Here is a 56,692-nt window from a genome sequence, read left to right as displayed (position 1 = left end):
CGTCGAACACGCCATCAGGCAGGCCGCCGTCACGGCACACCGCCAGGATCAGGTCGGCGCACTGCGGCACGTTGCTGGCGTGCTTGAGCAGGGCGACGTTGCCAGCCATGAACGCCGGGGCGAGGAAACGGAACACCTGCCAGATCGGGAAATTCCACGGCATCACCGCGAACACGCAGCCGATCGGCTCGTAGCGCACGTAGCTGCGCTGGGCTTCGGTATCGATCAGCTGCGGCTTGAGATAGTCGGCCGCGTGATCGGCATAGTACTCGCAGGCGGCAGCGCACTTGTCGACCTCGGCCAGCGCCTCGGCCTTGAGCTTGCCCATCTCGTGGGTCATCGCCTGCTGCAGGTCGTCGCGCCGCGTGCGCAGCTGCGCGGCGATCTGGCGCAGGATGGCGCCGCGGTCCTGCAGCGAGCGATCTGCCCAGCCCGGAAACGCATCGGCAGCGGCCTGCAGGCGCTGCTCGATGTCGGCTGCGCCCATCAGTTCATGGCGGTAGGTCACCTGTCCGGTGGCCGGGTCGACGATCTCGACGGTCATGGGGGATCTCCATCTGGAAGACCCCCATTGTGCGCCGCCGGCTGTGAGCCGGGTGTTGCCGGCGTTGTCGGCAGACCGTGTCCTCAGCCGTTATCCTGCCGCGCCAGCTGCAGGTCGCGCTGGCGCCGCTTCTCGGCGCGGGCGTTGATGTACCAGCCGATCACCGCGGCGATCGACACCGCCGACACCAGCAGCGTGGCCAACGCGTTGATCTTCGGGCTGATGCCCATGCGCACCGAGGCGAACACCTTCATCGGCAGCGTGGTCGAGCCCGGCGTGGCGACAAAGCTGGCCACCACCACGTCATCCAGCGACAGGGTGAACGCCAGCAGCCAGCCCGCCACCAGCGCCGGCGCGATGATCGGCAGGGTGATGCGGCCGAACACGGTCAGCCGGCTCGCACCCAGGTCCATCGCCGCTTCTTCCAGCGACAGATCCATCTCCTGCAGCCGCGAGGACACCACCACGGTGACGAAGCACAGGGTGAAGGTGACGTGGGCGATCCAGATGGTGGCCAGGCCGCGTGCCGGGAAGCCGGGAATCGCGCCCATCGAGGCCAGCAGCGCCATCAGCGAGAAGCCCAGGATCACATCCGGCATCACCAGCGGCGCGGTCACCAGCGCGCCGAACAGCGGCTTGCCGCGGAAGCGCTTGAAGCGGGTCATGACCATCGCTGCCAGCGTGCCCAGCACGGTGGCCGTGCAGGCAGTCCAGAACGCCACCACCAGGCTGGTCCACATCGCATCCATCAGCGCGCGGTCGGCGAACAGGTCGCTGTAGGCACGGGTGGAGAACCCGGCCCAGACCATCGCCAGCCGCGAGCTGTTGAACGAATAGAACATCAACAGCAGGATCGGCAGGTACAGGAAGGCGAAGCCGAGCAGCAGCACGCCCAGCCCCAGGCCCTTTGCGCTACGCGGGCTCATGCCTGCTTCCCTTCCAGCAGGCGCTGCTGGGAACGGTTGAACAGCAGGATCGGCACCAGCAGCAACAGGATCATCGCCACCGCCATGGCCGAGGCGCCCGGCCAGTTTCGGTTGTTGAAGAACTCGTTCCACAGCTGGCGGCCCACCATCAGCGTCTCCGAGCCACCCAACATTTCCGGGATCACGAATTCACCGATGGCCGGAATCATCACCAACATGCAGCCGGCGATGATGCCCGCTTTGGACAACGGCAGGGTGATGCGCAGGAACGCCTGCCACGGCTTGGCACCGAGGTCGTAGGCCGCTTCCAGCAGGCGGTGGTCATGCTTGACCAGATTGGCGTACAGCGGCAGCACCATGAACGGCAGATAGCAGTAGACGATGCCGATGTAGGCGGCGGTCGGGGTGTCGATCAGCTGCAGTTTCGGCAGGCCCATCGACGTCATCAGCGTCTGCAGGCCGGTGAACTGCAGGAACTGGTCGAGCAGGCCGTTGCGGTCCAAGATCGCCTTCCATGCATACACGCGGATCAGGAACGAGGTCCACGACGGCAGCACCACCAGCATCATCGCCACGTTGCGCGCGGCGGGCGACAGGCGCGCGATGGCATAGGCCATCGGATAGCCGATCAGCAGCGTCAGGAAGGTCGAGATCGCCGCGATCCTGATCGAGCTCAGGAACGCCTGGGCATAGATCGAATCGCGGAACAGCGCCAGGTAGTTTTCCAGGTTCAGCTTCAGCGAGAAACCGCCATCGGCGTACTGCAACAGCCAGGTGTACGGCGGCGAGCCGACCCGGCTGAGCGAGAAGCTGATCATCAGCACGATCAGGAACGGCACTGCGAAGAACAGCAGCAGCCACAGGTACGGAATGCCGATCACCGTGGCACGCAGCCCCGGCAGCCAGCGCTTCAGGCCGGCGGTGCTCATGAGGTGAGCACCACGCCGTCGTTGTCGCGCCAGTGCACCCACACCTCGTCGCCCCAGGTGAGGCCATCACTGGCCCAGCGCTGCGAATTGGCGAAGTTGGCCAGTACCTTGGCGCCGCTGGGCAGGCGCACGTGGTAGACCGAATGGCTGCCGAAGTAGGCGATGTCCTCGATCACGCCCTGGGCCTTGTTGGTGTGCCCTTCCGGTTCGTCCTTGCCGATCATCACCTTCTCCGGGCGCAGCGCGAACGCGACGGGCTGCCCTTCATAACCGGTGATGCCATGGGCGATGTAGATCGGCGCCGGGAACAGCGGCGAGCGTACGGTCACGTACTCCGGCAGGTCCTCGTCGATCACCCCGTCGAACAGGTTGACCGAACCGATGAACTCGGCGACGAAGCGGTTGGCCGGCTGCTCGTAGACCTCGTCCGGCTTGCCGACCTGCTGGATCCAGCCGGCATCCATCACCGCGATGCGGGTGGCCATGGTCATCGCTTCTTCCTGGTCGTGGGTGACCATCACGCAGGTCACGCCCGACGATTCGATGATGCTGACCAGTTCCAGCTGCATCTGCGAGCGCAGCTTCTTGTCCAGCGCGCCCATCGGCTCGTCCAGCAGCAGCAGCTTCGGCCCCTTGGCCAGCGACCGCGCCAGCGCCACGCGCTGCTGCTGGCCGCCGGACAGCTGGTGTGGCTTGCGCTTGCCCAGGTGGCCCATCTGCACCAGGTCGAGCATCTCGCCCACGCGCTTGCCGATCGCATCCTTGCCCAGGCCATCCTGCTTCAGGCCGAAGGCAATGTTCTGCTCGACCGTCATGTGCGGGAACAGCGCATAGGACTGGAACATCATGTTGACCGGCCGCTGGTACGGCGGCAGCGCGTCCAGGCGCTGGCCATCGAGGGTGATGCTGCCCTTGGTGGGCGTCTCGAAGCCGCCCAGGCAGCGCAGCAGGGTCGATTTGCCACTGCCGGAGCCACCGAGCAGGGCAAAGATCTCGCCCTTGCGCACGTCCAGGTTGACGTCGTCGACGGCGACGAAACCGTCGAATTCCTTGCGCAGGTCACGAATGGAGAGATAGCCGGGCACACCGGTCGTGTCGACGACGGCGGCTACCGGCTGGGCTTCAACGGGCATGGGGGCTCCGGGAGCGGGCGGTGGACAGCGGCCGCCATTCTAACGGCCGGGGGGCCCAGGGGATATGACGGCGGCAGGCGGAAGCGGCCGCTGGCCGGCTCCGGGGGCCCCAGGAGTGTCGGTTTTCCCCCGCCATGGTGGCCTGCCCGCGCAAAGGCCCGGGCTCCCCGGGACGACCCTGCGGCCGTCCCGGCCAGACACCACAGGCGACGCCTCGATCTGCAACGTTTTTCAGAACCGGATCTGTTGAAGGCCCGGGGCATTCCCCGCGCAATGGCCCTGATCAAGGCCTTGCATGGACCCACACTGGTGATTTCCCCGGACAGCCCCTCCCCTTTCCCGCCCCGCCTGCCCGGCTCCCTGCCTGCAAGGCTGCCGCTGGTCATCATCGGCGCCGGCCAGGCCGGGTTGTCCCTCAGCGCGCTCCTGCAGGAAGCCGGCGTCGAGCATCGCGTGCTGGAGGCCGAAACCGTAGGCGCCAGCTGGCAGCGGCGCTGGGAGTCGTTCCAGACCAACACCGCCAACGCGACGATGGCCCTGCACGGCCATGCCTATGCGGGTGACGACCCGGAAGGCTTCATGGGCGCCCCGGAGGTGATCCGGCACCTCCGCGACTATGCCCACGAGCGTTCCCTGCCGATCAACGAGGGATGCGGGGTGCATCGGGTTGGGCCTGGGCCCGGTGGCTACGCCATCCACAGCAGCCAGGGGCTGATCCATGCCCGCGCAGTGGTGGTCGCCACCGGTGAATACCGCCGCGCACGGATGCCCCGGGTCCCGTTCGCGCCCGCGCCAGGCCTGACCGTGCTGCACTCGGGCGACTACCGCAGTGCCCGCCAGCTGCCCGATGGCGCCGTGCTGGTCATCGGGGGTGGGCAGTCCGGCGCGCAGATCGCCCAGGACCTGCGCGACAGCGGTCGCAGCGTGCACTGGTCACTGGCCCAGCGGCATTCGCATACCCGCCGGCTGCGCGGCAAGGACTCGATGACCTGGTGGGACATGGCCGGGCGCATCCATCAACATGTGAGTGAAGCGGCGGGCGTACTTGCCGGGGAACCGGATGCACTGCGCAAGGCCCGCACCGCAGAGTTCCCGCTTATTTCCGGCAAGGGAAACGGTGGCCTGGGCAGCTCGATCAGCCTGCTGGCGATGCACCGCGCGGGCATCAGGCTGCTGGGCCGGTTGCAGGGCTTCGATGGAAACGTCGCCCGCTTCGCCGATGTGCGCCCGCAGCTGCGTACCGCGATCGAGGCCACGCAGGCCGAGTACGCCTATCTTGATTCGCTGGCCAGCGCGTACTACGCCACGCGTCCCGAGCCACGCACCGACGATGCCCGCTACATTCCGGAGGAGGTCTATCTGCACTGGGAGCCGGACGCCGCCCCGCGTGAACTGGATCTGCAGGCGGAAGGCATCCGCTCGGTGGTGCTGGCCACCGGCTTCGTCGCCGAATGGCCCTGGCTCGACGTACCGGGCGCGCTGGATGCACATGGCTACCCGCTCGGCGACTTCGGTGTTTCACCGCAACCGGGGCTGTTCTTCATCGGCATGCACAACCTGCAGCGGATGAGTTCATCGTTCCTGTGCAACGGCGGTCGCGATGCACGCGACCTGCTGCCTGCCATCCTGCGGCACCTGGGCCGAAGCGGGAGTACCGGCATCGACCCAGGGTAAGGCAGCCGCCGGGCATGACCCGGCGGCACCAGGCCGGCTCAACGGCCGGTCTTCACCTCGGTCCACAGCCGGGTGTAGAGCTTGTCGGTTTCCGGCGTGTTGATCGAGTACGTGAACATCTTCGCGGCCACGTCGGCCGGCGGGTAGATGGTCGGGTCGGTACGGATCGCCTCATCCACCAGTGGGGTCGCGGTCGGCACCGGGTTGGCGTAGTGGATGAAGTTGGTGTTGGCCGCGGCAACCTTCGGCTGCAGCAGGTAATTGATGAAGGCGTAAGCGGCCTCCGGATGCTTGGCGTCCTTCGGGATCGCCAGCATGTCGAACCACTGCGGGGCGCCTTCCTTCGGGATCGAATAGGCCACGTGCACGCCATTGCTGGCTTCCTCGGCGCGGTCGCGGGCCTGGATGATGTCACCCGACCAGCCGACCACCAGGCAGGTGCCGCCATTGGCCAGCGAACCCACGTACTGCGAGGAGTGGAAATTCTGCACGTACGGTCGGATCGACTTCAGCAGGTCGGCCGCCTTCTGCAGCTCGGCCGGGTCACCGCTGTGCGGGTCCAGGCCCAGGTAATGCAGCGCGATCGGGATCATGTCGGCCGGCGTGTCCAGGATGGTCACGCCGCAGTCCTTCATCTTGCTGATGTTCTCCGGCTTGAACACCAGGTCCCAGCTGTTGGCGATGTCGGTGCTGCCACCGAAACGCTGCTTCAGCATCTCCACGTTGTAGCCGATGCCGGTGGTGCCGATCATGTACGGCACGCCGTACTGGTTGCCCGGGTCCTGGGTGGCGATGCGCTTCATCACCGCCGGATCGAGATTGGCCAGGTTCGGGATCTTGCTCTTGTCCAGCGGCAGGAACACACCGGCCTGGATCTGGCGACCGAAGAAGTTCAGGGTCGGCACCACCACGTCGTAGCCGCTGTTGCCGGCCAGCAGCTTGGTCTCGACCATCTCATCGCTGTCGAACACATCGTAGGTCACCTTGATGCCGCTCTCCTTCTCGAAGGTCGGGATGGTGTCCTCGGCGATGTAATCGCTGTAGTTGTAGACGTTCAGGACCTGGCTGTCCTGCGCGCCGCCATTGCCACCGCCACAGGCGGCGAGCATGGCGGAGGCCAGGCCGAGCGTGAGGATACGCAGCTTCATCGGGTGCTCCAGAATGCGGGAAGGGGGGCCGGCGGTGCCGGCGACGGGTGCCAGCCTACCCCCCGGCGGCGGATTTTTCTATTCCGGATGCTCAGACGTTCAGCAGCAGGAACTCGCGCTCCCACGAGCTGATGACACGGAAAAAGGTCTCGTATTCCTTGCGCTTCACCGAGATGTAGGCCCGGCAGAAGCGCTCGCCCAGCAGGGCCTGCAGTTCGCTGCACTGCTCCAGCCCATCCAGCGCTTCGCCCAGCGAGCGCGGCAGGTTGTAGCCCAGTTCCTTGGCGCTGCCGGTCACCGGCGCATCCGGTGCCAACCGCTCGCGGATGCCCAGCAGGCCGCAGGCCAGGGTCGCCGCCATCGCCAGGTAAGGGTTGGCGTCGGAACCGGCGAAGCGGCTCTCCACGCGCATGTTTTCCGGCGTGTCCAGCGGCACGCGCAGGCCACAGGTGCGGTTGTCGAAGCCCCAGTGCACGTTGCTCGGCGAGACTTCGCCGAACACCAGCCGGCGGTAGGAATTCACGTTCGGCGCGAAGAACGCCATCGCCTGCGGCGCGTACTTCTGCAGGCCGCCCAGATAGTGGCCGAACACCGGGCTGAACTCGCCTTCGGCATCGGTATCGCCAGCGAACACATTGCTGCCGTCGCTCACCCGCACCAGGCTCTGGTGGATGTGCATGGCACTGCCCGGCTCGTTCTCCATCGGCTTGGCCAGGAAGGTGGCATACACGCCGTGGCGCATCGCCGCCTCGCGCATGGTGCGCTTGAACAGGAACACCTGGTCGGCCAGGTCCATCGCATCGGCATGGGTGAAGTTGACCTCCAGCTGCGCCGCACCGGATTCGTGGATCAGCGTGTCCACATCCAGCTTCATCGCATCGGCGTAGTCGTACATCAGGTCGAGGATCGGGTCGAATTCGTTGACCGCATCGATCGAGTACGACTGCCGCGCAGTTTCCGGGCGCCCGGAGCGGCCGGCCGGTGGCAGCAGCGGGAAGTCCGGGTCGGTGTTCTTCTGCACCAGGAAGAACTCAAGCTCCGGCGCCACCACCGGGCGCAGGCCCAGCTCGGCGTAGGCCGCCAGCACGCGGCGCAGTACGTTGCGTGGCGCCAGCTCGTGCGGCTCACCGTTCTTGGTGTAACAGTCGTGGATGACCTGCGCGGTGGCGTCGGCCGCCCACGGCACCATGCGCACCGTGTCCGGATCGGGACGCAGCATCATGTCCGAGTCCGACGGCGAGGTCAGCTCGTAGTAGTCATCAGGGAACTCGCCGGTGACGGTGGTGGCGAAAATGCCTTCGGGCAGCCGCGTACCGTAATCATGCGAGAACTTGTCGGCGGGAATGATCTTGCCGCGCGCGTTGCCGGTGATGTCCGGCACCAGGCATTCGACCTCGGTGATGCGCCGCTCCTTCAGCCAGCGCAGCAGGCTGCTTTCCTGCGGTGCGGGGGGCGTAGCCGTCTTGCGCGGGCGCGTTCGGGAACTCATCGGGAATCCAGTCGGTTCTGTTGGTGCTGCCGGCAAGCTTGGCCGAACGCACGGAAAATAGCGTGATAGAACGGCGAGTCCATGACACGCCACTCCGGGTGCCACTGTACGCCGAGCACGAAACGATGGTGTGGGCTGCGCGCTGCCTCGACCAGTCCATCATCGGCCACGGCCTCGACCTGCAGCCCGTGTGCCAGTCGGTCGATGCCCTGCCCGTGAACCGAATTGACCTGTGCGCGGTCACCGCCTTGCCACTGCGCCAGCCAGCCATCCGCCGCCAGGGCGACCGCATGGGCCGGCCCGTACTGCACATCAACCGGCGCCTTCGGGTCTTCACGATGATCCGAAAGACCGGGCGCCGCGTGCACCTGCGGATGCAACGTGCCACCCAGCGCAACGTTCAGCTCCTGCAGGCCGCGGCAGATCGCCAGCACCGGCAGGTCCAGCGCCAGCGCCTCGTGCAGCAGCGCGAACGCGTTGGCGTCACGGGCCGGGTCATGCGGATTGCCCGGCCAGCTGCGACCGCCGTCGTAATGCTGCGGTTCGATGTTGCTGACCGCACCGGTCAACAGCAGGCCATCGAGCCCCTGCAGCCAGTCGCCGGCCGGCAGCGGCGGCTGCACGCTCGGCAACAGTACCGGGGTCACCTCGGCGGCTTCGGCCAGCGCGCGCACGTACTTCTCGCCGGCCACCGCGAAACGGTGATGGCCGAGCACGGTGCTGTCGGTGGGCAGGCCCACCCAGGGCAGGCGGCGCATGGGAAAACTCCTTGGCGTGCCGACACGTTACCCGCCGTCCGGCGAAGGCGGCAAGTCGTCGCCGTCACACCATGGCTGTCACGCATCGGCGAAACTACTCGGGTGAATGCTGATCGTCCTCCCCCGCTCTCCTCCACCGCACTGCGCCCGCGAGGCCTGCGGTGAGTGCCGCGTTCCCGCCCAGCTGGTATGCCGCCAGCCTGCCCGAACCACCCGTGCTGCCCCCGCTGCAGGGCGAGGTTCAGGCCGATGTCGCCGTGCTTGGTGCGGGCTACACCGGCCTGACCGCGGCCCTGGAACTGGCCTCACGTGGCCAGCGCGTGGTGGTGCTGGAGGCGCAGCGGATCGGTTGGGGCGCGTCCGGCCGCAATGGTGGCCAGGCGCTGGTCGGCTACGGCTGCGAGGTGGACGAACTGGAGCGTCAGCTGGGTCGTGATGATGCACGCCACCTGTTCGACTGGTCGCGCGACGCGGTGCAGGCGATGCGCACGCGCATCGATCGCCACCGCATCGACTGCCATTGGGTTGAAGGCCACGCCAGCGTGGCCATCCGTGAACGCCACGAGCGTGACCTGCACGCCAACTGCGAGCACCTGCAACGCCACTACGACTACCCCATGCAGTGGTGGGGCCGTGACGCTCTGCGCGCGCAGCTGGACAGCCCGCGCTACCGCGCCGCGATGTTCGACCCGCTCAGCGCACACCTGCACCCGCTGGCGTATGCACGCGGTCTGGCCGATGCAGCGCGCGCGGCAGGTGTGGTCATCCACGAGGATTCGCCCGTCGTGCGCATCCAGCGCGGGCCACGGCCGAGCCTGCACACTGCCCAGGGCAGCGTACGCGCCATGCATCTGGTGGTGGCCGGCAATGCCTGGCTGCAGGGCCTGCTGCCCGAGCTGGAGCGGCGGATCATGCCGGTCGGTACCTATATCGGTGCCAGTGAGCCACTGGGCGCAGAACGTGCCCGCGCCCTGATCGGCAACAACATGGCCGTGGCCGACACCGCCTGGGCACTGGACTACTTCCGCCTCAGCCACGACCACCGCCTGCTGTTCGGCGGCCGCGCCAGCTACTCGGCACTGCCCCCGCCCGGCCTGCGCGGGGTGATGCAGCGACGCATGCACGACGTCTTCCCGCAGCTGGCCGACGTGGTGCTGGACCAGGTCTGGGGTGGCTACGTGGACATCACACGCAACCGCGCCCCGCACTGGGGCCGGCTGGACGGCAACCTGTACTTCGCGCAGGGATTCTCCGGCCATGGGGTGGCCGCCGCCGGACTGGCCGGCGAGGTGATCGCCGCCGCCATCGCCGGCCAGAGCGAGCGTCTGGACGTGTTCCAGCGCCTGCGGCATGCGCCCTTCCCCGGCGGCCGGCTGCTGCGCACGCCCCTGCTGGTGGCGGCGATGTCGTGGTACAAGCTGCGGGATGCGTTGTGGTAGCGGGGCCCTTCCCAGCCACATAATCGGCGCAGGAGCTGGGGAGCACGTGGATGCAGTGGTGGAAAGACGGCCTGCTGGTGAGGATACGGGTCAGCCCCGAAGGGCTGGCGCTGGCGCTGCTCTATGCCCTCGCCTGCTGGAGTGCGCGCAAGCTGTCACTGGACCAGTTCTTCCTGCCTGCCGGCGTGCGGGTGGCCGCGCTGTTGCTGTGTCCGCCCCGTCTTTGGCCCTACCTGCTGATGGGTGAATACGCCTACTTCGCGCATCTGCGCATCCCCCTGATCAGCAAATACAACCTGACCTGGGTAATCCTGGCCTCGGTGTTCCTGATGCCTGCCGTGATGCTGATCGTGCGCCTGCACCGGAAACTGCTGGCACGCACCACGATCGTCGGCGTGATCTCCATTGCGGTATGCGCCGCGACGGTCATCAGTCTGCTCAACCTGGGAATCTCGTACCTGCTCTGGGAGCCGTTGCAGAACGCGTCATTCATCACCAACGTATTGCGCTATGCGCTGGGAGACTTCACCGGCATCCTGATCCTGGCACCCCTGGCATTGCTGTGGATCCGCCGCGCCGAGGAAAAATGGACAACCGGGTCTGTCGCGGCCACGGTCGCAGCACTCGGCGCCATGCTGGTCATTGGCCTGCAGGCGACGCCGGTACCGGCCTCGATCACGGCCCCCGGCTCGCTGCAGCTGCTGTTGATCCTGCCTATTCCCGCGATCGCCCTGACCTGCCTGCTGGGATGGCGCGGTGCGGCCATCGGTGTCGCCGCCGTCAACATGATTCTTGGCCTCAGCACCCCCGCCGACCATCCGACCGCATTCGACCCGGCTACCTTCGCTACCCAGCAGGCCATGGCCATCGCCAGCATCGCCCTGCTGTTGCTGGGTGCGCGCATCACCCACTTCCAGAACCAGCACCGGCTGCGCGAGGAAGATGGTAGAGCGGCCCTGCAGCTTGCGCGGAATTCACACCTGGCCAGCGAGATGGACCTGCGTGAGCGCGCGGCCCATCTGCGCCAGCTGGGCGATGGCATGGACCTGTCGCTGAACGAAATGGTGAACTGGCTGCATGCGCAGGGTCATCACGCCGTGGCCGACAGCCTGCGGCATACCTCGGAGGTGCATTCGCGCCTGTTCCGGGCCCAGGCCAGCATGATCTATCCCGCCGCCCTGGAACAGCTGGGCCTGTACGTGGCGTTGCAGGCTGGCGGGGTGCGCGAGGCATGGAATGCTACGCATCGCATCGGCCAGCCGAGGTTGAAGGGTGACCCCTGCGCACTCGGGGTCGGCCTGCAGCTTGCTGCCTATCGACTCGTGGTCGATGCGGTCTCGCTTCTATTGAAGTGCGAGTGTGGACAGATCTCGGTCAGTATCCGCTGCGGAAGCTCCATCCGGAAGCGTGGTGCCTTCATCTGCGTGGCTCTTCTGGACCGCCACGCATCACTGGGAAGCCGTGCAAAGGCGCTGGCAAACGAGCAGCTGCTGGGCCGAGTGCTCGCACACGCTGGCCACATGGACCTGAGTGGCAACAGGCTCAGGATGGTGTTGACCGAAGCACGGGACGCTCCCCGCCAGGCAGGCGCTACTGAAGCCTTGAGGGAAAGCACACGCTCCATGGACGCTGGCGCCCCCCGGGCCGCGATCTGACTATCCCGGTGAAAGGAGCTGCAGATCATTGCGCGAAAGTGATCTTTGGTCGGCGCCGAACCCACCCCGTCAGGATCTGGCGCCGGCGTGCAATTGCGCCCCCCTGCTTCCATCGATACTGTCATCCAATGGCGCGTCATGGCGCGTTCAAGCAACCCGCACGGCCGCTGCCATGTCACGAGCAAGGGAGGCTCGGGTTTGGACCGATTCAAGAAGGCAGTTGAACTGAGCTTCCGTATCCGGCCAGCCGGCATCGCACTCGCGGCCGTCTATGCGCTGAGCTGCCTCGGCTCGCGTCAGTTTTCGCTGGATCAGTTCTTCCTGCCGGCGGGCATCCGCGCAGCGGCACTGCTGATCGTCCCGACCCGCCTGTGGCCCTACCTGCTGCTGGGCGAGTACGCGTACTTTGCAACGCTGCGCATCCCCATGATCGACACCTACGGCCTGGATTGGGTCATCCTGGCTTCGACGCTGCTGATGCCGATGGCGATGCTGGTGGTCTACCTGCATCGGATGAGAATGCCGTCCGAAGCAGCCACCGGTCTGTGGCTGCTGTCGCTGTCGTTCTGCACAGCGTTGTTCGTGCCGGGTCTCAACCTGGGCATTTCATATGTCCTATGGTCGAACCCACCACCCAGCAACCTGCTGGACGCGGTCGACCGGACCATCTTTGGCCACTTCGCCGCCATCATCACCCTGGTGCCGTTGGCATTCCTCTGGTCGCGGCGGCAGGCCGACCCCGGTTGGACAGACCGTTTCGTCGCCCCTACCGCCTCGGCGATCCTGGTGATGCTGGTGCTGGGCCTGTGCATGCAATTGACACGCGCCGACGCCCACACGACGCGGACACACATGGTGCTGCTGGCCGCCCTGCCCGCCATCGCCCTGACCTTCATGCACTGGTGGCGCGGCGCAGCCATCGCGATTCCGTTGTTGAACCTCCCCCTGCACGGCGCAACGCCCAGCACTGGCCTGCCTTCCTCGTTCGACCTGGGCACGTTCGCCACCCAACAGAACATGGCGGTGATGAGTGTCGCACTGCTGGCACTCGGTTCCAGCATCAGCTATCACCATCAGCGCGCCCGGTCCCGCGGCCTGGCCGAGGCAACCACGCTGCGCCTGGCACGCGGCTCACTTCAGACCAGCGAGCGTGAGCTGCGTGAACGGGCCGTCCACCTGAAGCACCTGGGCGAGGGCATGGACAATTCGCTCAGCGAGATGGTCAGCTGGCTGAAGTCCCAAGGCCACCATGCGGTCGCAAACAGCCTGCAGCACGCGTCGTCGGTACATTCACGGCTGTTTCGCGAACAGGCCAGCCTGGTCTATCCCACCGGACTGGAGCAGGTCGGGCTCTACATCGCGCTGCAAGCCGGCGGTGCATGCGAAATCTGGAACAACACGCATCGCGTCATTCCACCCAGGCTGGCGGGCAATCCCTGCCTGCTGACCGTGGATCTGCAACTGGCCATCTATCGCTCGCTGATCGAGGCGGTTTCACTTCTGCTGGAACTGGAAACCGGGCAGGTCTGCGTGCGCGCCCGAAGCGGTCGGGCAGGCAAGCATCGCGGCATTGTTGCCGTGGTGAGCCTGCTCGACCGTGGTTGCCCGCTTTCCACGCGTACCACCCAACAGGCCGTCGAGCGCCTGGCCGGACGGATGCTTGCCTACGGCGGAACGGTCCACTGCCGCGGCAATCGGCTGCGGCTGGTCCTGCATGAACCGATCACCCACGCGTCGCCAGCGGCGGCCTGACGCGGAATCTGGCCCGGCGCGCAACGTTCGCCGCTAAAGTTACACCCGAAACCGCCGTTATCCGTGCCGAGCCCCTCCCTCGTGAGCCACCGCATCATGCCCGTCCTGCCGCAGGCCGCCGTCGATGGCGACCTGGCCGATCCGCTGCCGCAGCGGATCCTGCTGGTCGAAAACTCCCGCGCCTTCACCGGCATGCTGCGCGAGGCCATCGAGCAGCGCCTGGAACTGCCGGTGGTGATCGCCTCCACCCTGGCCGAGGCCGACCGCCTGCTGAGCGAAGGTGGCGGCTGGTTCCTGGTACTGACCGGGCTGGTCCTGGCCGATGGCGACCGCGACGCGGTGGTCGAGTTCTTCCTCAAGCGCGACCTGCCCACCGTGGTGGTCAGCGGCGTCTACGACGAGGACCTGCGCAAGCGCGTGCTGCAGCAGCAGATCATCGACTACGTGCTGAAGAACACTCCCGGCAGCATCGATTACCTGGTGTGGCTGGTGCAGCGGCTGGAGCGCAACCGGCGCATCGCCGCGCTGGTGGTGGACGACTCACCGTCCGCGCGCGGTTACGCCGCAGCCTTGCTGCGCATGTACGGCCATGAGGTGCACGAAGCGGCCGATGGCAACGAAGGCCTGGCCGCGATCGAGGCGCATCCGGCGATCCGCCTCGCCGTGGTCGACCAGGAAATGCCGGGCATGCAGGGCGTGGAGTTCACCCGCCGCCTGCGCACCCTGCGCTCGCGCGACAAGGTGGCGGTGATCGGCATCTCCGGCAATACCGATGCATCGTTGATTCCGCGCTTCCTGAAGAACGGCGCCAACGATTTCCTGCGCAAGCCGTTCTCGCGCGAGGAATTCTTCTGCCGGGTCTCGCAGAATGTGGACCAGCTGGAGCTGATCGGCACCCTGCAGGACCTGGCCACCCGCGATTTCCTCACCGGCCTGCCCAACCGCCGCTGCTTCCTGGAGCAGAGCCAGCGCCAGCTGCCGCAGCTGCAGCTGCACGGCCAGTGCGTGGCGGTGGCGATGATCGACATCGACCACTTCAAGCACATCAATGACACCCATGGCCACGAAGCCGGCGACGATGCGCTGCGCGCGGTGGCCGGCGCGGTGGCCACGCATGCACGCAGCCACGACCTGATCGCGCGCTTCGGCGGCGAGGAATTCTGCCTGCTGGTGCCGGACATGGAGCAGGACGAGGCGCTGCTGTACTTCGAGGAGCTGCGCCAGCGCATCGCCGCGCTGGAGGTGGACATCGGCACCGCCACGCTGCGCATGACGGTCAGCATCGGGCTGTGCTGCCTGCGCCCGCAGCGCGATGCACTGCACCGGCTGATCTCCGAAGCCGACCGCCAGCTGTACCTGGCCAAGGCCGGTGGCCGCAACCGGGTCAGCTGCACCACGGTCGCCAGCCCGCTGCGCCCACGCGAGCCGGCGCTGCCCTGACCGGTACGCTTTGATCCAGATCAACGCCGCCCGCGCCGGGCGGCTCTACAGTCGGCCCCGACATACGCATGAAGGGGAGCCGGGGATGGCACTACTGGTCTGGCAGGATGATCTGAACATCGGCATCGATGTGATCGACCAACAACACCGCCGCATCATCGAAATGCTCAACCACCTGCACGTGGCCCAGGCCAGCATGCAGCGTGCCGCAGTGGGTGAAGTGATCGACGAGGTGGTGGACTACACCATGTCGCACTTCGCGTTCGAGGAAGAGCTGATGGAGGAAGCGGGCTACCCGTTCTGTGCCGCGCACAAACGCGTGCATGAGGTCTTCATCAAGCGTGTCTCGGAGTACCGCATGCGCTTCCAGGCCGGCGAGGACATCAGTGACGAGCTGCGCACCATGCTCTCGCGCTGGCTGTTCAACCACATCCGCGGCGACGACCAGGCCTATGCCGAACAGGTCAAGGCGCACCTGAACCAGTTCGCCCGCGAACACCAGGGCGGCGGCTGGCTGGGTCGCACGCTCAAGCGCTTCTTTGGTTGAGCCGCAGCGCGCGCCGGTGCAGTGCCACCAGCGCGCACAGGGTGGCCACCGCAGTCAGGCACAGGTAGTAGCCGACCGCGACCAGGCCGAAGCGTTCGGCCAGCCAGGTGGCCAGGTACGGCGCCGGTGCCGCACCGAGGATGCCGGCCAGATTGAAGGACAGCGAGGCACCTGTGTAGCGCACCTCCACCGGGTAGATCTCGGCCAGGAAGGTACCGCAGGGGCCGTAGGTCAGCCCCATCAGGAACAGGCCCAGGCACAGGAAGGCGGTGACCAGCCACGGGCTGTGCGGCTGGAACAACGGTGCGAACAGTACGCCGAAGCCGACGATCAGTACGCTGGCAACAATCATCGTGCGCCGCGTGCCCCAACGGTCGCCATAGCGCGCCGACAGCGGGATGCCCAGCGCGAAGAACAGCATGCCGGCCATCTGCATCAGCAGGAACTGCTCGCGGCTGTAGCCCAGCACCGCGGTGCCATGGCCGAGACTGAACACCGTCATCAGGTAGAACAGCACGAAGGTGGCGAACGCACCCAGCGTGCCGAGCAGCATCGGTACCGGGTGGTCACGCAGTACCGTCCACATCGGCAACCGCACCGGCGCCTTGCGCTCCAGCGCCTTCTTGAAGTCCGGCGTCTCGTGGATGTTCAGGCGCACCCACAGGCCGAGGCCGACCAGCAGCGCGCTGGCCACGAACGGAATGCGCCAGCCCCACTGCAGGAAGTCGTTCTGGCTCAGGCAGCGGCCGAGCACGAGGAAGATGCCGGCCGACAGCAGGAAGCCGAGCGGTGCGCCCAGCTGCGGGAACATGCCGTACCAGGCGCGCTTGCCCGGCGGCGCATTCTCGGTGGCCAGCAGCACCGCCCCACCCCACTCGCCGCCCAGCCCCAGGCCCTGGCCGAAGCGGCACAGCGCCAGCAGCGCCGGCGCCCACAGCCCGATCTGCGCGTGGGTCGGCAGCAGGCCGATCAGCACCGTGGACAGGCCCATGGTCAGCAGCGCGGCGACCAGGGTGGCCTTGCGGCCGATGCGGTCGCCGAAATGGCCGAACACCGCCGAGCCGACCGGACGCGCGATGAACGCCACCGCGAAGGTCGCCAGTGACTGCAGCAGGGCCGCCTGCTCACTGCTGTCCGGAAAGAACAGGTGCGGGAACACCAGCACCGCGGCCGTGGCGTAGATGTAGAAATCGAAGAATTCGATGGTGGTGCCGATCAGGCTGGCCAGCAGGACACGACGGGGGGAATTCACGGGCGGCGCGGCAGCAGTGATCGTCGACATCGGCAACACGGGTAACGGCGGATCGCCCGATTCTGCCACGGGCCGATGGCCGCACGGGACGATGGTTTCAGCCGACACCGATGCCAACGGAATTTTTCCGGCCGCCGGCTAGGCTGCGCCACCGGTCCCTGCATGGATGCCTTGCCCATGGCTGCAGTTGCGTTGTCATGCTCCGATTCGCCGAAGCTGCCGCGGATGGCGGCATGGCTGGTGGTACTGCTGGTGCATGGCGGGCTCGCTCTGTGGATGCTGGACAGCGGCCGGATCGAACTGCGTAGCGGTGAGGGCCCGCGGATCTCGCTGCATTGGCTGCCACCGGAACCGCCGGCGCCGGTACCTCAACAGCCCGCCTTGCCCTCCGCAAAGATGATGCGTCCGGCCGCATCGATGATGCCCCGCCCTGCCCCGGTTGCACAGGCAGAGAGCGCCCTGCCTGCCGCGGGGAACGTGGCTGCAGTGGCGCCACTGATCCTGAGCCTGCCTGCGGGCAGCATCGACGGCGGTGACGGCATCAGCGCAGCTGGCGTGGCGCCTCGCCTGATCGGTCGGCGAGAGGTCCATCCTGCGTTCGGGCCTCGCCGCAATTACTTCCGGATCCGTCGGCAGATGAGCCCCGAGCAGATCGTGCATGGCGTTGCGCAACTGCTGGGGCTTTGGCCGCCGGGATACATCGTCGACCCGTGCGAACTGGGCCGGCAGGACATGGATTACTTCCAGAATGCCGTCGAAGAAGCCGACCGCGACATGCTGCGTGCGGCAGTGCTGCAGGTGAGTGCCCGCTGCCGGTAGCTCGACGGCTGTCTGCCTTCTGTAGAGTCGAGCAAGGCTCGACTGCTCTTCGCGAGAAGCAGTCGAGCAGGGCTCGACGCTACAAAGAACGAACAGCGGTCAAGCAGCCACGTCGTTACAGCTGGATCCAGGTGGCCTTGATCTCGCTGTACTTGTCGAACGCATGCAGTGACTTGTCGCGCCCATTGCCGGACTGTTTGTAGCCACCGAACGGTGCGGTCATGTCGCCACCATCCCAGCCGTTCACCCACACGCTGCCGGCGCGCAGCTGGCGTGCGACGCGATGGGCGCGGCCGAGGTCGCGTGTCCACAGGCCCGCCGCCAACCCATAGCGGCTGTCATTGGCCACGCGCACTGCCTCCGCTTCATCCTCGAAACCAAGTACCGCCAGCACCGGGCCGAACACCTCCTCGCGTGCCAACGCGTGGTCCGGACGCACCTGGTCGAACACCGTGGGCTGCACATAGCAGCCGCCGGCCTCCACCTCGGCCCGATGGCCGCCGAGCAGCAGGCGGGCGCCCTCGCCTTCGGCCCGTGCGATATCGGCCAGCACCTTGTCCGCGTGCGCGGCATCGACCAGCGCGCCCATCGGTGCATCGGCCTCCAGTGGATGCTGCGGCTGCATATGCTGGCCGTAAGCAATCACCTGGTGCACGAAGTCCTCACGGATCGAGCGCTGCACCAGCAGCCGCGAGCCGGCAGTGCAGACTTCGCCCTGGTTGAAGAAGATGCCCTGCGCCACGGCCTTGGCCGCTGCGTCCAGGTCCGGTGCGTCGGCGAACACCAGGTGCGGGCTTTTGCCACCGCATTCCAGCCAGACCCGCTTGAGGTTGGACCGTCCCGCATGCTCCAGCAGCTTCGCGCCGGTGGCGGTGGAACCGGTGAAGGCCAGCACGTCCACATCCATGTGCAGCGCCAACGGTTCACCGACGCGCGTACCGTGGCCTGGCAATACGTTCAGCACGCCGTCCGGCAGGCCCGCCTCAGCGGCCAGCGCGGCCAATCGCAACGCACTCAAGGGCGACCGCTCGGAAGGCTTGAGCACCACCGAATTGCCCATGGCCAGCGCAGGCGCGATCTTCCAGCAGGCCATCAGCAACGGAAAGTTCCATGGCACGATCGCTGCGACCACGCCGGCTGGCTCGCGCGTGACCAGGCCCAGCTCGTGTGGGCCAGTCGGTGCGACTTCGCCGTACAGCTTGTCCACCGCTTCGGCGGTCCAGCGCAGGCAGCGCACCACGCCGGGCAGGTCGATACGGCGTGCGTCGCGCACCGGCTTGCCCATGTCCAGGGTTTCCAGCAGGGCCAACTCATCAGCGTGCTTTTCCACCAATGCCGCCAAGGCCAGTAACACCCGCTTGCGATGGGCCGGGCTGGCCTCTGACCAGTGGCCCGCATCGAAGGCACGCCGCGCCGACCGCACTGCGCGCTCTACGTCCTCTGCATCGCAGTCGGCGACCACCCCCAGCACGCGCCCATCAATCGGGCTGATGCAGTCGAAGCGCGCGCCGCTGGCAGCGTCGGTGTAACGACCATCAATGAAGGCCTGTGCGGGCATCGAAAGCTGCTGGGCCAGCACCTGCCAGTGGCTGCGGTCGGGAAAGTCGGCCATGTCGGGCTCCTCGGAACAGTTTCCCCGGTTATACCGGCGCGGCCGCGACTCCGCCGTGACGTGGCTGCGCTACATTTCCCCCATCGGACCCGATGGAGCTGGCATGAAGCGTTCCGCGAGCGACCTGCACGATCTGGCTACCCAACGCCCGGAGTCATTGGAGGCGTACTGGATGCCGTTCACCGCCAACCGCCAGTTCAAGGCCGCGCCGCGTTTGCTGGTGCGTGCCGAGGGCATGCACTACGAGGATGTCGACGGCCGCCAGATCCTCGATGGCACCGCCGGCCTCTGGTGCTGCAACGCGGGCCATGCCCGCCCACGCATCGTCGAGGCCATCGTCGAGCAGGCACGCACGCTCGACTACTCGCCGGCCTTCCAGATGGGCTCACCGCCGGCCTTCGCGCTGGCGCAGCGACTGGCCGCATTGGCGCCGACGCCACTGAACCATGTGTTCTTCACCAGCTCCGGCTCGGAGGCGGTGGATACCGCGATGAAGATCGTGCTGGCCTACCACCGCCAGCGTGGCGAGGGCCAGCGCACGCGTTTCATCAGCCGCGAGAAGGCCTACCACGGCGTGGGCTTCGGCGGCATGGCGCTGGGCGGCTTGCCCAACAACCGCAGGGCGTTCGGCCTGCAGCTGGGCGGCGTGGACTACCTGCGCCACACCCTGGACCTGCAGCGCAATGCGTTCAGCAAGGGCCCGCCGCGCCAGGGCGCCGAGCTGGCCGATGACCTGGAACGACTGATCGCACTGCATGACGCCTCAACCATCGCGGCGGTCTTCGTCGAACCCATTGCCGGTTCCGCCGGGGTGATTCTGCCGGCGGCGGGCTACCTGCAGCGCCTGCGCGAGCTGTGCGACCACCACGGCATCCTGCTGGTGTTCGACGAGGTCATCAGCGGTTTCGGCAGGGTCGGCATGCCATTCGCCGCACAGCGCTTCGGGGTCACCCCCGACCTGCTGACCTTCGCCAAGGCGGTCAGCAACGGCGCAGTGCCGCTGGGCGGCGTGCTGGCCAGCGACGCCGTGCATGCACCCCTGATGCAGACGCCGCCACAGGCCATCGAGCTGTTCCATGGCTATACCTGTTCGGGGCATCCGCTGGCCTGCGCGGCCGCACTGGCCACGCTGGAGGTCTACGCCGAGGAGCGCCTTTTCGAGCGCGCCATCGAGCTGGGCGAGTACTGGCAGGAACGGCTGCATGCGCTGCAGGGCCTCCCCAACGTGATCGACATCCGCAACTTCGGTCTGGTCGGCGCGGTCGAGCTGGCGCCTCGCCGCGATGCGCCGGGCAGCCGGGGCTACGAGGTCTATCGGCGCTGCTTCCACGACGGCGGGCTGCTGGTGCGCTGTACTGGCGACATCATCGCGCTGTCGCCCCCGCTGATCGTGGACAAGGCGCAGATCGACCAGATCACCGGCACGCTGGGCGAGATGATCCGGGCCACTGCCTGAGCCCTGGCCGGCGGCGGCGAGCGGGTACAATGGGCGGTTCCGCTCCTGCTCGCTGCCGTGCCCATGGATATCGTCGTCAAAGAAGAACTCAAGGCCTATATCGACCCGCTGACTGCGGACGAACATGACGCGCTGGAGCGCAGCATCCTGGCCGAGGGCTGTCGTGACGCGCTGGTCCTGTGGGGCAACGTACTGGTCGACGGCCACAACCGCTTCGGCATCTGCCAGAAGCATGGCCTGCCCTTCAACACCGTACAGAACACCCGCTTCCAGAGCATGGAAGACGTGCACCTGTGGATGATCGAGCAGCACCTGGGCCGTCGCAGCGTGTCCGACTTCCAGCGCGGCGTGCTGGCGCTGCGCAAGCGCGACATCCTGGCCGCCCGCAAGCAGATCGAGCAGGCGCAGCTGCAGCGCGAGAGCGATGGCACTGCCGACGTCACCGATGAGGCCGGTGAAGACAGCCCGCCGTGGGAACCGGCGCCGAAGATCAGCCGCGCCGAGCTGGCCCGCGAAGCCAAGCTGAGCACCAGCCAGGTTGGCATGATCGAGCGCATCCACGCCCAGGCCGCGGCCGAGGTGGTGGAAGCGGTCAAGGCCGGCGTGATCTCGATCAGCGCCGCCGCCGCCGTGGCTGACCTGCCGGAAGAAGAGCAGCGCGCCGCCGCCGCCGGTGGCAAGGACGAGCTGAAGCAGGCCGCCAAGCGCGTGCGCGAGTCCAAGCGCAAGCCGCGTCCGCCGAAGCCGGAAGCAGCCGAGATGGATTTCGAGGAGGCAAATGAGGACGAGATCGCCAGCCGCGATGCCGAGGTGCTGTCGGCGCTGGAGCAGCTGGGCGAGGACGCACCGGCGCTGCGCCGTCGGGTGGTCGCGCTGACCCGCGAGAACGACACCCTGCGCGCGCAACTGGCCGCGCTGCGCAAGCAACTGGAAGCGCTCTGAACCAAGGGGTAGTGCCGGCCGCTGGCCGGCAACGCCATGAACGTATCGGGTGCGTTGAGGATGCCGGCCAGCGGCCGGCACCACCAGATGCTCATGCCGTGCCGGTTAGACTTCCGGCATGACGTCTGCCAACGACCCGCGCCGCGCTCAGCTGCGGCGCCTGAAAGCCCTCGCTCTGGGCCTGCTGCTGTTGATGCTGGCCGGTTTCGCGGTCAGCCACTGGCAGGGCGAGCGCGGCATCTGGGCCTGGGTTTCGGCGTTCTGCGAGGCCGCAGCCGTGGGCGCACTGGCCGATTGGTTCGCCGTGGTCGCGCTGTTCCGGCGGCCGATGGGCCTGCCGATCCCGCACACCGCGATCATCCCGCGCAGCAAGGAACGCATCGGCGACAGCCTTGCGCTGTTCGTGCGCGACCAGTTCCTGGAGCCGGGCGTGCTGCTGGCCAAGCTGCAGGTGTTCGATCCGGCCAGCCGCCTCGGCAGCTGGCTGGCCGACCCGGCACGCTCGCGCATGCTGGCCGACATGGCCCGCGGCTGGGCGCTGCAGGCACTGGATTTCTTCGACGAAACCGCCGTGCGCCGGCAGCTGCACGGCTTCGTTGTGCAGCAGTTGCGGCAGTGGAATGCCGCTGCCACTGCCGGTGAACTGCTGGCCCTGCTGACCGCCGATGGTCGCCACCAGCGCGTGCTGGACGAAGGCCTGCAGCGGCTGGGCCGCTGGCTCGAGCAGCCCGAGGTGAAAGAACGCGCCTCGCAGCTGATCGTGCGTTACATCCAGCGCGAATGGCCGACGCTGTCGAGCACGGTGAACTGGGTCAAGCCGATTGACGAGATCGGCGACAGCCTGGCCGAGCGCCTGGCCCGCGCGGTACTGGAAGAGCTGCAGCAGGTACTGGCCGAGCCGCAGCATCCGCTGCGCCAGGACTACGAGAGCTGGCTGCAGAATTACGTGCAGCGCCTGCGCGAGGACCCGGCCCTGGCCGAGCGCATCGAACAGCTCAAGCAGGAAATGATCGACCATCCGGCCCTGCAGGACTACGTGCAGGGGTTGTGGGCGCGCATCCACGCCAGCCTGCGCGCGGACCTGCAGCGCGAGGACTCGGCGCTGGTCGGCCACCTGCAGCGCAGCCTGGGTTCGCTCGGTGCCAGCCTGCAGGCCGACCCGGCGCTGCGCGAGGCCCTCAACCAGCACCTGCTGGAAGGCGCGCAACGCCTGACCGGCCGCCTGCGCGAAGGCGTGACCACGCATATCGCGCAGACCGTGAAGGGCTGGGACGAGCGCCATCTGGTGGAACAGCTGGAACTGAGCGTGGGCCGCGACCTGCAGTTCATCCGCTTCAACGGCACCCTGGTGGGTGGCCTGATCGGCCTGCTGCTGCATGCGGCGACAGTGGTGTTCAGGTTCTAGGCCTCAACGCGCCCCTCGGGTCATCACGCTTGATTCATAAAATGCGAATGCCTATCATTTACTGATCGGTTGTACGCTTAGCCAATCGGGTGCGGAGACGCACCCATCGCCCGTGTACATCCCCGACCTCTGAACTGCCCGTCTGCGCGGGCCGTGCTTTGTCGATGGGACACGCTGGGCGACATGCGCAGGGCGCAAGGGGGCCGCGGACGCGTTCCATCCCCTCTCCTACCTGCAGGAATGCCGTGGACCGCTCGCCCGCAACCGCCAGCCCCCGCACCTTCTTTTCCAACCCGCGCTGGGGCGTGCTGTCACGCTCGTTGGCCGCGATCTTCGGCGGTTACGCACTGGCCTCGATGACCAGCGTGTTCTGCGCCGTGGCCCTGCCCGGCGCACGTGGCCAGACCGTGCTGACCGGCATGCTGCTGGCCATCCTGGTCGCCGCCTGTGCGGCACTGTGGGCATTCGCCACCCGCAGCGCGCTGCGCGCCTGGGTCGGCATCCTCGCGCCCGCGCTGCTGATGGCCGCCATTGCACGCCTGATGGGGGCCTGGGCATGAAGAACGGATTCCGCCAGTCGATGGCCTGGCTGCACACCTGGACCGGGCTGCTGGTTGGCTGGTTGCTGCTGCTGATCTTCATGGCTGGCACGGCCAGCTACTACCGCGAGGAAATCAGCCGCTGGATGCGTCCGGAACTGCCGTCCAGCAACGTCAGCATCGACGTCGCCGCACAGCGCGCGGTGGACTACCTGCAGGCCAACGCCGCGCAGGCCGAAAACTGGTTCGTCACACTGCCGCAGCCGCGCAACCCGGCCATGCAGATGTTCTGGCGGTTGCCGCCGGAACTGGCCGATCCCAGCCGTGGCCGCCGCGGTGGCTTCGGCGACGCCACGCTGGACCCCAACACCGGCCAGGCATTGAAGGCGCGCGAGACCCGCGGCGGCGACTTCTTCTACCGCCTGCACTTCGACCTGCACTACATCCCGGTGCTGTGGGCACGCTATCTGGTCGGCTTCTGCGCGATGTTCATGCTGGTGGCGATCATCACCGGCGTCATCACCCACAAGAAAATCTTCAAGGACTTCTTCACCTTCCGCAAGGACAAGGGCCTGCGTTCCTGGCTTGATTTCCACAACGTCAGCGCGGTGATGGCCCTGCCCTACCACGCGATGATCACCTACACCGGCATTGTGACGTTGATGATCATGTACCTGCCGTGGGGCGTGAAGGTGGCCTACCCGCAGGACGAGGACCAGTTCTTCGTCGAGGCCTTCGGTGGCATGCCGGAGGTGACCGCACCGGCCGAAGGCCGCGCCGCGCCGCTGCCGATCGCACAGCTGTTGGACAGCGCACGTGCACACTGGCACGGCGTGGAAGTGGCCGGCTTCACCGTATCCAACCCGGGCGCGGCCAATGCGGTGATCGACATCCGCCAGCGTGACGGCAAGCGCCTGTCCACCGACACCCCGGCCGTGCGCTACGACATGGTCAGCGGTGCGCTGCTGGAAGAGACGCCACCGTCGGGCGGAGCTACCGCGACCCGTGGCGTGCTGTATGGCCTGCACCTGGCCCGCTTCGCCGACTGGGGCCTGCGTGCACTGTTCTTCCTGTCCGGCCTGGTCGGCTGCCTGATGGTCGCCAGCGGTGTGGTGCTGTGGGCGGTGAAGGAACGCCCGAAGCATGCCAAGAGCGGCCGCACCGGCTTCGGCCTGCGCCTGGTCGATGCGCTGAACATCGGCACCGTGGCCGGCCTGCCGATCGCCTTCGCCGCCTACTTCTGGGGCAACCGCCTGCTGCCGCTGGACATCGCCGAGCGCTCGAGTGCGGAGGCCAACGTGTTCTTCTACGCCTGGGCCGGCGCGCTGCTGGCCGCCTTCATCTGGCCGAAGCGGATGATGTGGGCGTGGCAGCTCTACCTGGGCGCGGCCGCGTTCGCACTGGTACCGGTGGTCAATGCGCTGACCACGCATGCGCACCTGGGCAACACCCTGCGCAACGGCGACTGGGTATTGGCTGGCTTCGATCTGTCGATGATCGCGTTCGGCGCGATGCTGGCGCTGTGCGGTTGGCGCATGCAGCGCTGGACGCCACCGCTGAGTGCGGCCGAGAAGAAGAAGCGTGCGGCCGCTGCGGCTGCGCCGAAGGCATCGGTGAACACTGCAGAAGCGGCCGAAGCGGAGGCCAGCGCATGATGCTGCTGGCGCTGACCCTGTCGTTCTCTGCGTTCACCGCGTTGTCGCTGGCGATGGAAAAGCACCAGCACGATCTGCACGGCAAGGCTGCAGCCCCCCCGGCACGGCGCGAGCAGTGGCGGGTACTGGGCTGGGTACTGCTGGCGGTAGCGTTCGCACTGTGCGTGGCCGACCACGGCTGGGCGATTGGCCCGGTGCTGTGGCTGGGAACGATGACACTGGGCGGTCTGGCGCTGTCGTTCGGGTTGTATCCGTACCAGCCGAAGTGGATCGTGCCACTGGCGATCGCGCTGCCGGTGTTGGGGCTGGTGGTGGCGTTGCTGTAGCCGGGCCACCGGGGTCGGATCCCTTTCGCGAAGCGCAAGGGCTCTGACCCCTGGTACGTAGATCCAGATGGGGTCAGAGCCCCTGCGCTTCGCGCAGGGGATCCGACCCCGGGCGTCGTGTTACCCCAACCGCTTCAGCTCCCACGCGCGATGGATGCGCGCGTTGCGTTCGAAGTCCGGGCCGATGGTGCGCGCGGTGATCTCGCGGCACTGGGCAAATTCGGCAATGGCGTTTTCTTCCAGCTTGAAGCGGCGGAAGTTGTTCGAGAAGTACAGCACGCCCCCCGGGGCCAGCCGCGCCACCGCCGCACGCAGCAGCTTCAGCTGTTCGCGCTGCACGTCGAAGTCATCGGCGCGTGCGGAGTTGGAGAAGGTCGGCGGGTCACAGAAGATCACGTCGTACTGGCCACGGTCACCTTCCAGCCAGGCCATCGCATCGGCCTGCACCAGAAGGTGCTGGTTGCCGCCCTGCCCGTTCAACGCCAGGTTGTCGTAGCACCACTGCAGGTAAGTGGCCGACAGGTCGACGCTGGTGGTGCTGGCGGCACCAGCCACGGCGGCCTGCACGCTGGCCACGCCGGTGTAGCAGAACAGGTTGAGGAAACGCTTGCCACGCACCTGCTCGGCCATCATCCGGCGCAGCGGGCGATGGTCGAGGAACAGGCCGGTATCGAGGTAGTCGAACAGGTTCACCTGCAGCAGTGCGTTGTTCTCGCGCACCACGATGAATTCATCTCGCTGCTCGAAGCGGCCGTACTTGCTGCCGCCCTTGCCGCGCTCGCGCGACTTCATCGAGACCTGTTCCGGCGGCACGCCGAACACTTCGCGCGCGGCAGCCAGCAGCTCGTTGCGGCGGCGGCGCACGTCGTTCTCCGGAATCGCGGCCGGTGCGGCGTATTCCTGCACGTGCAGGAAGGTACGGCGCTTGCCACCGTCTTCCTCGTAGACGTCGATGGCGGCCGCGTATTCCGGCAGGTCGGCGTCATAGGCACGGAAGCAGGTGATGTGCTCGCGGGCGCGCCAGCTCTTGAACTTCTTCAGGTTCTTGCGCAGGCGGTTGGCCACCATCTGCGCACCTTCGCTCAGCTCGCGCGGTTGTGCCGGATCACGGCCCGGCACGGCAATCGGATCGCAGACGATCAGCGCGCATTCCAGCGCACCGTTGAACATCTGGTACTTCTTGCTGGCGCGCAGGCCGGTGGCGAAGGCCAGCTCGTCGTTGCCGCACAGCAGGCTGGCACGCCACTGCGGCACCGCCTTCTGCAGGGCGTTGCCCAGTGCGCGGTACAGCGCCGGATCCGCAGCCAGGCGCTCGTCGTAGGGCGGGTTGCAGACCACCGCACCGATCTCCTGTTCGGGCGCGGCCAGGTCGGCAACGTCGGCACGGGTGAAGCGGATCGCATGAGCGACGCCCGCGACCTCGGCATTCTCGCGTGCCGCCTGGATCGCGGTCGGATCGATGTCGCTGCCGTGGATGACCGGCTTCAGCGCGGCCAGGCCGGCGGCCTCGCGATCGCGTGCTTCGCTCTGGAGGGTCTTCCAGGCCGCCTTGTCGAAGCCCAGCCAGCGGCTCGGCGGCAGGCTGCCATGGCGCATCAGTCCGGGAGCGACGTCGGCGGCCATCAGCGCGCCTTCGATCAGCAGCGTGCCACTGCCGCACATCGGGTCCAGCAGGCCGCCACCGGCGGCGTGCAGGCGCGGCCACTGCGCGCGCAGCAGCAGCGCGGCTGCCAGGTTCTCCTTCAGCGGTGCCTCGTGGGCAGCACCGCGCCAGCCACGGCGGTGCAGCGGGCCACCGCCGAGGTCGATCGACAACGAAGCGCGGCCCTTGCGCAGCGACAGGTTGACGCGCACATCGGGCAGATCGGTGTTGACCGAAGGGCGCTCCAGGCCTTCATCGCGCATGCGGTCGACGATGGCGTCCTTGATCCGCTGCGCGGCGAAGCGGGCATGGGTGATCTTGTCGCCGGACACGTGTGCGTCCACCGCCAGGGTCATCTCCGGCTTGATGTGCTCGTGCCACGGCAGCGCACGCACGCCGTCATACAGGGCCTGCTCGTCCGGGCACTCGAACTCGTCGATCGGCCACAGCACGCGGCTGGCCAGGCGCGACCACATCACGATCCGCAGCGCCTGCTCCAGTTCGCCCTCGGCGTTGACGCCGGCAATGGTGGCAGTGGCCTTGCCAAGGCCCAGGGCCGACAGTTCATCGGCAAGCAGGTATTCCAGGCCCTTGGCGCAGGAGACGAAGAATTTCACGGGATCGGTTCGCAGGTGGTCGGGCGCGGCACAGGGGCCGGGCCGGTCGGAAAGGAGGGCCGTAGGCACGGCCGGCAGGCCCGCGCCAGGGGCGGCGGGGCTGCCATTGTAGTCAATGCGGGCGGGCGCGCCGTGCGCCCGGGCTTCACAGTTGCCGCAACAGGCGCTCGAAGGCCTGCGCGGAGGCCTCCACGTGGCGTTCCAGGCGGTGGCCGTCGTCGACCAGCAGCAGCTGCGCCGAACGCGCCTGCGCCCAGGCGATGACCCCGGCGGCCGGGACCACATCGTCATGCCAGGCCTGCACCACGGTGATCGGCACGGCGGCGGCATCCAGCACCGGCATCGGGCCCATGGTGGTCGGCGGCACCATCAGGAACAGGCCGGCCACCGGCACCTGCAGCGAGGCGATGGCGGAGATGTAGGCGCCCAGGCTGGAGCCGGCCAGCACCACCGGGCCCTGCCGGGCGGCGATGGCGGTGCGTTCAACCAGGCGGCGCAGGCGGGTCGGCACGTCGCCCACCCGGCTGACCTCGCTCATCGCGTCCAGGTCGGTGTAGTCCGGGCGCTCATGGGTCCAGCCCAGGCGCTGTGCCACGTCGGCCAGCGCGGTGACCTTGGTCGCCTCCGGGCCGCTCTCGAAGCCGTGGGACAGGATGCAGTGGCCGCGGCTCATGCGCGCGCTCCGTGGGCGCGGGCCAACCAGGAAAGAGAAGGCAGGTTCATGCCGCAATGCTAGCATCGCCGGATGCCCAACCCGCTCCTGCCCGGCCTGCAGCTGCAGCCCCTGCCCTACGAAGACCGCCTGCCACTGCGCGACCCGGCCACGCTGGAGATGGTGGTGATCCACTGCACCGAGCTGCCCGACCTGGCGATGGCCCGCGAGTACGGCGAGCGTGTGCTGTACGACAGTGGTGCCGGCAACAGCGGGCATTTCTACATCGACCGCGATGGCAGCGTGGTGCAGTACGTGGCACCGGAACGGGTGGCCCACCACGTGCGCGGCATGAACGCGCATACGCTGGGTATCGAACTGGTCAATACCGGGCGCTACCCGCACTGGTTCGACAGCCGTCACCAGGCGATGGACGAGGCCTACACCGAGGCGCAGCTGGAAGCGCTGGAGCAGCTGCTGTTGGCGCTGGTGGCACGCTATCCGTCGCTGCAGCGGATTGCCGGGCATGACCAGCTTGATCGGGAGCAGGTGCCGGCCAGCGATGATCCGACGCTGATGGTGGCGCGCAAGCGTGATCCGGGGCCGTTGTTCCCGTGGGCGCGGGTGCTGGCGAAGGTGCCACTGCAGCCGGTTGGGTAAGCGGCAGGGCTGCGCCCTGCACCCGCAGAAGCAACGTCAACGTCAACGTCAAGAGCTGGCATTCCGGGGGATGGCGGGGTGGGTCCGGTTGCGGGGGACGCCGTAAACCCGTCCATGGGGGCTTGGCCGCGGCATCCATGCCGCGGACACCCCCGCAACCGGACCCACCCCGCCTTCGACAGATTTATGCCGCTGTTGGTGGGTGCCGACCTTGGTCGGCACGGGGTCAGAGCCGTTTTCCGTTGGAAAACGGATCCGACCCCGCGCTTCTCAGGCGCCGGTCGCCACCGGGCGGCTGCTGTCGCTCACCCAACCGCTCCAGGAGTCGGCGTAGATGCGTGCGCCGCTCAGGCCTGCGCTTTCCATCGCCAGCAGCAGGTGGCAGGCGGTCACGCCGGAGCCGCACATCAGCACCACCTGCTGCGGATCACGGTTGCCGATCACACCCTGCAGTTCGACGCGTAGTTCCTGTGCATCGCGCAGCCGGCCGTCGGCGACGTTCAACGCAAACGGACGGTTGACCGCGCCGGGTACGTGGCCGGCGACCGGGTCCAGCGGCTCGACTTCGCCGCGGAAGCGTTCGCCCGCGCGTGCGTCGACCAGCCAGCCCGGCGCGTGCTTCAGGCGTGCGCTGATCTCCTCGGCATTGGCGATCCGGGTGGTGTCGAAACGGCCAGGGTAAGCCGGCAGCGTGGTCACCTCGTCCGGCCCCGTCGCCAAAGGTTGCCCTGCGGCCTGCCACGCGGCGATACCACCATCGAGCACGGCCACCTTGCTGTGCCCGATCAGGCGCAGCAGCCACCACAGGCGCGAGGCGGCCATGCTGCCGTCGCTGCCGTCGTAGACCACCACCTGCGTGTCGGGGCCGATGCCCCACTGCCCGAGCTTCGCGGCGAAGGCATCGCTGTCCGGCAGCGGATGGCGACCATGGCCGACGCGCGACAGATCGGACAGGTCACGATTCAGATCGGCATACACCGCACCCGGGATATGACCTGCCAGGTACTGGCCGCTACCCGCCTGCGGATCGGCCAGCGAGGAACGCGCATCAACCACGCGCACCGCGGTGCTGGCGGTGGCGCGTGCGTCGACCACGCGGATGCCCTCGCCCAACGCGGCAGCCAGGGTGGCGACATCGACCAGGGTGGTCCACGGCGGATCGATCGGGTTCATTGCACTTGCTCCAGGCGGCGACGCAGGTTGTAGAGAATGGCCGCGGTGGCACCCCAGATGCGCTGGCCGGGCCAGCTGTACTCAAGGACGTGACGGATGCGGCCGCGATGGTTGATTTCGACCTGGCGCAGGTTGTCCGCCGCCATCAGGTAGTCCAGCGGCACCTCGAACACCTCGGCCACTTCGCTGGGCTGCGGCACCGGCACGAAGTCCGGATCGACCACCGCCACCACCGGGGTGACCCGATAGCCGGTGATCGTCACGAAGGGATCGAGATAGCCCAGCGCCTGCACCTGGCCCGGAGCCAAGGCGATTTCTTCCTGGCTCTCGCGCAATGCTGCCGCCAGTGCGTCGCGGTCGTCGGGCTCGGTGCGGCCGCCGGGGAATCCGACCTGGCCACCGTGCGTGCGCAGGGTTTCGGTGCGACGGGTGAGGATCACCTGCGCGCCACTGGCGCGCGGCACGATTCCCGCGAGCACGGCCGCTTCCACCGGAGGCCCGGGCGGCAGCAGATCGATCAGTTCGCTGCGGTTCCAGCCATCGCCGGCCGGCGGATCGGCCAACGGATGCAGCGCGCGCATCAAACGTTCGTGGTCGGCCAGCGAGCCGCGCAGTGATTGCTGGAGCTGCGCCCGCAACGGCTGCACGCGATGCAGGATGCGACTGCGTTCGTCGTTGCTCATCGACGGCCACCGTGCGATTTCATCGATATGACGTCCGCAGCCGGTGCACCGCCGGTGCGGATCCAGCGTGCACACTCCGATGCAGGGACTTGCGACAACACGCGCCGTTTCTTCCATTGTTTGCACCCGGCAACAGTAGCGCGAACGGGCTGAATTTGCGCGGGTCGGCCGGTCGGACGGTAGAGTCGACTGTCAGTCGACTCGCGCGCGCAGCGCGGGCGTTTCCCCGATGTGACCCAAGAGCAGTCGACTGACAGTCGACTCTACCGTCAGGCACTGCGCAAACAAAAACGCGCCGGTGGGATCACCGGCGCGTTTGGTTTACTGCTTCGATTTACTTGACGCTGACCAGCTTGATCTCGAACTGCACAGCCACGTTCGGCGGGAACGGGGTGCGCGGGTCCGCACCGTAGGCCTGGTCCGGCGGCAGGGTGACTTCCCACTTCGAGCCGGCCGGCATCTGCAGCAGGGTCTCGCGCATGGCCTTCATTTCGACTTCGCTGACCTTGATCGACGGGATCTGCTGGGCCGGGCGGGCTTCGGTCGGGCGCTGGCCGTACGGGAACGGACCGGCCACTTCCAGCTGCACGGTGCTGGCCTGGGTCGGCTTGGCACCCTTGCCGGCTTCGATCACGCGGTACTGGACGCCGCTCGGCAGCGACTGCACGCCGGCCTTGGCCTTGTTCGCCGCGATGAACTGATCGCTCTTGGTCTTGTTTTCGGCAGCAGCCTTCTCGTACTCGGCCTTGGCAGCCTGGGCACGGCCCTGCTCGCGCTTCTGGAACGCTTCAACGGCCGGCTTCAGCTGCTCGGCGGTGATCGCCGGCTGCTTCTTGGCGTAGGCATCCTGCAGGCCCTTCACCACCGAGTTGATGTCCAGCTGCTCACCACGACCGGTCAGCTCCGCCAGGTTGTTGCCGTAGTCGTAACCGAAGTAGTAGCTCAGCTTGCCCTTTTCGGACGAGACGTCCTGGGCGAAGGCATTGCCCGTCAGGGCCAGGGCCGCGACGGCGACCGCGATAGAACGCAACTTCATCAAACAGTTCTCCAGGGGTGGTAACTCAGGGACGTTCTGCGCCGCCCTGAGGCGACGGGTTAGGATAACGGGCGCAACGTGTAACCGCTACTCACGATGCAGGCTATGACCCGTCTGCGTTCGCGGAGTTCAATATCACTTTTTTTTAACGTTCCAGGAGTTTCCCCGTGGCCGATGCCCTGATCGCTGTCACCGACGACGGCGCCATCCGCACCGTGACCGTCCAGCGCCCGGACAAGCTCAACGCCCTGAACGCCGCGACCCTGCAGGCCCTGGCCGAGGCCTTCAGCGCCGCCGCCGCAGACCCGGAGATCCGCGTGGTGGTGCTGACCGGTGCCGGCCCGAAGGCGTTCGTGGCTGGCGCTGACATCGCCGAGATGAACACACTCAGCGCGGTTCAGGGACGTGATTTCTCGCTGCTGGGCCAGGCCCTGATGCGCCAGATCGAGCGCATGCCCAAACCGGTCATCGCCCGCGTCAACGGTTTTGCCCTGGGCGGCGGCCTGGAACTGGCCATGGCCTGCCACCTGCGCATTGCCGCCGATACCGCCAAAGTCGGCCAACCGGAAATCAATCTCGGGCTGATTCCCGGCTTCGGCGGCAGCCAGCGCCTGCTGCGCCTGTGCGGCCGCGCCGCCACCCTGGAGCTATGCCTGCTGGGTGCACCGATCAATGCCGCGCGTGCGCTGGAACTGGGGATCGTCAACGAGGTGGTACCGGCCGACGCGCTGGACAACCGCGTGCAGGACATCGCCCGGCAGCTGGCACGCTCGGCGCCGCTGGCCCTGCGCGGCCTGCTCGATGCGGTGCACGTGGGCGGCGAATGCAGCCTGGAAGCCGGGCTGGAATACGAAAGCGCACAGTTCGGCCTGCTGTTCGCCACCGAGGACATGCGCGAGGGAACCAGCGCCTTCCTGCAGCGCCGCCCGCCGGCCTTCCAGAACCGCTGACGCCATGGCATCCCGACCCAACCCCGCGCAGCTGTTTGCCCGGGTCCAGGCAGACGATCTCGACGGCGCCCTGCAGGCCGGGCTGATGGACTATGTCGCCCGCGCCGACGACGCGCAGTTGCTGCCCGGCCACCCGGAACTCCCGCAGCGGTTGCAGCAGGCCCAGCAGCAGCTTCAGGCCGCCTGGGCGGCACGCGAACGCTACCGCGCCCGTGCGGTGCGACTGGCCCGCCGCGAAGCCGAACGCGACGCGCGGCGCACGCCCGCCCCGGCGCCGGACGTGAAGCCCGCCCTGCCCGCCGCGGCCGCCGCCATCCTCGCCCGGGCCAAGGCCCGCGCCAGCGGCAAGGAGCAGTAATGGCCACCACGAAGAAAACCGCACGCGCCCCGGCGCGGCGTGGCGGCACGATGCCGCGCGCCGACGTGGTGGAAATGTTCACCCGCCTGCGCGAACTCAACCCGCACCCGAAGACCGAACTGGAGTACAGCTCGCCGTTCGAGCTGCTGGTGGCGGTGGCGCTGTCGGCGCAGGCCACCGACGTCGGCGTCAACAAGGCCACGCGCCGCCTGTTCCCGGTGGCCAACACGCCGGCGAAGATCCTCGCGCTTGGCGAAGAAGGACTGAAGCAGTACATCGCCACCATCGGCCTGTTCAACGCCAAGGCGAAGAACGTGATCGCCACCTGCGCGATCCTGCTGGAAAAGCATGGCGGTGAAGTGCCGCGTGATCGCGATGCGCTGGAAGCACTGCCGGGCGTGGGCCGCAAGACCGCCAACGTGGTGCTCAACACCGCGTTCGGCGAGCCGGTGATGGCGGTGGACACGCATATCTTCCGCGTCTCCAACCGCACCGGCCTGGCCCCGGGGAAGAACGTGCGCGAAGTGGAAGACAAGCTGGTGACGGTGATCCCCGCCGAATTCCTGCTCGACGCGCATCACTGGCTGATCCTGCACGGACGTTATGTGTGCAAGGCGCGCAAGCCGGATTGCCCGGGATGCGTGATCGCCGACCTGTGCCGGTTCAAGGACAAGACCCCGGCCGAGTGACGGCCGCATCCATGCAGGGCGTGGATCGACTGCAACCAAGGCGCAATCCGGGCGTCATACGCAAGCGGGTTCAATGGCAGGCCCTGCCGTGACGGGGCCTGCGGTGGATGTCTGCCGCGCGTGAACTGTCACATTTACGCAATCTTTACCTTCTAGCCTGCGCGCATCTTCCCACCTGCCTGCAAGGCTCCTCTCCATGAAACTGCATCACCAACTCCTGACGGTGGCCGTGGCTGCTGCGCTGTATGTGCCGGCTGCACACGCCGAAGTCGCCATCGACGTGATCGGCGGTTCGGAAATCACCTTCGAAGGCCTGGTCCAGGCCGATGGCAACTGGTTCCACAACGATGTGGTCGACCTCAACGGTGGCGACGCCGGCAACGGCAAGAACAGCGAATTCGAACTGCGTCGCGCCGAGCTGGTGCTGAAGGGCAAGGGCCCGGGCAACGTGGAGTGGGTGGTCGGCTATGACGCCAAGGCCGACAAGTTCCTCGACACCAACGTGAAGTACAAGCTGCTGGGCAACGCCAACCACTTCCTGCAGCTGGGCCAGTTCAAGCAGCCCAACAGCCTGGAAGAACTGTCCAGCACCAAGAACAACGATTTCATTTCCAAGGCAGCGGTCACCAACACCTATGCCATCGCCCGCCGCCTGGGCGGCGCGTACAGCTACGGCCAGGACAACTGGTCGGTGACTGCCAGCGCCTTCGGCCGCGAGCTGACCCGCAACCTGGCCCACGGCAGCGGCTACGGCGCGCGTGGCACCTGGGCCCCGATCAATGAAAAGGGCCAGGTCCTGCACTTCGGCCTGAGCTACGTCAACTACGACACCGACGCCGACACCCTGCGCGTGCGTGCACGTCCGAATGCCGACCTCGCCACTGCCCGCCTGGTCGACAGTGGCAACCTGACCGACACCGACCGCGTCAGCACCATCGGTGCAGAAGCGATGTACTTCCAGGGCCCGTTCAAGGCCCAGGCCGAGTACTACACCAGCAAGGCCAAGCGCTACGACCACGACAACTACACCAGCGACGGCTATTACATCAGCGGCGTGTGGAACGTCACCGGCGAGACCTGGAGCTACAAGGGCGGCACCCCGGGCACCGGCCTGCCGAACAACCCGGCCGGCGGCCAGTGGCAGCTGGGCGTGCGCTACGACCACATGGACCTCAATGACGGCAACCTCGCCGCCAACCCGGTTGCCGGTCGCCCGCCGATCGTCGATGGCGTGCTGGGTGGCAAGATGGACATCTGGACCGTGGGCGCCAACTGGTACCTGCGTTCCAACTTCAAGCTGATGCTCAACTACGTGATGGTCGACAGCAAGAAGTACAGCTCCACGGCGCGCGGTTTCGTCAACGACGATCCCAACATCCTGGAAGCCCGCGCGCAGTTCTTCTGGTAAGTCCAGCCCCCTGCGTTGACCCGCGAAGGCACGGCCCCGGCCGTGCCTTCGTCGCTGCATCGGTAGCCGCGCTGCCCTGCCGGCGCAGCGGACGTGACATCGCTCATGACGCGTGTCACGCCCGCGTCATATGACAGACGCGGGGGTGTCACGCAACCGTTATGGAATGTGCACCGAAACGTCGGGCAACCGCCCTTCGACCACCACCCCAGGAGTCTCCCCGTGATCCACGCCTTCAAGTCGCGCGCCGCTGTCGCCATCCTGGCCGCATCGTCCGTGTTCGCCGCCAACGCCGCCGATATCACCGGCGCGGGCGCATCGTTCATCTACCCGGTCATGTCCAAGTGGTCGGCCGACTACAGCACCGCAACCGGCAACAAGGTCAACTACCAGTCCATCGGTTCCGGCGGCGGCATTGCCCAGATCAAGGCCAAGACCGTTGATTTCGGCTCCTCCGACGCGCCGCTGAAGCCGGAAGACCTGGCTGCTGCGGGCCTGGCGCAGTTCCCGTCGGTGATCGGCGGCGTGGTGCCGGTGGTCAACGTGGCCGGCATCGCGCCGGGCGCGCTGAAGCTGGACGGCGCGGTGCTGGCCAACATCTTCCTGGGCAAGATCAAGACCTGGAACGACCCGGCCATCGCCGCGCTGAACCCGGGCGTGACCCTGCCCAACGCCAAGGTCACCGTGGTGCATCGTTCGGACGGCTCGGGCACCACCTTCAACTTCGTCAATTACCTGTCCAAGGTCAGCCCGGAGTGGAAGAGCTCGGTCGGTGAAGGTACCTCGGTGCAGTGGCCCGCCGGCATCGGCGGCAAGGGCAACGAAGGTGTTGCCGCCTATGTGAAGCAGATCAAGGGCGGCATCGGCTATGTCGAACTGTCCTACGCGCTGCAGAACAAGCTCTCCTACACCGCGATGAAGAATGCCGCCGGCAAGTTCGTGCAGCCGAGCGACACCTCGTTCGCAGCCGCTGCCGCCAGCGCCGACTGGGCCAACGCCCGCGACTTCTACCTGGTGATGACCAACGCGCCGGGCGCCGAGTCCTGGCCGATCACCGCCACCAACTTCATCCTGGTGCAGAAGACGCCCAAGAATGCTGCCAATGGCAAGGCGACCCAGGAGTTCTTCCGCTGGGTCTACAAGAATGGCGACGCCCAGGCCCGCCAGCTGGACTACGTGCCGCTGCCGGACAGCCTGGTCCGCCAGATCGAGACCTACTGGTCGCAGAACCTGAAGTAAGCAAGCGCGTTCCCCCGCAGGAACGGGGGCGGCGGGTCCTCTCTCCCCCGCCGCTCCCACCCGGGCGCGAGATCCTCGAGATCTCGCGCTCTTCTTGTTTTTGGGGGATGGGTCGTGAAGAGCGCTGCGCTTCCAATCTACTGCCCGGAGTCGGCGCAGGGCCCAGCCCGGGACACGCCGTAAACCCCGCTCCGCGGTCCGGCCCAGCCGCTGGCGGCTGTGCGTTCGGGCGCTTGCGAGGCAGTGCCTCGCAGGCAAACCGCCCTCACCCTTGGGGGCTCGATCGCGCCATCCATGGCGGGAACGGTCCCGGGCTGGGCCCTGCACCGACTCTGGACAGTTCATCGGGGGCGCGGTGGGGTCATGGAAGGCAGGAGCAAAGGCAGGAGCGTCTGTAGAGACGAGCCCACGCTCGGCTGGGTGCTGGAGCGTGCGGACCAACGGTCCGCACCTACCGAGAACAGGGAGCAGTCGAGCATGGCTCAACTCTACAAGGGCCAACCGACCGTCATATCGGTGCGCAGATCGGGGGTTTCCGGGCACCTGCCGGATCGGCGCCAATCCTGTGAAACCCTTGTCAGAACGTGATCCAGGACACCCCTGTCATGGTCGTAATACGGCTGTAACAAAAACATCATTTCATAGCCGCATCCGCCGACCACGTCGGCTCTTCCCCGCTATGGAGTGACCATGAAACTGCACTCGGCCGGCCTCGCCGCCCTTTCCCTGGCCATCGCCCTGGGCCTGTCGGCCTGCGGTGGCGACAAGCAGGCCGCGCAGCAGCCGGCTGCCGACGGCGCCGCCGCCCCGGCCGCTGCCGGTGCCAAGGTGACCGCCGAAGTGTCCGGCGCGGGCGCGTCCTTCATCTTCCCGCTGGTCTCCAAGTGGTCGGCTGACTACAACACCAGCACCGGCGCCAAGATCAACTACCAGTCGATCGGCTCCGGCGGCGGTATTGCCCAGATCAAGGCCGGCACCGTCGACTTCGGTTCCTCCGACAAGCCGCTGAGCAGCGAAGAGCTGGCCCAGGCCGGCCTGGCGCAGTTCCCGTCCGCCATCGGCGGCGTGGTGCCGGTGGTCAACATCGAAGGCCTGGAAGCCGGCAAGCTGCGCCTGAGCGGCGCCCTGCTGGCCGACATCTTCCTGGGCAAGGTCAAGACCTGGAACGACCCGGCCATCGTCGCCGCCAACCCGGGCGTGAAGCTGCCGGACGGCAAGATCACCCTGGTCCACCGTTCGGACGGTTCGGGCACCACCTTCAACTTCTCCAACTACCTGTCCAAGGTCAGCCCGGAGTGGAAGAGCAAGGTCGGCGAAGGCACCTCGGTGCAGTGGCCGGACGGCGTCGGTGGCAAGGGCAATGAAGGCGTCGCTTCCTACGTGAAGCAGATCAAGGGCTCGATCGGCTACGTCGAACTGGCTTACGCGCTGCAGAACGGCATGCCGTACACCGCCATGCAGAACGCGGCCGGCAACTGGGTCGAGCCGAGCGCGGAAACCTTCGCCGCCGCGGCCGCCAGCGCCGACTGGGCCAGCGCCAAGGACTTCAACCTGGTCATCACCAACGCTCCGGGCGAGCAGGCGTGGCCGATCACCGCCACCAACTTCATGCTGATGCAGAAGAAGCCGAAGGACGCCAAGCGCAACCAGGACACCCTGGCCTTCTTCAAGTGGGCCTTCGAAAACGGCCAGGCGCAGGCCAACGAGCTGCACTACGTGCCGCTGCCGGCCGAACTGGTCAAGCAGATCGAGGCCTACTGGGCGACCGACCTGAAGTGATGGACACGACGGTGCCCGCCCCACGCGGGCACCGTTTCTTCCACGCCGTGCCGCCCCGCCCCTTCCTGGCCCTGCCGTCCCCATGAATGCCATCGCCCAGCCTGTAGCCGCCCCGTCCACGCGTGATGCGCGTGATGCCCGCAACGACAAACTGTTCCGATGGGTGCTGGTCGGCACCGTCATCTTCGTCCTGATCGCCCTGGCCTGCGCCGCGCTGTCGATGCTGTGGGGCGGCCGCCATGCCCTGCAGATGCAGGGCCTGAGCTTCTTCTTCTCCGCCGACTGGAATCCGGTCGAAAACAAGTTCGGTGCGCTCGCCCCGATCTACGGCACCCTGGTCACCGCCGTCATCGCGATGGTCATCGCCGTGCCGGTCAGCTTCGGCATCGCCTTCTTCCTCACCGAAGTCGCGCCGCGCTGGCTGCGTGGCCCGGTCGGTACCGCCATCGAACTGCTGGCCGGCATTCCCTCGATCATCTACGGCATGTGGGGCCTGTTCGTGCTGGTGCCGGTGATGACCGAGTACGTCACCCCGTTCCTCAACGAGACCCTGGGCGAATGGCCGATCATCGGCCCGATGTTCCAGGGCCCGCCGCTGGGCATCGGCATGCTCACCGCCGGTTTCGTGCTGGCCATCATGGTCATTCCGTTCATCTCCTCGGTGATGCGCGAAGTGTTCCTGACCGTGCCGACCCGCCTGAAGGAGTCGGCGTACGCGCTGGGCTCCACCAAGTGGGAAGTGAGCTGGGACATCGTCCTGCCCTACACCCGCTCGGCAGTGATCGGCGGCATCTTCCTCGGCCTCGGCCGCGCCCTGGGCGAGACGATGGCGGTGGCCTTCGTGATCGGCAACAGCGTGCGCCTGTCGCCGTCGCTGCTGGAGCCGGGCACCACCATCGCCGCGCTGATCGCCAACGATTTCGGCGAAGCCACTGAAACCTACCGTTCGGCCCTGCTGCTGCTCGGCTTCGTCCTCTTCATCGTCACCTTCGTGGTGCTGGCCATCGCCCGCCTGATGCTGATGCGCCTGTCCCGCAAGGAGGGCAACTGATGTCCACCACCGCTGATTCGTTGTACCTGCGCCGCCGCATCGGCAACGTCGTTGCGATCACCGCCTCCTGCGCCACCGCGCTGTTCGGCCTGTTCTTCCTGGGCTGGATCCTGTTCACCCTGGCCTCGAAAGGCCTGGCCGGCATCAACTGGGACCTGTTCACCAAGATGACGCCGCCGCCGATGCAGGACGGTGGCCTCGCCAACGCCTTCTTCGGCAGTGCCGTGATGTGTGCGCTGGCGATCGGCATCGGCACGCCGCTGGGCGTGCTGGCCGGTACCTGGCTGGCCGAGTACGGCAACGCCCGCAAGGCCGGCACCGTGGTCCGCTTCGTCAATGACATCCTGCTGTCGGCACCGTCGATCGTGCTGGGCCTGTTCGTCTACACCCTGTACGTGATGCAGACCGGCGGCAACTTCTCGGCGTTCGCCGGTGCCCTGTCGCTGGCCTTCATCGTGCTGCCGGTGGTGGTGCGCACCACCGACGAGATGCTGCGGCTGGTGCCCTCGCAGATGCGCGAAGCGGCCCTGTCGCTGGGCATCCCGCAGTGGAAGGTGATCGTGCAGGTGCTGTACCGCAGCGCGTCGGCCGGCATCATCACCGGCATCCTGCTGGCGCTGGCCCGCATCTCCGGCGAGACCGCTCCGCTGCTGTTCACCGCTTTCGGCAACCAGTACTGGAACAACAACATCTTCCAGCCGATGGCCTCGGTGCCGGTGGTGATGAACCAGTTCGCCGGCAGCCCGTATGAATCCTGGCAGGTGCTGGCCTGGGCCGGTGCCCTGGTGCTGACTGTCTTCGTGTTGCTGGTCAGCCTTGCCGCCCGCGGCATCCTGCTGCGCAACCGTATCTCCCATGACTGACCTTTCCGTGGACAACGCCATGAACGACCTTTCCAACGCCGTGCCGATGCAGCGCATCGCCGTGCCGTCCTCGCACGAGAGCCTGCACACGCCGTCGCCGGTGAAGCTGGCTGCACGTGGACTGGACTTCTACTACGACAAGTTCCACGCCCTGAAGGGCATCAACCTGGAGATTCCGGAAAAGCGCGTGACCGCGCTGATCGGTCCCTCCGGTTGCGGCAAGTCGACCCTGCTGCGCATCTTCAACCGCATCTACGCGCTGTACCCGAAGCTGGAAGCGCGCGGTGAAGTGCTGCTGGACGGCGAGAACATCCTGTCGCCGAAGTACCCGATGAACCGCCTGCGCAGCAAGGTCGGCATGGTGTTCCAGAAGCCGGTGCCGTTCCCGATGACCATCTTCGAGAACGTGGCCTACGGCATCCGCCACCACGAGAAACTGAGCAAGGCCGACATGGCCGACCGCGTCGAGCAGGCACTGCGCCAGGGCGCACTGTGGGACGAAGTGAAGGACAAGCTGGGGCAGAGCGCGCTGGGCCTGTCCGGTGGCCAGCAGCAGCGCCTGTGCATCGCCCGTGCCGTGGCGCTGCGCCCGTCGGTGCTGCTGCTGGACGAGCCGACCTCGGCGCTGGATCCGATCTCGACCAGCCGCATCGAGCAGCTGGTGGAGGAGCTCAAGCACGAGTACACCATCGTCATCGTCACCCACAACATGCAGCAGGCCGCGCGCGTTTCCGACTACACCGCCTTCATGTACCTGGGCGACCTGATCGAGCACGACCGCACCGAAGTGATCTTCTCGCAGCCGTCGCAGCGGCAGACCGAGGACTACATCACCGGTCGCTTCGGCTGATCGACGCTGATCCTTCGCCACATGTCCCAGCCAGGCACGGCCTGGCTCTACCCGGATTGCAGACCATGAACCTTCCCAACGACCACATCGTCAAGAGCTACGACGAAGAGCAGCAGCGCCTGGTGGCCGAGATCGTGCGCATGGGCGAGATGGCCGTCGCCCAGCTCGAAGCGTCGATGGACGTGATCGAGAAGCGCGACGAGAACGCCGCCCATCGCATCATCGCCAACGACGAAGCCATTGATGCGCTGGAGCAGCAGATCAGCCATGACGTGATGCGCCTGGCCCTGCGCGGCCCGATGGCGCGCGACCTGCGCGAGATCCTCGCCGGCCTGCGCATCCCGGCCGATATCGAGCGTATCGGCGACTACGCGGCCAACGTCGCCAAGCGTTCGATCGCGCTGGGCAAGGTGCCGCCGCTGCCGCAGATCCAGGGCCTGCGTGCGCTGGGCCGCCTGGCCGCGCAGCAGGTCCGTCGTGCCATTGCCGCCTACCGCGACAACGACGCCGACGCCGCACTGGAACTGCGCGAGGACGACGCTCGCCTGGACGCGCAGTACACCGCGCTGTTCCGCGAGCTGCTGACCTACATGATGGAAGACCCGCGCAACATCACCCCGTGCACGCACCTGCTGTTCATGGCCAAGAACCTGGAGCGCGTGGGCGACCACGCCACCAACATCGCCGAGAACGTTTGGTTCCTGGTGCACGGGGAGCAGCCGCTGCCGCCGCGCGAGAAGCGCGACGAGACCTCCAGCACCGGCCAGCCCTGACGCTGCACTGCAACACCGGAGTTGACTCCAAGGTGGCCGCTGTCCTGGTGACAGCGGCCTTCTTTTTTGGGGTGTTCCACCCGCGTTGTGGGCGCCGGGCTTGCCCGGTGCGAACCTTCCGGATGCTTCTGTAACAAACCTCACGAAAATTTGAGTTCTTGGCGAGGATTCGTTGAGTAGGATCGCTGCACCATCGTTTCCACCGGCATCCCTGCCGGCCATCCGGGCACCCGCCCACACCACCCAGGAGCACGACCGATGAGCAGTTCCAACAAGACCCTGTCCCTGCTGACTGCTACCGCCCTGGCCGCCGGCCTGGGCATGACCGCCAGTGCCTCGGCCCTGAGCATGAGCGACCTCGCCCAGGGCTACCTGGTTGCCGGGCAGGCAGCCAAGGCCAGTACCGACGCCAAGGCCGCAGACACCAAGATGGCCGCTGACGCGACCAAGCATGCCGAAGGCAAGTGTGGCGCCGACGGCAAGCCCGCCGAAGGCAAGTGCGGCGCCGACAAGGGCAAGGCTGCCGGCGCTGCGGCAGGCGCCAAGCCCACGTCCGGCGACAAGAAGGCGGCCGAAGGCAAGTGTGGCGAAGGCAAGTGCGGTGGCAAGCACTGACGTCCGCGCCAGCGTCGTCAGCCCGCGGTCGCCGCTTCGTGCGGCGGCCGCCGGGTTGGGGCTGCGCAGGGCGTTGCTGCAGGAGCTGCGTGATGCACCGGCGGGCGACTTCGATTTCCTCGAATGCGCACCGGAGAACTGGATCCATGTCGGTGGTCCTGCCGGGGATGCACTGGCCGAGCTGGCACAGCGCCATCCGCTCAGCTGCCACGGCCTGTCCCTGTCGCTGGGCGGCAGTGCGCCGCTGGATACCCGGCTGCTGGAACAGGTCGGCCAGTTCCTGGAAAAGCACCGCGTGCCGTTGTACAGCGAGCACCTGAGCTACTGCAGCGACGACGGCCACCTGTACGACCTGCTGCCGATTCCATTTACCGACGAAGCGGTGCGCCATACCGCCGCACGCATCGCCCGTGTGCAGGACCTGCTGGGTCGCCGCATCGCAGTGGAGAACGTGTCCTACTACGTGGCGCCGGAGCCGGCGATGGACGAGCTGGCCTTCACCAACGCCGTGCTCGCCGAGGCCGACTGCGACCTGCTGCTGGACGTCAACAACGTCTACGTCAACGCCTGCAACCACGGCTACGACGCCGACACCTTCATTGCCGGGCTGCCCGCAGATCGCATCGTCTGCCTGCACGTGGCCGGGCACCTGGACGAGGCACCGGACCTGAAGATCGATACCCATGGCAGTGCGGTGATCGACCCGGTCTGGGCGCTGCTGGCACGCACCTATGCGCGCATCGGCCCGCGCCCCACCCTGCTTGAGCGCGATTTCAACTTCCCGCCCTACGCCGAACTGCAGGGCGAGCTGCAGACCATCCGTCGCCTGCAGGCGACGCACGCCGGGGGCGCACATGGCTGATGCTCCCGACACGCTGCGCGCGCAGCAGCACGCATTCACTGCCCATCTGCGTGATCCACAGGGCGTGCCGCCACCGGCCGGGCTGGAATCACGCCGGGTCGCGGTATACCAACGACTGCTTTTCAACAACCTGCTCGGCCTGTTGAGCAACGGCTTCCCGGTCTGCGTGCGCCTGCTCGGCGAACCGGCCTGGAGCGGACTGGTGCGCCATTACTTCGCGACCCATCGCTGCCAGACACCGCTGTTCACCGAACTGGCCGCCGAATTCGTGCAGTGGCTGCAGGCGCAGCCACAGCTGCCGCATCCGGCGTTGGCCGAACTGGCCCACTACGAGTGGGTGGAAACCGCGCTGTACCAGCTGGATGCCGAACCGCTGCCGGCGCAGGACGACACCGACCCGCTGCGGGTGCCGCTGCAGCGCTCGCCGTTGGCATGGCCGCTGCTGTACCAGTGGCCGGTGCACCGGCTCGGTGCCGAGGACGCACCGACCGAGCCGCCGGCCGAGCCGACTGGCCTTCTGGTGCGCCGCGATGCCGACGGCGAGGTGCGATTCGCCACGCTCAGCCCTCTGGCGGTGTTCCTGCTGTCCAGCATCGGCGAACAGCCTGGGCTGGAAGGACAAACCTACCTGCAGCAGCTGGCCAGTGGACACGGGCTGTCCGAGGATGCGCTGGCCGGACCCGGCGCCGCGCTGCTGCGGCAGTTCCTGCAGGCCGGCGTGATCGGCCCGCTCACAGCCCCTCCCTGACACACCTCATTCGCGGAGACCCCCTGATGAACCTTCCGAACCTGGCCACCGCGCGTGGCCAGCTGGACCGTCTCGCCCCCTGGTTGGCCCCGCTCGGCCTGCGCCTGCTGCTGGCCTGGGAGTACTTCGAATCCGGCCGCGAGAAACTGCACGGCCAGAACTGGTTCGCCGACCTGCAGGATGCCTTTCCGTTCCCGTTCGATCAGCTGCCGAGCACGCTGAACTGGCAGCTGGCGACCTGGTTCGAACTGGTCGGCGCGGCCTGCCTGCTGTTGGGTTTCGGTACGCGTTTCGCCGCCGCCAGCCTGCTGGTATTGACCGTGGTGGCCACCTACGCCGTGCACTGGCCGATGCAATGGGACTCGCTGGGCGACCTCGCGATGGGCTATGCGATCACTGACCAGGGCTTCGGCAACTTCAAGCTGCCGGTGCTGTTCATGGCGATGCTGCTGCCGTTGATTTTCAGCGGCGCCGGCAGGCTGAGCGTGGATGCGTGGTTGGCACGGTGGTCTCCCTCGGCCACGCCTGCGCGGCCAGCAGTCAGGTAGATGCCGACCTTGGTCGGCGCGCATCGTGCCAACCCAGGTTGGCACCTACCGGAATCCTGGGCGCGCGGTGCACCGGTAGGTGTCGACCTTGGCCGACACACGCCCACCATGCACAGAAGGCTGGCCGGACGCTCAAGGCCGCTCTGATAGAATTCACGCATGAATGACCCCACTCCCGCACCTGCCGCCGCCTCCGATTCCGCAATCCCCCAGGCGCAGCGCGCGATGTCACAACGCTTCCGCGGCTTCCTGCCGGTGGTGGTGGACGTGGAAACCGGCGGCTTCGACAGCCAGCGCAACGCCCTGCTGGAAATCGCCGCGGTGCCGATCGAGATGGACGAGAACGGCCTGCTCTACCCCGGCCAGACCGCCAGTGCCCATGTGGTGCCGGCCGAGGGCCTGGAGATCGACCCGAAGTCGCTGGAAGTGACCGGCATCATCCTCGACCACCCGTTCCGGCTGGCCAAGGAAGAGAAGGCCGCACTGGACCACATCTTCACCCCGGTACGCGCGGCGATGAAGAAGTACGGCTGCCAGCGCGCGATCCTGGTCGGCCACAACGCCCATTTCGACCTGGGCTTCGTCAACGCCGCCGTGGCCCGGACCGGCCACAAGCGCAATCCGTTCCATCCGTTCAGCGTGTTCGACACCGTCACCCTGGCTGGCATCGCCTACGGGCAGACGGTGCTGGCGCGTGCAGCCACGGCCGCCGGGTTGGGCTGGGATGCGAACGAAGCACACAGCGCGGTGTATGACACCGAACAGACCGCACGATTGTTCTGCACCATCGCCAACGCCTGGCCGCGGTGAAGCGTCCAACGGCGGAGCCCCTCGTGGCGTGAAGCAAATCAGCGGTCGGGCCGGACAAGGTGGGTTCGCGGGGGACGCCGTGAACCCGTCCCTGGGGGCTTAGCCGCACTTCTCTGGTGGGTGCCGACCGTTGGTCGGCACCGCCGGTTGGTACGACAACACCAGTAGATCCACGCCATGCGTGGATGCGATCAACCAATACTCGTACGATCGCGGCCGTCGCTCTTGGCGCGGTACAGCGCGCGGTCGGCGCGCTGGTACAGCAGCGCCGGGGTGCGGTCATCGGCATCCAGTTCCACCAGGCCTGCGCTGAAGGTCACGCGCAGGCCCGCTACACCGGCCCAGTCGGGGTGGTCATGGAACAGGCCGCGCAGGCGCGCGCACAGCTGCGCGGCTTCTTCCAGGCGGGTGTCGTTGAGCAGCAGCGCGAACTCCTCGCCACCGGTACGCGCGGGCAGGTCCGAGTCGCGGCAGGCCGCGGCGATCAGCCTGGCCACCTGCACCAGCACCGCATCGCCGATGCTGTGGCTGTGGCGGTCGTTGACGTCCTTGAAGTGGTCGATGTCCAGCACCACCAGGCACAGCGGGTGGCCGCTGCGCTGTGAACGGGCGAAGTCGCGCGCCAGCGTTTCATCGAAGGCACGGCGATTGGCCAGCCCGGTCAGCGCATCCTCGCGCGCCTGCCGCTCAAAGGCCTCGGCCTGCCGTGCAAGGCGCTCGGCCAGCTCGGTCTTTTCCTGGTTCAGCGCCTGCAGGTGCACGGTCTTGGCCTGCAGGTCGAAGGTTGCCTCGTCCACGCGCCGTGCCAGGCGCAGGTTGCTGGCCTTCAGCTGCTGCAGCAGCAGGCGGTACAGCACCACCAGCCCAGCCAGCAGCAACAACCCGCCCAGCAGCTGCACGCTGCGGCGTTGCCACCAGAACGGCTCCACCGTGAAGCTCCACACGGCTTCCTGCTGGCCCCAGGCCCCGCCTGGATGCGCCGCCGACACGTGCAGGGTGTAGTCACCCGGAGGCAGGCCGACGAACTCGACGCTGCGCTGCGGGCCGCGCTCGACCCAGCCGGTGTCCAGGCCATCCAGCCGCGTGCGATAGCGGATCCGGTCCGACATCAGGTAACTCAGGCCCACATAGCTCACCGCCAGACGTCGGCCGCCGGGAATGTAGTTGCGATCCGGGCCCTCCCAATGCACGGGTGCGCCATCCACCTGCACGCTCTCGATCGCTGCCGGCGGTGATGGGCGCTCGCGGAAGCGCTGCAGGCGTTGCGGGTCGACGGTGCTCAGGCCTCCGGCGGTGACCACCCAGAAGGTGCCGTCCTGGCGCAGGATGGCCGATGGCCCGGAGCTGCCGTTGGCCTGCGCGTTGGCCATGCCGTCGATCTCGTTGTAGCGCTCCACCACCACTCGTGGTGCGCGGCCATCTGCCACGGCATTGAGGGTCGCCATGTCGGTGCGCAGCACGCCGCGGTTGCTGCTGATCCACACGTTGCCAAGACGATCCGGCACCAGCTGGAACACCGCATCCACCGGCATGCCCTGCTCCAGGCCGACGCGCGCCAGCTTTCCGTCGAGCCAACGGTACAGGCCGCGGTCGCTGCTGATCCACATCGCTTCGCCAAGCTGGTGGAATCCGAACACACTGCGGCCCCCGCCCATCGGTGCCAGGTCGATCGACTGCACGTGGTCGCCACGCAGCACGCGGATGCCCTCGATGGTGCCGATCCACAGGTTGCCCTGGTGGTCATGCTCGAGTGCGGTGATGAGGCCACCGGGCATGCCCGGGGCAGTCGACACCTGCACCCGGTCGCCGTCGATGCGTACCACGCCCTTCTGCGTACCCGCCCAGACCCTGCCCTGCGGATCGACACTGATCGCGCGGATGTTGCCACCCGGCATGCCGTCGGCTGCCGCATAGTTGTGGCGGAGACTGCCATCGCGGTCCAGCCGGTAAACGCCGTCGCCGAACGTACCCACCCACAGGTCGCCGTCCGGCCCCTGCGCCAGACTCAATACCGATGGCGCCTTGCCGCCGCGGTTGTGCAGCGGAACCGCGCGGAAGCGGCCATCGGGTGTCTGCAGGTCGAGACCACTGGCACTACCGACCCACAACTGGCGGTCGCGGTCCTCCAGCACCGTGCGCACATAGTCGCCACTGAGGCCATCGCGCTCGGTGTAGCTGCTGAACAGTGTTTCGCGCAGGCGGTACAGGCCACCGTTGGCCCCCACCCAGATGCTGCCTTCGGCATCCTCGCGCAGGCTGACCACGCGCCCGCCCGGCAGGTTCAGGCCGGCCGGCAATCGTTCCAGACCATGCGCCGAGATCCGCAGCAGGCCCTGGTTCTCGGTTCCCAGCCACAGGTCGCCGTGCCGGTCCTGCAGCATCGAGGTCATGTGCAGCTGTCCCGGCAGCCGGTGCACCAGCACCAGCTGATCGTCCTCCACGCGGTACAGGCGCTCGCCAGCGACGATCCACAGCGCGCCATCAGGAGCCCGGTACGGCCAGGACAGGCCGGTGCCGGCCCCCAGGCCCCACGCCGCGGGCGCGCGCTTGAGCACGCCGTCGTTGTCGCGCAGCACCAGCCCGTCAAGCGTGCCAACCCAGACCCGGTCCTGCGCATCGACCACCAGCTTGGTGAAGCTCATCGCCATCGGCAGGTCGGCCGCCGGCGCCTGGTAGACGATGCCCTTGTCCGGCGTGAGATAGCCGATGCCCTTGCCTTCGTACAGCAGCCACAGGCGCCCCTGGCTGTCCATCTGCATGGACTGGATCAGCACCTGCGGGGTGTCGGCCTGATGCTCCCAGACCCGCCACTGGCCGTCGTTGCCACGATGGCTGACGTTACCGCGCGAATCACTGATCCACAGCCCTCCCTGCCGATCGACCAGCAGTGCGCCGATGCCGTTGTCGCGCAGCCCCGGGCGGGTGCTGCGGTCGAACACGGTGAAATCCAGGCCGTTGTAGCGGACCAGGCCTTCCCAGGTGGCAAACCACAGGTGCCCCTCGGGAGTCTGCGCGATATCGCGCAGCGAGTTGTGCGGCAGGCCATTGCGCGAGGTCCACACGTCGATGGCGTAGTCGCGCAGCGGCGGCGCGCCCTCCTGCGCGGCCAGCGGCAGCGCCAGCACCAGCAACACCCACAGCAGACCGCGCTGCAGTGCCTGCCTGGCCTTCGAAACGCGGCGCTCCACCCAGCACCCGTTGTCCCCTGACCTGCCCATCAGCTCGGCGGCAGTGGCCGGTAACGGCTGCAGGGCATGGCAGCAAGCGGGAACGACCGGGCAACGCGGAACGGCGTGCCGTCAGGAACGGGTTGACTCATCGGGGAGAAACTGGGGAGATGCGCAGATGATAGGCCAAACCCTGGCCCCGGCGTCATCGCGTGCGTCCGGCGGGGCTCAGCCGGGCCGGCCAGGCGGCACCACCTGCGCACTGGCCGGCCACTGCACCACCGCCTCCAGACCGCCCTCGGCACGGTTGCGCAGCCATAGCCGCGCGCCATCCTTCTCGGCCAGGGCGCGCGCGATGGTCAGGCCCAGCCCGGCGCCGCCGGTTTCCCGCGAACGCGAGGTTTCCACCCGCACGAACGGGTCGAACACGGCCTCCAGCTGGTCTTCCGCCAGGCCCGGGCCATCGTCGGACACCATCGCCGTGATCGTGCCGCCGCTGCGTTCCACCCGCACGCGCACGCGGTGGGCATACATCACGGCGTTATCCACCAGGTTGGAGAACAGCCGGTGCATGGCCAGCGGGCGCAACATCAGCACCGCACCGGTGCCGCCCTCGAAGACCACGTCGGCACCACCCTCTGCGGCGTCTTCCACGATGCTTTCCAGGAGCGAATCCAGATCCAGCGCGGCGCGCTGCTCGGCGCTCTCGGCGCTCCGGGCCAGCTCCAGGCCTTCGCGCACCAGTGCCTGCATCGCCGCCAGATCGCCGATCAGGCGCTCGCGCAGCACCTCGTCGCTGACGTTCTCCAGGCGCAGGCGCAGTCGGGTCAACGGGGTCTGCAGGTCATGGGTGATCGCCGCCAGCATCTGCGTGCGTTCGGCCAGGTGCCGCTGCAGGCGGTGCTGCATGGCATTGAAGGCCTCGGCGGCGCGCTGCACCTCGCGCGGCCCGCGCAACGGCAGTGGATCGCGCTGCAGATCGTCGCCGAGATCCTCCGCGGCCGCCGCCAGCTCCTGCAGCGGCGCACTGGCCATGCGCGCAACGATGTAGGCCAGCACCGCGATGGCCAGCACCAGCAGGGTCAGGAACCACGGGTCCACGGCCAGAATGCCGTTGTGGGCCACTGCTGGCGAATCCAGCGCCAGCTTCAGCAACGTACCGTCGTTGAGCGTCACATCGACCGCGCGGCACTTGGGCGGAATGAAGGCCGGATCGCGCTCACGCGGATGCCGTCGGTGCCCCGGCGGCGGTGGCGGCAGCAGATCCTGCAGCTTGGGAATGCAGGAACGGAACGAGGTGAAATGCACATGCGCGCGCGACACCGGGCCGGGCCGGTCATCCAGGACTTCCATCAGTGCGGTATCCGCCCGCCCCAGGCGCGCGCCGGGCTGCAGCGCACGCACGCTGGGCCCACCGATCTCAAGCAGTCGCTCGCGCAGTTCGGGATTGCCATCGAGCAGGTTGACGTAGCCCTGCAGGCGGTCGGCGATGCGGTTCAGGTTCTGCCGCTCGAACTCCTGCTGGCGTTTGGAGGTGGCCAGCATGGTCGCGCCGATCGCAGCCACGCTCATGCCCAACAGCAGGATGACGAACAACCGCCCGACCATCGAGGACAGGAAATGGCGCAGGCGCTTCATGACGGCTTATTCCAGGTTCACCGAGGAGGCCAGCACGTAGCCTTCGTTGCGCACGGTCTTGATCAGGCCATCCGGCCCACCGTCATCGCCCAGCTTGTTGCGCAGGCGGCTGACCTGCAGGTCGATCGCGCGATCCTGCGCCTCGTAGTTGCGGCCGCTGCTGAGCGCGACCAGCTGTTCGCGCGACAGCACCTTGTTGGCATGGGCGATGAACACGCGCAGCAGGCGGAACTCGGCACCGGACAGCACCACCACGCGGTCGTCCGGATCGACCAGGTGGCGATGCTCCAGGTCGAACACCCAGCGCGAGAAACGCGCACGGCGCACCGCCAGCGGCTCCAGGTTGGCCGGCAGCGCCTCGGTCCGGCGCAGCACGTTGCGGATGCGCGCCAGCAGCTCGCGCGGTTCGAACGGCTTGGCCAGGTAGTCGTCGGCGCCCATTTCCAGGCCGAGCACGCGGTCGATCGGCTCGGCACGCGCGGTCAGCATGATCACCGGCGTGTTCGAGCGCGCCCGCAGGTCGCGGCACAGGGTCAGGCCATCCTCGCGCGGCAGGTTGAGGTCAAGCACGATCAGGTCCACGTGCTCGCGGTCCAGCAGCTGGCGCATGGCGGTGCCGTCTGCGGCCGTGCTCACCTGGTAGCCGGCACGGCCGAGCTGCTCGGCCAGCAGGGTGCGGATGTCGTTGTCGTCGTCGACGATCAGCAGTCGATGCATCGTGTTTTCAGTCTCCATGTCGCGATCATCCCGTGTCGGCAGCTGAACCGCATCCGGGGCAATGCGTACCAGTGTATCCAGCCATGAGCGGGATACCTGTGGTTACGCGTATTCACCGACAGTGTTACATAGAGACATACCCCGAGGATTGAGCCGCCTGTCGCCCGGTCTTCACAATGCCCACCAACGCCGCCGCCGCGGCCCCGAGAGTGAAGCCACGACGTGACGTTCCGCCTGTTGCCCGCGACCCGCCGTGGTCGCCTGATACTGATCGCCCTGCTCGCCCTCATCGTGGCCGTCGCCGCCTGGTGGCTGCTGCGCAAACCCGCCGCCCCGGCGGTGGCGACCACGCCGGTCAGCCGCGGCGACATCGAGCAGACCGTGGAAGCCACCGGCGTGATCGACGCCTACAAGCTGGTCAGCGTCGGTGCGCAGGCCTCGGGCCAGATCAAGTCGCTGAAGGTACAGCTGGGCGATACCGTGAAGGAAGGCGACCTGATCGCCGAGATCGATGCCACCACTCAGCAGAACCAGGTGCTCAATGCGCAGGCTTCGCTGGACCAGGTCACCGCCCAGCGCGCCGTGCAGCAGGCCACCCTGCGCCAGGCCGAACTGGAGTTCGCGCGCCAGCAGCAGATGCTGGCGGCCGAGGCCACCTCGCGCCAGGAATACGATGCCGCCGAAGCACAGCTGAAAACTGCCCGCGCCCAGCTGCAGTCCTACGAGGCGCAGATCAAGGGCCGCCAGACCGAGCTGGGCACCGCCCGCGCCAACCTGGCCTACACCCGCATCACCGCGCCGATGGATGGCACCGTGGTGGCGGTGGTGGCCGAGGAAGGCCGCACCGTGAACGCCAACCAGACCGCGCCCACCATCGTGATGCTGGCGCGGCTGGACGTGGTCACGGTCAACGCCGAGATCTCCGAGGCCGACGTGGTCAAGATCAAGGCCGGCATGCCGGTGTACTTCACCACCCTGGGTGACCCCGACCGCAAGTACCACGCCACGCTGCGCCAGATCAATCCGGCGCCGGCCTCGATCGCCAACGAGAACTCGTCCAGCTCCAGCAGTTCGTCCAGCTCCAGTTCCAGCAGCGCGGTCTACTACAACGCGCTGTTCGACGTGGAAAACCCGGACGGCACCCTGCGCATCGACATGACCGCGCAGGTCTCGGTACTGCTCAAGCAGGCCAAGGACGTGCTGATGGTGCCGGCGGTGGCGCTGGGACCGAAGCGCCGCGGCGACGAGCGCATGGTGAGGGTGCTGGACGACAAGGGCCAGCCGCAACCGCGCAAGGTCACCGTGGGCATCAACAACGGCGCCTCGGCCGAAATCCTGTCCGGGCTGAAGGAAGGCGAACGCGTGGTGGTGGGCGAAGCCGGTGCGGCCGGTGCCAGCGCCGGCGGCGGCAACCGCGGCGGCATGCAGATGCGGGTCGGCGGCCCGGGCATGGGTCCGCGCCGATGAGCACGAAGGCGCCGCTGCTGCGCCTGCGCGACCTGCGGCGCGAATTCCCGGCAGGCGATGATGTGATCGCCGTCCTGCGCGACGTCAACCTGGATATCCACGCCGGCGAGATGGTGGCGATCGTCGGCCAGTCCGGCTCGGGCAAGTCGACGCTGATGAACATCCTCGGCTGCCTCGATCGCCCTACCCGCGGCAGCTACCAGGTGGCCGGCCGCGAAACCGGCAGGATGGCGCCGGATGAACTGGCCGAACTGCGCCGCGAGCATTTCGGCTTCATCTTCCAGCGCTACCACCTGCTGGGCGACCTGGATGCGCGCGGCAACGTGGAGGTACCGGCGGTGTATGCCGGCAGCCCGGGCGCAGTGCGCAACGCGCGCGCCGAGCAGCTGCTGCAGCGGCTGGGCCTGGGCGACCGCATGCACCACAAGCCGGGCCAGCTGTCCGGTGGCCAGCAGCAGCGCGTGTCGATCGCACGTGCGCTGATGAACGGCGGCGAGGTGATCCTGGCCGACGAACCGACCGGCGCGCTCGACACGAAATCCGGCGAGGAAGTGATGGCGATCCTCGGCGAGCTGCACGCCGAAGGCCACACCATCATCATCGTCACCCACGACATGAGCGTGGCCGAACACGCGCAGCGCATCATCGAAATCCGCGATGGCGAGATCATCGCCGACCGCACCAATCCGAACGCACCGACCTACCGCGCGCAGCGCGAGGCCAGCACCGGCGTGGCCCGCGGCAACAGCTGGCAGGCGGCCCGTGACCGCTTCACCGAAGCGTTCCGCATGGCCCTGCTGGCGATGAACGCACATCGGCTGCGCACCTTCCTGACCATGCTCGGCATCATCATCGGCATCGCCTCGGTGGTCTCGGTGGTGGCGCTGGGCAATGGCTCGCAGCAGCAGATCCTGCAGAACATCAGCGCGCTCGGCACCAACACCATCGACGTCTATCCCGGCCGTGGTTTCGGTGACATGCGCTCGGCGCGGGTACAGACGCTCAAGGCCAGCGATGCCGATGCACTGGCAAAGCAGAGCTACGTGGACAGCGCCACCCCCAGCGTGTCGACCTCGGTCACCGCGCGTTACCGCAACCAGTCCTCCACCGCCCAGGTCAGTGGCGTCGGCGAGCAGTTCTTCCGGGTCAAGGGCGTGACCCTGCTCAGCGGCAGCTTCTTCGATACCGACGCGGTGAAGGGCCTCGGCCAGGTGGCGGTGATCGACGAGAACACCCAGACCCAGTTCTTCCCCGATGTCGATCCGGTCGGCCAGGTGATCCTGCTCGGCAACGTACCGGCACGCGTGGTCGGCGTGGCCAAGCGCCAGAGCTTCGGCTTTGGTGGCAGCACCAGCCTCAGCGTGTGGGTGCCCTACACCACGGTGATGTCGCGCATGCTCGGCCAGAGCCACGTTTCCAGCATCACCGTGCGCGTGGACGACGACACGCCGATGGATGCGGCGCAGGAAGCGATCACCCGCCTGCTGACCCTGCGCCACGGCACCGAGGACTTCTTCCTCAGCAACAGCGCAGAGATCCGCCAGACCATCGAGCAGACCACGCGCACGATGACCCTGCTGATCGGCGCCATCGCCGCCATCGCGCTGCTGGTCGGCGGCATCGGCGTGATGAACATCATGCTGGTCTCGGTGACCGAGCGCACCCGCGAAATCGGCGTGCGCATGGCGGTGGGGGCACGGCAGAGTGACATCCGCCAGCAGTTCCTGATCGAAGCGGTGCTGGTGTGCCTGCTCGGTGGTCTGCTCGGCATCGGCCTGGCCCTGCTGCTGGGCTCGATGATCGGCCGCTTCGCCAGTGACTTCCAGGTGCTGTTCTCCACCGCCTCGATCGTTGCCGCGTTCGCCTGCTCGACCCTGATCGGCGTGGCATTCGGCTTCCTGCCCGCGCGCAACGCCGCGCAGCTGGACCCGGTGGAGGCCCTGGCCCGCGAATGAAGATGATGACCCGACTGCCCTTCCCTGCTCCCTCGCGCCTGCTGCTGGTGGGCGCTGTTCTGCTTGCCCTCTCAGGCTGTGCCTCGGTGGGCCGCTACCCGGTGCAGGCCCCCGACGTGGCGGCCAGCTACGGCCGTGGCGATGCCACCCTCAACGCACCGGCCGATGACCCGCGCAGCAGCCTGGATACACCGGGCCGCGACATCCGCCAGGACAGCTGGTGGACGGGCTTCGGCGATGAACGACTGAACCGCCTGGTGGCGCAGGCGCTGGCCGCCAACAGCGATCTGGCCGCCGCTGGCCTGGCCGTGCAGCGTTCGCGCCTGCAGGCCGGCCTGGCCAGCAATGCGCTGTGGCCGCAGCCTTCGTCGTCCGGCGTCAGCGGCAATGCCAGCCGCGCCACCGATCAGGCCGACGACTGGCGCCGCAGCTATTCCACCGGCGTCTCGCTGGGCTGGGAGGTCGATCTGTGGGGCCGTCTGCGCACCCAGCGCGACATCGCCCGCTGGGAAGCCGAGGCCAGCGAGGAAGACCGGCAGAACACCGCGCTGCTGGTGATCGGCGACACCATCACCCAGTACTGGAACCTGGCCTATCTCAACCAGTCCATCGCCACCGGCCAGGCCAACCTGGAGCGGCTGGAGCGCACCCGCGACCTGGTGCAGGCCCGCTTCGACGCTGGTGCGGTATCGCGCCTGGAAGTGCGCCAGGCGCTGCAGAACCTGCAGTCGCAGCGTTCCTCGCAGAGCGCGCTGGAACAGCAGCGGGTGGAGGTGCGCAATGCATTGACCGTGCTGCTGGACGGCACGCCCTGGCCGCAGCAGGACGAACCGCAGGACCTGCTGGGCGCACGCAGCCCCGGGATCAACGAAGGCCTGCCGGCCGAGCTGCTCGGCCGCCGTCCCGACCTGCGCGCGGCCGAACTTCGCCTGCGCAACAGCCTGAAGACCATCAAGGTGACCGCTACCCAGTACTACCCGGCGCTGAGCCTGACCGGCAGCCTCGGCTCCAGTGCAACGTCGCTGGGTGACGTGCTGCGCAACCCGGTGGCCACGCTGGGCGCCGGCCTGTCGCTGCCGTTCCTCAACCTGCAGCGCGCACAGCTGGATACCGACATCGCCGGCACCAGCTATCAGATCGCCGCGACCAATTTCCGCAGGACGCTGTACACCGCGCTGTCGGAAGTGGACAACGCGCTGTCGGCACGCGAGCAGCTGGCGCGCCAGGTGGCGGCCTCGCAGGCGTCGTACGACGAAGCAGTGGAAGTGGAGCGCGCGCAGGAAGTGCGCTACCGCGTAGGTGCCACCGACCTGCGCACCTGGCTGGAGGCCCAGCAGACCCGGCGTGATGCCGAGCTGTCGCTGGCGCGCGTACGCCAGGGCCAGCTGAACAACGACGTCACCCTGTTCAAGGCACTGGGCGGCAGCGCGGGGTGAGGCGGCAAGGGCGCCAACCCAGGGTGGCGACTGCCCGGTGGGTGTCGACCTTGGTCGACACGGCAACGATCCGGTAGGTGTCGACCTTGGTCGACACGGCAACGATCCGGTAGGTGTCGACCTTGGTCGACACGGCAACGACCCGGTAGGTGTCGACCTTGGCCGACACGGCAACGGCCCGGTAGGTGTCGACCTTGGTCGACACGGCACATGGAAAAGAGATCCGACCCCGAAATCAACCGCGCTGGCGCACGGCCTCGAACAGGCTGACGCCCGCGGCGACGGAAACATTCAGGCTCTCGATCTCGCCCGGCATCGGGATCTTGACCAGGCCATCGCAGTTCTCGCGGGTCAGGCGGCGCAGGCCATCGGCCTCGCCACCCAGCACCAAGGCAATGTTGCCCTTCAGGTCCAGCTGGTACAGCGACGCAGTGGCTTCGCCGGCCAGGCCGTAGATCCACACGCCCTGCTTCTGCAGGTCCTTCAGGCAACGCGACAGGTTGGTCACCGCCACCACCGGGATCAGATCGGCGGCACCGGCCGAAGTCTTGCGCACGGTCGCGTTCACCGTGGCCGACTTGTCCTTGGGGATGATCACGGCAGTGGCGCCTGCGGCAGCCGCCGAGCGCAGGCAAGCGCCAAGGTTGTGCGGGTCCTGCACTTCGTCCAGCACCAGCAGCAGGGCCTTGCCCTCGGCTGCGGTGACCAGGCCCTCCAGCTCGTTCTCGCTGTAAGTGCGGGCGGCGGCATAGCGCGCGGCCACGCCCTGGTGGCGTACCGAACCGCCGACACCGTCCAGCGCCTGGCTGTTCACCTTGCGCACGTCGATGCCCTTGCGGCGGGCGTTTTCCTCGATCTCGGTCAGG

51 protein-coding genes (2 of these 51 running past the window's edge) are annotated in these 56,692 nt (G+C 67.5%); 32 read left to right on the top strand and 19 right to left on the bottom strand.

The genetic code is table 11. The annotated features are described in order from the left end of the window. The 4 genes from AC5P6S_RS11450 to AC5P6S_RS11435 all read right to left on the bottom strand — a co-directional run. On the bottom strand, positions 1-544 hold the start of the coding sequence (locus AC5P6S_RS11450; protein WP_049417555.1) for an NAD-dependent succinate-semialdehyde dehydrogenase. 821 nt of this gene lie to the left of the window's left edge; only the first 544 of its 1,365 coding nucleotides appear in the window; its start codon is at positions 542-544; its stop codon lies off the left edge, out of view. A gap of 83 nt (positions 545-627) precedes the next feature. Next, complete coding sequence (locus AC5P6S_RS11445) at positions 628-1,470, bottom strand: ABC transporter permease subunit (RefSeq protein WP_005408823.1); 843 nt, start codon at positions 1,468-1,470, stop codon at positions 628-630. Then, positions 1,467-2,399: an ABC transporter permease subunit gene (locus AC5P6S_RS11440; protein WP_005408822.1), complete on the bottom strand. Its 933-nt coding sequence runs from the start codon at positions 2,397-2,399 to the stop codon at positions 1,467-1,469. The genes AC5P6S_RS11445 and AC5P6S_RS11440 overlap by 4 nt, the downstream gene beginning before the upstream one ends. Further along, complete coding sequence (locus AC5P6S_RS11435) at positions 2,396-3,532, bottom strand: ABC transporter ATP-binding protein (protein WP_005412791.1); 1,137 nt, start codon at positions 3,530-3,532, stop codon at positions 2,396-2,398. Before AC5P6S_RS11435 ends, AC5P6S_RS11440 begins: the two co-directional genes overlap by 4 nt. 273 nt (positions 3,533-3,805) lie before the next feature. Between AC5P6S_RS11435 and AC5P6S_RS11430 the strand changes: the two genes are divergently transcribed. Continuing rightward, positions 3,806-5,206 (top strand): flavin-containing monooxygenase, encoded by a 1,401-nt coding sequence (locus AC5P6S_RS11430; RefSeq protein ID WP_005412790.1) that lies wholly within the window; start codon positions 3,806-3,808, stop codon positions 5,204-5,206. A 38-nt stretch (positions 5,207-5,244) separates the two neighbouring features. Here the strand turns inward: AC5P6S_RS11430 and AC5P6S_RS11425 are convergent, their stop codons facing one another. The 3 genes from AC5P6S_RS11425 to AC5P6S_RS11415 all read right to left on the bottom strand — a co-directional run bounded on the left by AC5P6S_RS11425 (position 5,245) and on the right by AC5P6S_RS11415 (position 8,601). Then, entirely contained in the window at positions 5,245-6,354 is a 1,110-nt protein-coding gene (locus AC5P6S_RS11425) for a polyamine ABC transporter substrate-binding protein (RefSeq protein ID WP_005408819.1), read from the bottom strand. Positions 6,355-6,445: 91 nt separating this feature from the next. Continuing rightward, positions 6,446-7,843: a glutamine synthetase family protein gene (locus AC5P6S_RS11420; protein WP_005408818.1), complete on the bottom strand. Its 1,398-nt coding sequence runs from the start codon at positions 7,841-7,843 to the stop codon at positions 6,446-6,448. Further along, positions 7,840-8,601, bottom strand: a complete 762-nt coding sequence (locus AC5P6S_RS11415) for a gamma-glutamyl-gamma-aminobutyrate hydrolase family protein (RefSeq protein ID WP_005412789.1) — start codon at positions 8,599-8,601, stop codon at positions 7,840-7,842. Before AC5P6S_RS11415 ends, AC5P6S_RS11420 begins: the two co-directional genes overlap by 4 nt. Before the next feature lie 161 nt (positions 8,602-8,762). Between AC5P6S_RS11415 and AC5P6S_RS11410 the strand changes: the two genes are divergently transcribed. The 5 genes from AC5P6S_RS11410 (at position 8,763) to AC5P6S_RS11390 (ending at position 15,434) form a co-directional block, all read left to right on the top strand. After that, on the top strand, positions 8,763-10,040 hold the full coding sequence (locus AC5P6S_RS11410; RefSeq protein ID WP_005412788.1) for an NAD(P)/FAD-dependent oxidoreductase: 1,278 nt from the start codon (positions 8,763-8,765) through the stop codon (positions 10,038-10,040). Between the two features lie 50 nt (positions 10,041-10,090). Then, positions 10,091-11,695 (top strand): MASE1 domain-containing protein, encoded by a 1,605-nt coding sequence (locus tag AC5P6S_RS11405; RefSeq protein WP_005412787.1) that lies wholly within the window; start codon positions 10,091-10,093, stop codon positions 11,693-11,695. A 198-nt stretch (positions 11,696-11,893) separates the two neighbouring features. Continuing rightward, on the top strand, positions 11,894-13,447 hold the full coding sequence (locus tag AC5P6S_RS11400) for a sensor histidine kinase family protein (RefSeq protein ID WP_495204619.1): 1,554 nt from the start codon (positions 11,894-11,896) through the stop codon (positions 13,445-13,447). A gap of 96 nt (positions 13,448-13,543) precedes the next feature. Then, positions 13,544-14,887, top strand: coding sequence for a diguanylate cyclase (locus AC5P6S_RS11395; protein ID WP_005408813.1), 1,344 nt, complete (start codon positions 13,544-13,546; stop codon positions 14,885-14,887). An 85-nt stretch (positions 14,888-14,972) separates the two neighbouring features. Further along, the gene (locus AC5P6S_RS11390) at positions 14,973-15,434 is read left to right on the top strand and encodes a bacteriohemerythrin (RefSeq protein ID WP_004151683.1); all 462 of its coding nucleotides are present in this window, start codon (positions 14,973-14,975) and stop codon (positions 15,432-15,434) included. Here the strand turns inward: AC5P6S_RS11390 and AC5P6S_RS11385 are convergent. Continuing rightward, positions 15,415-16,707 carry an MFS transporter gene (locus AC5P6S_RS11385; protein WP_174842179.1) on the bottom strand — a complete coding sequence of 431 codons (1,293 nt, stop codon included), beginning with the start codon at positions 16,705-16,707 and terminating at the stop codon, positions 15,415-15,417. The genes AC5P6S_RS11390 and AC5P6S_RS11385 overlap by 20 nt on opposite strands. Positions 16,708-16,863: 156 nt before the next feature. Between AC5P6S_RS11385 and AC5P6S_RS11380 the strand changes: the two genes are divergently transcribed. Continuing rightward, positions 16,864-17,505: a hypothetical protein gene (locus AC5P6S_RS11380; RefSeq protein ID WP_495204618.1), complete on the top strand. Its 642-nt coding sequence runs from the start codon at positions 16,864-16,866 to the stop codon at positions 17,503-17,505. A gap of 115 nt (positions 17,506-17,620) precedes the next feature. Here AC5P6S_RS11380 and AC5P6S_RS11375 read toward each other — a convergent pair whose 3' ends face one another. Further along, the gene (locus AC5P6S_RS11375; protein ID WP_111197316.1) at positions 17,621-19,117 is read right to left on the bottom strand and encodes an aldehyde dehydrogenase; all 1,497 of its coding nucleotides are present in this window, start codon (positions 19,115-19,117) and stop codon (positions 17,621-17,623) included. Positions 19,118-19,220: 103 nt separating this feature from the next. On the opposite strand from AC5P6S_RS11375, the gene aptA reads away from it, so the two are divergent. The 6 genes from aptA to AC5P6S_RS11345 all read left to right on the top strand — a co-directional run bounded on the left by aptA (position 19,221) and on the right by AC5P6S_RS11345 (position 25,440). Beyond that, positions 19,221-20,573 (top strand): omega-aminotransferase AptA, encoded by a 1,353-nt coding sequence (gene aptA / locus AC5P6S_RS11370; RefSeq protein WP_100443184.1) that lies wholly within the window; start codon positions 19,221-19,223, stop codon positions 20,571-20,573. Positions 20,574-20,636: 63 nt separating this feature from the next. Then, entirely contained in the window at positions 20,637-21,515 is an 879-nt protein-coding gene (locus AC5P6S_RS11365) for a plasmid replication/partition related protein (protein ID WP_099523909.1), read from the top strand. A gap of 118 nt (positions 21,516-21,633) precedes the next feature. Continuing rightward, a complete protein-coding gene (locus AC5P6S_RS11360; RefSeq protein WP_024958724.1) occupies positions 21,634-22,920 on the top strand; it encodes a DUF445 domain-containing protein in 1,287 nt (428 codons plus the stop codon). Between the two features lie 245 nt (positions 22,921-23,165). Beyond that, positions 23,166-23,480, top strand: a complete 315-nt coding sequence (locus AC5P6S_RS11355; RefSeq protein WP_005412781.1) for a DUF3649 domain-containing protein — start codon at positions 23,166-23,168, stop codon at positions 23,478-23,480. Further along, positions 23,477-25,114 carry a PepSY-associated TM helix domain-containing protein gene (locus tag AC5P6S_RS11350; protein ID WP_065183359.1) on the top strand — a complete coding sequence of 546 codons (1,638 nt, stop codon included), beginning with the start codon at positions 23,477-23,479 and terminating at the stop codon, positions 25,112-25,114. The genes AC5P6S_RS11355 and AC5P6S_RS11350 overlap by 4 nt, the downstream gene beginning before the upstream one ends. Next, a complete protein-coding gene (locus tag AC5P6S_RS11345) occupies positions 25,111-25,440 on the top strand; it encodes a DUF3325 domain-containing protein (protein WP_065183358.1) in 330 nt (109 codons plus the stop codon). Before AC5P6S_RS11350 ends, AC5P6S_RS11345 begins: the two co-directional genes overlap by 4 nt. Before the next feature lie 120 nt (positions 25,441-25,560). Here AC5P6S_RS11345 and rlmKL read toward each other — a convergent pair whose 3' ends face one another. After that, entirely contained in the window at positions 25,561-27,699 is a 2,139-nt protein-coding gene (rlmKL, locus tag AC5P6S_RS11340; protein ID WP_323152355.1) for a bifunctional 23S rRNA (guanine(2069)-N(7))-methyltransferase RlmK/23S rRNA (guanine(2445)-N(2))-methyltransferase RlmL, read from the bottom strand. 145 nt (positions 27,700-27,844) lie between these two features. Beyond that, positions 27,845-28,372, bottom strand: a complete 528-nt coding sequence (locus tag AC5P6S_RS11335; RefSeq protein ID WP_005412777.1) for an alpha/beta hydrolase — start codon at positions 28,370-28,372, stop codon at positions 27,845-27,847. A gap of 72 nt (positions 28,373-28,444) precedes the next feature. Here AC5P6S_RS11335 and AC5P6S_RS11330 point away from each other — a divergent pair, with 72 nt between their 5' ends. Beyond that, the gene (locus AC5P6S_RS11330) at positions 28,445-29,011 is read left to right on the top strand and encodes an N-acetylmuramoyl-L-alanine amidase (protein WP_005412776.1); all 567 of its coding nucleotides are present in this window, start codon (positions 28,445-28,447) and stop codon (positions 29,009-29,011) included. A gap of 270 nt (positions 29,012-29,281) precedes the next feature. Here AC5P6S_RS11330 and AC5P6S_RS11325 read toward each other — a convergent pair whose 3' ends face one another. The 3 genes from AC5P6S_RS11325 to AC5P6S_RS11315 form a co-directional block, all read right to left on the bottom strand. Next, positions 29,282-30,184 carry a sulfurtransferase gene (locus AC5P6S_RS11325; RefSeq protein WP_076739118.1) on the bottom strand — a complete coding sequence of 301 codons (903 nt, stop codon included), beginning with the start codon at positions 30,182-30,184 and terminating at the stop codon, positions 29,282-29,284. Continuing rightward, positions 30,181-30,984 (bottom strand): CoA pyrophosphatase, encoded by an 804-nt coding sequence (locus AC5P6S_RS11320; protein WP_049395294.1) that lies wholly within the window; start codon positions 30,982-30,984, stop codon positions 30,181-30,183. The genes AC5P6S_RS11325 and AC5P6S_RS11320 overlap by 4 nt, the downstream gene beginning before the upstream one ends. Positions 30,985-31,201: 217 nt before the next feature. Continuing rightward, complete coding sequence (locus AC5P6S_RS11315) at positions 31,202-31,903, bottom strand: FKBP-type peptidyl-prolyl cis-trans isomerase (RefSeq protein ID WP_005408797.1); 702 nt, start codon at positions 31,901-31,903, stop codon at positions 31,202-31,204. A 167-nt stretch (positions 31,904-32,070) separates the two neighbouring features. Between AC5P6S_RS11315 and AC5P6S_RS11310 the strand changes: the two genes are divergently transcribed. The 15 genes from AC5P6S_RS11310 (at position 32,071) to rnt (ending at position 45,446) form a co-directional block, all read left to right on the top strand. After that, positions 32,071-32,853, top strand: a complete 783-nt coding sequence (locus AC5P6S_RS11310; protein WP_012479639.1) for an enoyl-CoA hydratase/isomerase family protein — start codon at positions 32,071-32,073, stop codon at positions 32,851-32,853. Positions 32,854-32,857: 4 nt separating this feature from the next. Continuing rightward, a complete protein-coding gene (locus AC5P6S_RS11305; protein ID WP_005408795.1) occupies positions 32,858-33,211 on the top strand; it encodes a hypothetical protein in 354 nt (117 codons plus the stop codon). Next, positions 33,211-33,900, top strand: coding sequence for an endonuclease III (gene nth, locus AC5P6S_RS11300; RefSeq protein ID WP_005412772.1), 690 nt, complete (start codon positions 33,211-33,213; stop codon positions 33,898-33,900). The genes AC5P6S_RS11305 and nth overlap by 1 nt, the downstream gene beginning before the upstream one ends. Positions 33,901-34,096: 196 nt before the next feature. Further along, a complete protein-coding gene (locus AC5P6S_RS11295; RefSeq protein WP_005408793.1) occupies positions 34,097-35,308 on the top strand; it encodes an OprO/OprP family phosphate-selective porin in 1,212 nt (403 codons plus the stop codon). Between the two features lie 222 nt (positions 35,309-35,530). Continuing rightward, positions 35,531-36,547: a phosphate ABC transporter substrate-binding protein PstS gene (gene pstS / locus AC5P6S_RS11290; protein WP_005408792.1), complete on the top strand. Its 1,017-nt coding sequence runs from the start codon at positions 35,531-35,533 to the stop codon at positions 36,545-36,547. Positions 36,548-37,237: 690 nt separating this feature from the next. Continuing rightward, entirely contained in the window at positions 37,238-38,326 is a 1,089-nt protein-coding gene (gene pstS / locus AC5P6S_RS11285; RefSeq protein ID WP_005408791.1) for a phosphate ABC transporter substrate-binding protein PstS, read from the top strand. A gap of 82 nt (positions 38,327-38,408) precedes the next feature. Beyond that, positions 38,409-39,377 (top strand): phosphate ABC transporter permease subunit PstC, encoded by a 969-nt coding sequence (gene pstC / locus AC5P6S_RS11280; RefSeq protein ID WP_005412771.1) that lies wholly within the window; start codon positions 38,409-38,411, stop codon positions 39,375-39,377. Then, complete coding sequence (gene pstA, locus AC5P6S_RS11275) at positions 39,377-40,240, top strand: phosphate ABC transporter permease PstA (RefSeq protein ID WP_005408789.1); 864 nt, start codon at positions 39,377-39,379, stop codon at positions 40,238-40,240. Before pstC ends, pstA begins: the two co-directional genes overlap by 1 nt. A gap of 19 nt (positions 40,241-40,259) precedes the next feature. After that, positions 40,260-41,090: a phosphate ABC transporter ATP-binding protein PstB gene (gene pstB, locus AC5P6S_RS11270; protein ID WP_005408788.1), complete on the top strand. Its 831-nt coding sequence runs from the start codon at positions 40,260-40,262 to the stop codon at positions 41,088-41,090. 65 nt (positions 41,091-41,155) lie between these two features. Continuing rightward, positions 41,156-41,863, top strand: a complete 708-nt coding sequence (phoU, locus tag AC5P6S_RS11265) for a phosphate signaling complex protein PhoU (protein WP_005408787.1) — start codon at positions 41,156-41,158, stop codon at positions 41,861-41,863. 258 nt (positions 41,864-42,121) lie between these two features. Further along, entirely contained in the window at positions 42,122-42,478 is a 357-nt protein-coding gene (locus AC5P6S_RS11260) for a hypothetical protein (protein ID WP_049395295.1), read from the top strand. After that, the gene (locus tag AC5P6S_RS11255) at positions 42,465-43,340 is read left to right on the top strand and encodes an HvfB family MNIO-type RiPP peptide maturase (protein WP_043034886.1); all 876 of its coding nucleotides are present in this window, start codon (positions 42,465-42,467) and stop codon (positions 43,338-43,340) included. The genes AC5P6S_RS11260 and AC5P6S_RS11255 overlap by 14 nt, the downstream gene beginning before the upstream one ends. Next, positions 43,333-44,088 carry an HvfC family RiPP maturation protein gene (locus tag AC5P6S_RS11250; protein WP_065183352.1) on the top strand — a complete coding sequence of 252 codons (756 nt, stop codon included), beginning with the start codon at positions 43,333-43,335 and terminating at the stop codon, positions 44,086-44,088. Before AC5P6S_RS11255 ends, AC5P6S_RS11250 begins: the two co-directional genes overlap by 8 nt. Before the next feature lie 26 nt (positions 44,089-44,114). Beyond that, on the top strand, positions 44,115-44,636 hold the full coding sequence (locus AC5P6S_RS11245; protein ID WP_285309141.1) for an HvfX family Cu-binding RiPP maturation protein: 522 nt from the start codon (positions 44,115-44,117) through the stop codon (positions 44,634-44,636). A 159-nt stretch (positions 44,637-44,795) separates the two neighbouring features. Then, positions 44,796-45,446, top strand: coding sequence for a ribonuclease T (rnt, locus tag AC5P6S_RS11240; protein WP_032965690.1), 651 nt, complete (start codon positions 44,796-44,798; stop codon positions 45,444-45,446). A gap of 191 nt (positions 45,447-45,637) precedes the next feature. Here the strand turns inward: rnt and AC5P6S_RS11235 are convergent, their stop codons facing one another. From AC5P6S_RS11235 to AC5P6S_RS11225, 3 genes are all read right to left on the bottom strand, one after another. Then, on the bottom strand, positions 45,638-48,664 hold the full coding sequence (locus tag AC5P6S_RS11235) for a ligand-binding sensor domain-containing diguanylate cyclase (protein WP_065183350.1): 3,027 nt from the start codon (positions 48,662-48,664) through the stop codon (positions 45,638-45,640). Positions 48,665-48,841: 177 nt separating this feature from the next. Next, on the bottom strand, positions 48,842-50,251 hold the full coding sequence (locus AC5P6S_RS11230; RefSeq protein WP_005408780.1) for an ATP-binding protein: 1,410 nt from the start codon (positions 50,249-50,251) through the stop codon (positions 48,842-48,844). 6 nt (positions 50,252-50,257) lie between these two features. Next, on the bottom strand, positions 50,258-50,986 hold the full coding sequence (locus AC5P6S_RS11225; protein ID WP_005408779.1) for a response regulator: 729 nt from the start codon (positions 50,984-50,986) through the stop codon (positions 50,258-50,260). 204 nt (positions 50,987-51,190) lie between these two features. On the opposite strand from AC5P6S_RS11225, the gene AC5P6S_RS11220 reads away from it, so the two are divergent. From AC5P6S_RS11220 to AC5P6S_RS11210, 3 genes are read left to right on the top strand one after another with little or no spacing between them, the layout of a single operon-like run. Beyond that, the gene (locus AC5P6S_RS11220) at positions 51,191-52,435 is read left to right on the top strand and encodes an efflux RND transporter periplasmic adaptor subunit (protein ID WP_005408778.1); all 1,245 of its coding nucleotides are present in this window, start codon (positions 51,191-51,193) and stop codon (positions 52,433-52,435) included. Then, the gene (locus AC5P6S_RS11215) at positions 52,432-54,390 is read left to right on the top strand and encodes a MacB family efflux pump subunit (protein ID WP_059033832.1); all 1,959 of its coding nucleotides are present in this window, start codon (positions 52,432-52,434) and stop codon (positions 54,388-54,390) included. The genes AC5P6S_RS11220 and AC5P6S_RS11215 overlap by 4 nt, the downstream gene beginning before the upstream one ends. Further along, positions 54,387-55,826, top strand: a complete 1,440-nt coding sequence (locus tag AC5P6S_RS11210) for an efflux transporter outer membrane subunit (RefSeq protein WP_044569740.1) — start codon at positions 54,387-54,389, stop codon at positions 55,824-55,826. The genes AC5P6S_RS11215 and AC5P6S_RS11210 overlap by 4 nt, the downstream gene beginning before the upstream one ends. On the opposite strand, the gene AC5P6S_RS11205 is transcribed toward AC5P6S_RS11210, so the two are convergent. Both AC5P6S_RS11205 and rlmB read right to left on the bottom strand, forming a co-directional pair. Continuing rightward, positions 55,798-56,031 (bottom strand): hypothetical protein, encoded by a 234-nt coding sequence (locus tag AC5P6S_RS11205; RefSeq protein ID WP_495204617.1) that lies wholly within the window; start codon positions 56,029-56,031, stop codon positions 55,798-55,800. The genes AC5P6S_RS11210 and AC5P6S_RS11205 overlap by 29 nt on opposite strands. A 30-nt stretch (positions 56,032-56,061) precedes the next feature. Beyond that, positions 56,062-56,692, bottom strand: partial view of a 23S rRNA (guanosine(2251)-2'-O)-methyltransferase RlmB gene (rlmB, locus tag AC5P6S_RS11200; RefSeq protein WP_005408775.1) — the 3' portion only. The gene runs 113 nt beyond the window's last position; 631 of the gene's 744 nt are visible here — the last part of the coding sequence; its start codon lies beyond the right edge, outside the window; it ends in the stop codon at positions 56,062-56,064.

The organism is Stenotrophomonas sp. YJH_SMC_119 (assembly GCF_059368315.1).
The sequence above is the reverse complement of the archived record's forward strand: the minus strand, read 5'-3'. Positions and strand labels throughout refer to the sequence as shown.

Bases quoted from the DNA above. Each gene is read 5' to 3' on its own strand.
- AC5P6S_RS11405 (WP_005412787.1), top strand. From the start codon at position 10,091: ATGCAGTGGTGGAAAGACGGCCTGCTGGTGAGGATACGGGTCAGCCCC.
- phoU (WP_005408787.1), top strand. From the start codon at position 41,156: ATGAACCTTCCCAACGACCACATCGTCAAGAGCTACGACGAAGAGCAG.
- AC5P6S_RS11335 (WP_005412777.1), bottom strand. From the start codon at position 28,372: ATGAGCCGCGGCCACTGCATCCTGTCCCACGGCTTCGAGAGCGGCCCG.
- AC5P6S_RS11420 (WP_005408818.1), bottom strand. From the start codon at position 7,843: ATGAGTTCCCGAACGCGCCCGCGCAAGACGGCTACGCCCCCCGCACCG.
- AC5P6S_RS11330 (WP_005412776.1), top strand. From the start codon at position 28,445: ATGCCCAACCCGCTCCTGCCCGGCCTGCAGCTGCAGCCCCTGCCCTAC.
- AC5P6S_RS11225 (WP_005408779.1), bottom strand. From the start codon at position 50,986: ATGGAGACTGAAAACACGATGCATCGACTGCTGATCGTCGACGACGAC.
- pstA (WP_005408789.1), top strand. From the start codon at position 39,377: ATGTCCACCACCGCTGATTCGTTGTACCTGCGCCGCCGCATCGGCAAC.
- AC5P6S_RS11235 (WP_065183350.1), bottom strand. From the start codon at position 48,664: ATGGGCAGGTCAGGGGACAACGGGTGCTGGGTGGAGCGCCGCGTTTCG.
- AC5P6S_RS11380 (WP_495204618.1), top strand. From the start codon at position 16,864: ATGGCTGCAGTTGCGTTGTCATGCTCCGATTCGCCGAAGCTGCCGCGG.
- AC5P6S_RS11375 (WP_111197316.1), bottom strand. From the start codon at position 19,117: ATGGCCGACTTTCCCGACCGCAGCCACTGGCAGGTGCTGGCCCAGCAG.
- AC5P6S_RS11245 (WP_285309141.1), top strand. From the start codon at position 44,115: ATGAACCTTCCGAACCTGGCCACCGCGCGTGGCCAGCTGGACCGTCTC.
- AC5P6S_RS11365 (WP_099523909.1), top strand. From the start codon at position 20,637: ATGGATATCGTCGTCAAAGAAGAACTCAAGGCCTATATCGACCCGCTG.
- aptA (WP_100443184.1), top strand. From the start codon at position 19,221: ATGAAGCGTTCCGCGAGCGACCTGCACGATCTGGCTACCCAACGCCCG.
- AC5P6S_RS11445 (WP_005408823.1), bottom strand. From the start codon at position 1,470: ATGAGCCCGCGTAGCGCAAAGGGCCTGGGGCTGGGCGTGCTGCTGCTC.
- rnt (WP_032965690.1), top strand. From the start codon at position 44,796: ATGAATGACCCCACTCCCGCACCTGCCGCCGCCTCCGATTCCGCAATC.
- AC5P6S_RS11295 (WP_005408793.1), top strand. From the start codon at position 34,097: ATGAAACTGCATCACCAACTCCTGACGGTGGCCGTGGCTGCTGCGCTG.
- pstS (WP_005408791.1), top strand. From the start codon at position 37,238: ATGAAACTGCACTCGGCCGGCCTCGCCGCCCTTTCCCTGGCCATCGCC.
- AC5P6S_RS11305 (WP_005408795.1), top strand. From the start codon at position 32,858: ATGGCATCCCGACCCAACCCCGCGCAGCTGTTTGCCCGGGTCCAGGCA.
- AC5P6S_RS11215 (WP_059033832.1), top strand. From the start codon at position 52,432: ATGAGCACGAAGGCGCCGCTGCTGCGCCTGCGCGACCTGCGGCGCGAA.
- AC5P6S_RS11210 (WP_044569740.1), top strand. From the start codon at position 54,387: ATGAAGATGATGACCCGACTGCCCTTCCCTGCTCCCTCGCGCCTGCTG.
- AC5P6S_RS11440 (WP_005408822.1), bottom strand. From the start codon at position 2,399: ATGAGCACCGCCGGCCTGAAGCGCTGGCTGCCGGGGCTGCGTGCCACG.
- AC5P6S_RS11425 (WP_005408819.1), bottom strand. From the start codon at position 6,354: ATGAAGCTGCGTATCCTCACGCTCGGCCTGGCCTCCGCCATGCTCGCC.
- AC5P6S_RS11415 (WP_005412789.1), bottom strand. From the start codon at position 8,601: ATGCGCCGCCTGCCCTGGGTGGGCCTGCCCACCGACAGCACCGTGCTC.
- AC5P6S_RS11350 (WP_065183359.1), top strand. From the start codon at position 23,477: ATGAAGAACGGATTCCGCCAGTCGATGGCCTGGCTGCACACCTGGACC.
- AC5P6S_RS11360 (WP_024958724.1), top strand. From the start codon at position 21,634: ATGACGTCTGCCAACGACCCGCGCCGCGCTCAGCTGCGGCGCCTGAAA.
- AC5P6S_RS11320 (WP_049395294.1), bottom strand. From the start codon at position 30,984: ATGGAAGAAACGGCGCGTGTTGTCGCAAGTCCCTGCATCGGAGTGTGC.
- AC5P6S_RS11230 (WP_005408780.1), bottom strand. From the start codon at position 50,251: ATGAAGCGCCTGCGCCATTTCCTGTCCTCGATGGTCGGGCGGTTGTTC.
- AC5P6S_RS11325 (WP_076739118.1), bottom strand. From the start codon at position 30,184: ATGAACCCGATCGATCCGCCGTGGACCACCCTGGTCGATGTCGCCACC.
- AC5P6S_RS11250 (WP_065183352.1), top strand. From the start codon at position 43,333: ATGGCTGATGCTCCCGACACGCTGCGCGCGCAGCAGCACGCATTCACT.
- AC5P6S_RS11390 (WP_004151683.1), top strand. From the start codon at position 14,973: ATGGCACTACTGGTCTGGCAGGATGATCTGAACATCGGCATCGATGTG.
- AC5P6S_RS11430 (WP_005412790.1), top strand. From the start codon at position 3,806: ATGGCCCTGATCAAGGCCTTGCATGGACCCACACTGGTGATTTCCCCG.
- AC5P6S_RS11260 (WP_049395295.1), top strand. From the start codon at position 42,122: ATGAGCAGTTCCAACAAGACCCTGTCCCTGCTGACTGCTACCGCCCTG.
- AC5P6S_RS11435 (WP_005412791.1), bottom strand. From the start codon at position 3,532: ATGCCCGTTGAAGCCCAGCCGGTAGCCGCCGTCGTCGACACGACCGGT.
- AC5P6S_RS11395 (WP_005408813.1), top strand. From the start codon at position 13,544: ATGCCCGTCCTGCCGCAGGCCGCCGTCGATGGCGACCTGGCCGATCCG.
- nth (WP_005412772.1), top strand. From the start codon at position 33,211: ATGGCCACCACGAAGAAAACCGCACGCGCCCCGGCGCGGCGTGGCGGC.
- pstC (WP_005412771.1), top strand. From the start codon at position 38,409: ATGAATGCCATCGCCCAGCCTGTAGCCGCCCCGTCCACGCGTGATGCG.
- AC5P6S_RS11345 (WP_065183358.1), top strand. From the start codon at position 25,111: ATGATGCTGCTGGCGCTGACCCTGTCGTTCTCTGCGTTCACCGCGTTG.
- pstB (WP_005408788.1), top strand. From the start codon at position 40,260: ATGAACGACCTTTCCAACGCCGTGCCGATGCAGCGCATCGCCGTGCCG.
- AC5P6S_RS11315 (WP_005408797.1), bottom strand. From the start codon at position 31,903: ATGAAGTTGCGTTCTATCGCGGTCGCCGTCGCGGCCCTGGCCCTGACG.